At 67.0% G+C, this 56617-nt stretch carries 49 protein-coding genes, 1 tRNA gene and 1 pseudogene (1 of these 51 cut by a window edge); 25 read left to right on the forward strand and 26 right to left on the reverse strand.

What is annotated here, in order from left to right:
• Positions 1-227: 227 nt before the first annotated feature.
• The 3 genes from AC1DXK_RS10870 to AC1DXK_RS10880 form a co-directional block, all read right to left on the reverse strand.
• Entirely contained in the window at positions 228-1046 is an 819-nt protein-coding gene (locus AC1DXK_RS10870; RefSeq protein ID WP_457107394.1) for a universal stress protein, read from the reverse strand.
• A gap of 71 nt (positions 1047-1117) precedes the next feature.
• Positions 1118-2110, reverse strand: coding sequence for a glucokinase (locus AC1DXK_RS10875; protein WP_457107395.1), 993 nt, complete (start codon positions 2108-2110; stop codon positions 1118-1120).
• Between the two features lie 116 nt (positions 2111-2226).
• On the reverse strand, positions 2227-2466 hold the full coding sequence (locus AC1DXK_RS10880; protein ID WP_457107396.1) for a biotin/lipoyl-containing protein: 240 nt from the start codon (positions 2464-2466) through the stop codon (positions 2227-2229).
• 195 nt (positions 2467-2661) lie between these two features.
• On the opposite strand from AC1DXK_RS10880, the gene AC1DXK_RS10885 reads away from it, so the two are divergent.
• From AC1DXK_RS10885 to AC1DXK_RS10900, 4 genes are all read left to right on the forward strand, one after another.
• On the forward strand, positions 2662-3180 hold the full coding sequence (locus AC1DXK_RS10885) for an ion channel (protein WP_457107397.1): 519 nt from the start codon (positions 2662-2664) through the stop codon (positions 3178-3180).
• Between the two features lie 87 nt (positions 3181-3267).
• Positions 3268-3720, forward strand: a complete 453-nt coding sequence (locus tag AC1DXK_RS10890; protein ID WP_457107398.1) for a response regulator — start codon at positions 3268-3270, stop codon at positions 3718-3720.
• 47 nt (positions 3721-3767) lie between these two features.
• Positions 3768-4415: a BON domain-containing protein gene (locus tag AC1DXK_RS10895; RefSeq protein WP_457107399.1), complete on the forward strand. Its 648-nt coding sequence runs from the start codon at positions 3768-3770 to the stop codon at positions 4413-4415.
• Positions 4416-4520: 105 nt separating this feature from the next.
• Positions 4521-5318 (forward strand): universal stress protein, encoded by a 798-nt coding sequence (locus AC1DXK_RS10900; RefSeq protein WP_457107400.1) that lies wholly within the window; start codon positions 4521-4523, stop codon positions 5316-5318.
• A 124-nt stretch (positions 5319-5442) separates the two neighbouring features.
• Here the strand turns inward: AC1DXK_RS10900 and AC1DXK_RS10905 are convergent, their stop codons facing one another.
• The 5 genes from AC1DXK_RS10905 to AC1DXK_RS10925 form a co-directional block, all read right to left on the reverse strand.
• Positions 5443-6300 carry a universal stress protein gene (locus AC1DXK_RS10905; RefSeq protein ID WP_457107401.1) on the reverse strand — a complete coding sequence of 286 codons (858 nt, stop codon included), beginning with the start codon at positions 6298-6300 and terminating at the stop codon, positions 5443-5445.
• A 15-nt stretch (positions 6301-6315) separates the two neighbouring features.
• Positions 6316-6648: a c-type cytochrome gene (locus AC1DXK_RS10910; protein WP_457107402.1), complete on the reverse strand. Its 333-nt coding sequence runs from the start codon at positions 6646-6648 to the stop codon at positions 6316-6318.
• A complete protein-coding gene (locus tag AC1DXK_RS10915; RefSeq protein WP_457107403.1) occupies positions 6648-7463 on the reverse strand; it encodes a universal stress protein in 816 nt (271 codons plus the stop codon). The genes AC1DXK_RS10910 and AC1DXK_RS10915 overlap by 1 nt, the downstream gene beginning before the upstream one ends.
• Before the next feature lie 183 nt (positions 7464-7646).
• On the reverse strand, positions 7647-8294 hold the full coding sequence (locus AC1DXK_RS10920; protein WP_457107404.1) for a BON domain-containing protein: 648 nt from the start codon (positions 8292-8294) through the stop codon (positions 7647-7649).
• 27 nt (positions 8295-8321) lie between these two features.
• Positions 8322-8522 (reverse strand): hypothetical protein, encoded by a 201-nt coding sequence (locus AC1DXK_RS10925; protein ID WP_457107405.1) that lies wholly within the window; start codon positions 8520-8522, stop codon positions 8322-8324.
• A 132-nt stretch (positions 8523-8654) separates the two neighbouring features.
• Here AC1DXK_RS10925 and AC1DXK_RS10930 point away from each other — a divergent pair, with 132 nt between their 5' ends.
• The gene (locus AC1DXK_RS10930) at positions 8655-11231 is read left to right on the forward strand and encodes a phosphoketolase family protein (RefSeq protein ID WP_457107406.1); all 2577 of its coding nucleotides are present in this window, start codon (positions 8655-8657) and stop codon (positions 11229-11231) included.
• A 220-nt stretch (positions 11232-11451) separates the two neighbouring features.
• Here the strand turns inward: AC1DXK_RS10930 and AC1DXK_RS10935 are convergent, their stop codons facing one another.
• Together AC1DXK_RS10935 and AC1DXK_RS10940 are read right to left on the reverse strand one after the other, a co-directional pair.
• Entirely contained in the window at positions 11452-11658 is a 207-nt protein-coding gene (locus AC1DXK_RS10935; protein WP_457107407.1) for a hypothetical protein, read from the reverse strand.
• 15 nt (positions 11659-11673) lie between these two features.
• Entirely contained in the window at positions 11674-12534 is an 861-nt protein-coding gene (locus AC1DXK_RS10940) for a universal stress protein (protein ID WP_457107408.1), read from the reverse strand.
• 249 nt (positions 12535-12783) lie between these two features.
• On the opposite strand from AC1DXK_RS10940, the gene AC1DXK_RS10945 reads away from it, so the two are divergent.
• The 5 genes from AC1DXK_RS10945 (at position 12784) to AC1DXK_RS10965 (ending at position 16720) form a co-directional block, all read left to right on the forward strand.
• Entirely contained in the window at positions 12784-14334 is a 1551-nt protein-coding gene (locus AC1DXK_RS10945) for a PAS domain S-box protein (protein WP_457107409.1), read from the forward strand.
• The gene (gene fixJ / locus AC1DXK_RS10950) at positions 14324-14932 is read left to right on the forward strand and encodes a response regulator FixJ (RefSeq protein WP_457107410.1); all 609 of its coding nucleotides are present in this window, start codon (positions 14324-14326) and stop codon (positions 14930-14932) included. Before AC1DXK_RS10945 ends, fixJ begins: the two co-directional genes overlap by 11 nt.
• Before the next feature lie 306 nt (positions 14933-15238).
• Positions 15239-15607: an SPW repeat protein gene (locus AC1DXK_RS10955; protein ID WP_457107411.1), complete on the forward strand. Its 369-nt coding sequence runs from the start codon at positions 15239-15241 to the stop codon at positions 15605-15607.
• 79 nt (positions 15608-15686) lie between these two features.
• Positions 15687-15911, forward strand: coding sequence for a hypothetical protein (locus tag AC1DXK_RS10960; protein WP_457107412.1), 225 nt, complete (start codon positions 15687-15689; stop codon positions 15909-15911).
• Between the two features lie 158 nt (positions 15912-16069).
• Positions 16070-16720, forward strand: coding sequence for a helix-turn-helix domain-containing protein (locus AC1DXK_RS10965; protein WP_457107435.1), 651 nt, complete (start codon positions 16070-16072; stop codon positions 16718-16720).
• A gap of 134 nt (positions 16721-16854) precedes the next feature.
• Here AC1DXK_RS10965 and AC1DXK_RS10970 read toward each other — a convergent pair whose 3' ends face one another.
• From AC1DXK_RS10970 to AC1DXK_RS10985, 4 genes are all read right to left on the reverse strand, one after another.
• Positions 16855-17709 carry a universal stress protein gene (locus tag AC1DXK_RS10970; protein WP_457107413.1) on the reverse strand — a complete coding sequence of 285 codons (855 nt, stop codon included), beginning with the start codon at positions 17707-17709 and terminating at the stop codon, positions 16855-16857.
• Between the two features lie 101 nt (positions 17710-17810).
• Positions 17811-18107 carry a hypothetical protein gene (locus AC1DXK_RS10975; protein ID WP_457107414.1) on the reverse strand — a complete coding sequence of 99 codons (297 nt, stop codon included), beginning with the start codon at positions 18105-18107 and terminating at the stop codon, positions 17811-17813.
• Between the two features lie 11 nt (positions 18108-18118).
• Complete coding sequence (locus tag AC1DXK_RS10980) at positions 18119-20854, reverse strand: cation-translocating P-type ATPase (protein ID WP_457107415.1); 2736 nt, start codon at positions 20852-20854, stop codon at positions 18119-18121.
• Entirely contained in the window at positions 20820-21221 is a 402-nt protein-coding gene (locus tag AC1DXK_RS10985; protein WP_457107416.1) for a DUF6455 family protein, read from the reverse strand. The genes AC1DXK_RS10980 and AC1DXK_RS10985 overlap by 35 nt, the downstream gene beginning before the upstream one ends.
• 372 nt (positions 21222-21593) lie before the next feature.
• On the opposite strand from AC1DXK_RS10985, the gene AC1DXK_RS10990 reads away from it, so the two are divergent.
• Genes AC1DXK_RS10990 through AC1DXK_RS11005 form a run of 4 tightly spaced genes read left to right on the forward strand, consistent with a single transcriptional unit; the run spans position 21594 to position 24544 of the window.
• The gene (locus AC1DXK_RS10990; RefSeq protein ID WP_457107417.1) at positions 21594-23012 is read left to right on the forward strand and encodes a S41 family peptidase; all 1419 of its coding nucleotides are present in this window, start codon (positions 21594-21596) and stop codon (positions 23010-23012) included.
• Entirely contained in the window at positions 23009-23353 is a 345-nt protein-coding gene (locus AC1DXK_RS10995) for an ATPase inhibitor subunit zeta (RefSeq protein ID WP_457107418.1), read from the forward strand. The genes AC1DXK_RS10990 and AC1DXK_RS10995 overlap by 4 nt, the downstream gene beginning before the upstream one ends.
• Before the next feature lie 52 nt (positions 23354-23405).
• The gene (locus AC1DXK_RS11000) at positions 23406-24056 is read left to right on the forward strand and encodes a BON domain-containing protein (protein ID WP_457107419.1); all 651 of its coding nucleotides are present in this window, start codon (positions 23406-23408) and stop codon (positions 24054-24056) included.
• Between the two features lie 11 nt (positions 24057-24067).
• On the forward strand, positions 24068-24544 hold the full coding sequence (locus AC1DXK_RS11005; RefSeq protein ID WP_457107420.1) for a hypothetical protein: 477 nt from the start codon (positions 24068-24070) through the stop codon (positions 24542-24544).
• On the opposite strand, the gene AC1DXK_RS11010 is transcribed toward AC1DXK_RS11005, so the two are convergent.
• On the reverse strand, positions 24539-25060 hold the full coding sequence (locus tag AC1DXK_RS11010) for an isoaspartyl peptidase/L-asparaginase (RefSeq protein WP_457107421.1): 522 nt from the start codon (positions 25058-25060) through the stop codon (positions 24539-24541). The two genes, AC1DXK_RS11005 and AC1DXK_RS11010, sit on opposite strands and share 6 nt — an antisense overlap.
• Positions 25061-25190: 130 nt before the next feature.
• A complete protein-coding gene (locus AC1DXK_RS11015; protein ID WP_457107422.1) occupies positions 25191-26477 on the reverse strand; it encodes an MATE family efflux transporter in 1287 nt (428 codons plus the stop codon).
• 290 nt (positions 26478-26767) lie between these two features.
• On the opposite strand from AC1DXK_RS11015, the gene AC1DXK_RS11020 reads away from it, so the two are divergent.
• The gene (locus AC1DXK_RS11020) at positions 26768-28285 is read left to right on the forward strand and encodes a GumC family protein (RefSeq protein WP_457107423.1); all 1518 of its coding nucleotides are present in this window, start codon (positions 26768-26770) and stop codon (positions 28283-28285) included.
• 95 nt (positions 28286-28380) lie between these two features.
• On the opposite strand, the gene AC1DXK_RS11025 is transcribed toward AC1DXK_RS11020, so the two are convergent.
• Entirely contained in the window at positions 28381-29538 is a 1158-nt protein-coding gene (locus AC1DXK_RS11025) for a DegT/DnrJ/EryC1/StrS family aminotransferase (RefSeq protein WP_457107424.1), read from the reverse strand.
• 681 nt (positions 29539-30219) lie between these two features.
• Between AC1DXK_RS11025 and AC1DXK_RS11030 the strand changes: the two genes are divergently transcribed.
• Positions 30220-30381, forward strand: a complete 162-nt coding sequence (locus AC1DXK_RS11030) for a hypothetical protein (protein ID WP_457107425.1) — start codon at positions 30220-30222, stop codon at positions 30379-30381.
• Positions 30382-30893: 512 nt separating this feature from the next.
• Here AC1DXK_RS11030 and AC1DXK_RS11035 read toward each other — a convergent pair.
• The 6 genes from AC1DXK_RS11035 to AC1DXK_RS11060 form a co-directional block, all read right to left on the reverse strand.
• Positions 30894-31316 carry a GtrA family protein gene (locus AC1DXK_RS11035; protein WP_477297752.1) on the reverse strand — a complete coding sequence of 141 codons (423 nt, stop codon included), beginning with the start codon at positions 31314-31316 and terminating at the stop codon, positions 30894-30896.
• Between the two features lies 1 nt (position 31317).
• On the reverse strand, positions 31318-32889 hold the full coding sequence (locus AC1DXK_RS11040; RefSeq protein ID WP_477297754.1) for a UbiA family prenyltransferase: 1572 nt from the start codon (positions 32887-32889) through the stop codon (positions 31318-31320).
• A 198-nt stretch (positions 32890-33087) separates the two neighbouring features.
• On the reverse strand, positions 33088-35499 hold the full coding sequence (locus tag AC1DXK_RS11045; RefSeq protein WP_477297756.1) for a WD40/YVTN/BNR-like repeat-containing protein: 2412 nt from the start codon (positions 35497-35499) through the stop codon (positions 33088-33090).
• Between the two features lie 472 nt (positions 35500-35971).
• A complete protein-coding gene (locus AC1DXK_RS11050; RefSeq protein ID WP_457107429.1) occupies positions 35972-36970 on the reverse strand; it encodes a glycosyltransferase family 2 protein in 999 nt (332 codons plus the stop codon).
• 65 nt (positions 36971-37035) lie between these two features.
• Positions 37036-38199 (reverse strand): glycosyltransferase family 4 protein, encoded by a 1164-nt coding sequence (locus AC1DXK_RS11055; protein ID WP_457107430.1) that lies wholly within the window; start codon positions 38197-38199, stop codon positions 37036-37038.
• Positions 38200-38333: 134 nt separating this feature from the next.
• Positions 38334-39296: a WecB/TagA/CpsF family glycosyltransferase gene (locus AC1DXK_RS11060; protein ID WP_457107431.1), complete on the reverse strand. Its 963-nt coding sequence runs from the start codon at positions 39294-39296 to the stop codon at positions 38334-38336.
• A 1321-nt stretch (positions 39297-40617) separates the two neighbouring features.
• Here AC1DXK_RS11060 and AC1DXK_RS11065 point away from each other — a divergent pair.
• The 5 genes and pseudogenes from AC1DXK_RS11065 (at position 40618) to AC1DXK_RS11085 (ending at position 50511) form a co-directional block, all read left to right on the forward strand.
• A complete protein-coding gene (locus tag AC1DXK_RS11065; protein ID WP_477297759.1) occupies positions 40618-41286 on the forward strand; it encodes a sugar transferase in 669 nt (222 codons plus the stop codon).
• Between the two features lie 137 nt (positions 41287-41423).
• Positions 41424-42467 carry an NAD-dependent epimerase/dehydratase family protein gene (locus AC1DXK_RS11070; RefSeq protein WP_457107433.1) on the forward strand — a complete coding sequence of 348 codons (1044 nt, stop codon included), beginning with the start codon at positions 41424-41426 and terminating at the stop codon, positions 42465-42467.
• 467 nt (positions 42468-42934) lie between these two features.
• A pseudogene (locus AC1DXK_RS11075) lies at positions 42935-43624 on the forward strand (IS5 family transposase).
• 3175 nt (positions 43625-46799) lie between these two features.
• The gene (locus AC1DXK_RS11080) at positions 46800-48086 is read left to right on the forward strand and encodes an O-antigen ligase family protein (protein ID WP_457107434.1); all 1287 of its coding nucleotides are present in this window, start codon (positions 46800-46802) and stop codon (positions 48084-48086) included.
• A 439-nt stretch (positions 48087-48525) separates the two neighbouring features.
• A complete protein-coding gene (locus AC1DXK_RS11085) occupies positions 48526-50511 on the forward strand; it encodes a hypothetical protein (protein ID WP_477297761.1) in 1986 nt (661 codons plus the stop codon).
• 1408 nt (positions 50512-51919) lie between these two features.
• Here the strand turns inward: AC1DXK_RS11085 and AC1DXK_RS11090 are convergent.
• Together AC1DXK_RS11090 and AC1DXK_RS11095 are read right to left on the reverse strand one after the other, a co-directional pair.
• Positions 51920-51995, reverse strand: a tRNA-Ile gene (locus AC1DXK_RS11090).
• 37 nt (positions 51996-52032) lie between these two features.
• The gene (locus AC1DXK_RS11095) at positions 52033-52686 is read right to left on the reverse strand and encodes a DNA-3-methyladenine glycosylase family protein (RefSeq protein ID WP_457108789.1); all 654 of its coding nucleotides are present in this window, start codon (positions 52684-52686) and stop codon (positions 52033-52035) included.
• A 234-nt stretch (positions 52687-52920) separates the two neighbouring features.
• Between AC1DXK_RS11095 and AC1DXK_RS11100 the strand changes: the two genes are divergently transcribed.
• From AC1DXK_RS11100 to AC1DXK_RS11110, 3 genes are all read left to right on the forward strand, one after another.
• A complete protein-coding gene (locus tag AC1DXK_RS11100; protein WP_457108790.1) occupies positions 52921-53478 on the forward strand; it encodes a metallophosphoesterase in 558 nt (185 codons plus the stop codon).
• Between the two features lie 64 nt (positions 53479-53542).
• Positions 53543-53845, forward strand: a complete 303-nt coding sequence (locus tag AC1DXK_RS11105; protein WP_457108791.1) for a hypothetical protein — start codon at positions 53543-53545, stop codon at positions 53843-53845.
• A 78-nt stretch (positions 53846-53923) separates the two neighbouring features.
• Positions 53924-54184, forward strand: coding sequence for a hypothetical protein (locus tag AC1DXK_RS11110; protein ID WP_457108792.1), 261 nt, complete (start codon positions 53924-53926; stop codon positions 54182-54184).
• A gap of 227 nt (positions 54185-54411) precedes the next feature.
• Here AC1DXK_RS11110 and AC1DXK_RS11115 read toward each other — a convergent pair whose 3' ends face one another.
• On the reverse strand, positions 54412-55173 hold the full coding sequence (locus AC1DXK_RS11115; protein ID WP_457108793.1) for a sigma-70 family RNA polymerase sigma factor: 762 nt from the start codon (positions 55171-55173) through the stop codon (positions 54412-54414).
• A 386-nt stretch (positions 55174-55559) separates the two neighbouring features.
• Here AC1DXK_RS11115 and AC1DXK_RS11120 point away from each other — a divergent pair, with 386 nt between their 5' ends.
• Positions 55560-56617: the 5' portion of a YihY/virulence factor BrkB family protein gene (locus AC1DXK_RS11120; protein ID WP_457108794.1), read on the forward strand. The gene runs 109 nt beyond the window's last position; only the first 1058 of its 1167 coding nucleotides appear in the window; the start codon lies at positions 55560-55562; its stop codon lies off the right edge, out of view.

Consider the following 56617-nt stretch of genomic DNA (forward strand, 5'->3'; position numbering starts at 1 on the left):
GCGCGGAGCCCGACGACGCCCCGATGAAGCCCTGGAAGGTCGTCCTGGGGATCTTCGTCCTGTTCCAGGCGGCCGCCCTGCTGCATCCGGGTCTCGGCCTGCTCGTCCTCGCGGGCGCCCTGGTGATCGGTCTCCGACGCCTGCTGCGCCGCTGGCGCCGGCGCCGATGAGCCCGGGCCGGCCGCCCTCCCGCAGGACGCGCCCCGCGGGGGTCGGGCCGGCGGTTCCTAGTGGGACATCAGGCAGCAGATCGTCGCCTTGGCCAACAGGTCGCGCGTGACGCCGCCGAAGAACCACTCGCGCAGACGGCTGTAGCCATACGCGCCGGTCACGATCAGGTCGGCGCCGAACGCGTGCGCCGCGCCGCGCAGGTCGTCCGCGACGGTCCAGCCCGAGGGCTTCGCATGGTGCGCGCTGGCGTTGACGTCGTGCAGGGCGAGAAAACGCACCACGTCCTCGACCTCGGCGCGGTCCTCGCCGTCGCCGACGCGGAACACCTGGACCGCCTCGGCGCGGCGCAGGAGGGGCAGGGCGTCCGACACCGCGCGGCGCGTCTGGAGCGTGTTCTTCCAGCCGATGACGATCTGCCGTGCCTCCAGGTACTCGACCTCGGCCGGGACCACGAGCACCGGCCTGCCCAGCTCCATGAGAGCGTCGCCGACATCGACGGCCAAGCCGGCCGTCACCCGCTCGTCGTCCGCCGGGCGGCCGATCACGACGAGGTCCGCGGCCCTGGACTGGCCTTCCAGGAACGGGATCGGACCATCCATGTCGGAGCGCCACTCGACGCGGTCGCTCCGGCCGCAGGCCCCTCTGAAGACCTCCTCGACGCCTGCGAGCCGCTCCAGTGCGGCCTGCCGGATCTCCTCGATGGCCGTGCCCATCGGCACCGCCGTCTCGCCGTAGCCCTGCGGGTAGTCCGGCAGGCAGGCGCCCGCCCCGATCAGGCGGGCACCCAGGCGATGCGACAGCTCCGCCGCGAGCCTGACCCGCGCCGGCGCGTGGCGCCCGTCATCGACTGCGACCATGATGCTGGCATACGACATGGCGATGGCCTCTGACCGAAAATCTCCGGTCGTCACTGTGGGGCACCGCGCGCCTGCGGCGTTGATCTGGCTCAAGCCCGCCAGTCCGCACCGGGGAACAGGAAGCGGTCCTCGGCCGCCAGGAGCGCTGCCAATCCATCGATGGCCGGTTCCGGACGCAGGATCACGAAGCGCGGGATGGCGCGCATCGCCGCCTGGAACGGGGGCTTGTCCTCGAAGGCGTCCCCGAATGCCCCGCCCTGCAGGACCTCGACGATGCGCGGGGCGATCCCACCGGCCAGGTAGATGCCGCCGGTCGCCGAGAACGTCAGGGCGAGATCGCCCGCGAACCGGCCCAGCAGGCGCGCGAACCGGCGGACCGTTTCCCGCGCGAGCGGATCGACCAGGGAGGCATCGAGCACTTCCGGCGGCCGGGACCAGCCGGCGGCCACGCCCCGCGCCGCCGCGATGGCCCGGGCCAGCCTGACGAGCCCGGACCCGGACAGCAGGGTCTCGGCCGTGAGCCGGCCCGCGGCCTTCATCAGGTCATCCCACGGCAGGTCGTCGCGTTCGCAGGGGCCGAACCCGACATGGCCGGCCTCGGTCGTCTGGATCAGGAGGCGCTCGCCGGCCGGGATCAGGGCCGCGGCGCCGAGGCCCGTGCCCGGCCCGAGGACGAGGCGCGGACCCGTGCCCGCGACCCCCGGCCCGATCCGCGCAAGGTCGGTCGGGTCGTCCGCGGCGAGACTCGGTAACAGGCCGGCGAGCGGAACGTAGTCGTTGACCAGCCGCACCGCCTCCAGGCCGAGGGCGGCGCCGATCGCGCCGCGGTCGAACGTCCAGGGTGCGTTGGTCAGGCGCGTGACGCCCTTGTCGACGCGGCCCGCCACGGCGAGCCAGGCGGAGCGTGGCCGGACCGGGCCCGGTCGGTCGAGGAAGGCCCGGATTGCGGCGACCGGACCCGGGTAGTCGGCCGTCGGCACCTTCCAGATCGGCGTGGGCCGGGCCGCCGGCTCCGGCAGGACGGCGAAGCGGGCGTAGGTGCCGCCGATGTCGGCGAGAAGCGCCGGGAGGGGCAGCGGCATCCTCAATCCTCCGGGGATCTGCCCGCCGCCGCGGCCGGCGCGAATTTCAGGCTGCGGATGTCATCGGTCGCCGCAGCCATCTCGGCGATCCGGCGCGTGCCGCGGCGTGCCGGTCGTCACGCATGGACCTCGGCGATGATGCAGCCGGGATCGACCGCCTCGCGCGCCGGCGCCATTTCCTCCAGGCGCCCGGCGACGGGAGAGACGATGTCGTGCAGCGCCCCGCCGATGCGCACGGTGGCCACGGCCTCCCCGGCCCGCACGCGCGCGCCGTCCGCGACGAGCCACCGTTCCAGGATGCCCTCGGGGGGCATGCCGCCGGACCAGAGGGCCTCGGATACGTGGATGTCCGCCATGATTGCCTCCCGGGTCCGGGCGACCGAACGGGCCACCGGGTGGCATGGGATGCCCTCGGAGCGCGTCCCGCGTTGATCTGGATCACGGCATGGCCGACGAGGCCGCCGGGACCGGGGCGCGGCTTGAGGCAGGTCAATGAGGCGCCCGGCAGGTCGGACAGGATCCCCCGGGAGCCCATCGCGCGGACCGAAGCCATGCTCGTCGTCCTGACCGCCAGCATCGTCCTCGTCATGGTCACCATCCTGGTGCTCTACGAGACCCTTCGCCTCACCTCGGAGCATCTCGCCGAACTGCCGGTGCCGCCGCGCTGGCGCATCGTCGCGGTGGTGCTCGCCGCCTTCGCCGGGCATACGGTCGCCGTGTGGGTCTACGCGGGCGCTTACTGGCTCCTCGTGCTCCGGTTCGGGCTCGGGGCCTTCTCGGGCGTGCCCATCCAGACCTTCGAGGACTGCCTGTTCGTCTCGGTGGTCGCCTACTCCTCGCTGGGCTACGGCGACCACGTGCCCCTCGGCCACGCCCGCCTGCTCACCGGTGTCGAGGCGCTCAACGGGCTCCTCCTGATCGGCTGGTCGGCCTCGTTCACCTACCTCGCCATGGAGCGTTACTGGCCGCTGCACGGGAAGGCGCAGGCCCATCGCGCCGCGCAGGCCCGGCGTGCCGGGGATGACCCGCCCGGCCGCGAACGCCTCGTCCCGCCGGCCCCCGGCACCTGACTGCGCCGGCGCCCTTGCGCTGGATCAAGGCCGGCCGGCCCGGCCGGTCTATCCTGGAGCCGCGGCAACCGGAAAGGGAAGCGGGCGATGGAAGCTGGAACAGGAGCGCGGCCGGTTGTCCTCGTCGCGGAGCCGCAGGCGCTGCCGGGCATGTGGCTGGAAGACGTCCTCACCGCGGCCGGCTGCGCCGTCAGCGGGCCGTACGGGACCTGCGGAGAGGCCGTGGAGAGCCTGAGTGCGCACCGGCCCGAATTCGCGGTCGTCAGCGTCGACCTGAACCAGGGGCCGGGCTTCCCCCTGGCCTGCGCCCTCCGCCGGCTTGGCATCCCCTTCGCGCTGATCGCTGGCAACGCGCGCGTTCCGGACGCCTTCTCCGACGTGCCGAGTTTCGACCGGCTGTTCGATGCCCGCGACATGGTCTCCGCCGTGGCGGCCCGTCGCACGGCCCGGGGCCGCCCCCTGGCCTGCCCGATGCGGGGCCGGATCGCAGCGGGCGAGGCCGTTGCGCTGGATCAATGTCCGCAAGCCTGCCGGGCCTAGCGTCGGTCCCCGCCAGGGGCGACCCGGACGCACCGAGGAGAGGGACCATGGGCGACACGCTGATTCGCCAGAACGTCGTCGACGAGCTGGACTTCGACCCGAGCATCGACGCTGCCCATATCGGCGTCGCCGTGGAGAACGGCATCGTCACGCTCTCCGGTCACGTCGGCAGCTACACGGAGCGCGTGGCCGCCGAGAAGGCGGCCCAGAAGGTCCGCGGCGTGCGCGGGGTGGTCGAGGAGATCAAGGTCCGGTTCGGCGGCCAGGCGCCGCCGCGCGACGAGGATCTGGCGCACCGCGCCGTGCAGATGCTCGACTGGTCCGTGACCGTGCCGAAGTACGCCGTGCAGGTGAAGGTCCAGGACGGCTGGGTGACGCTCACCGGGACGGTCGACTGGCAGTATCAGAAGGAGGAGGCCTATCGGGCGATCCGGCGCCTCGCGGGCGTCGCCGGCATCGTCAACACCATCGCGGTGACGCCGAAGGCGAGCGTGCCCGACGTGCACGCGAAGATTCTGGCGGCCCTCAAGCGCAACGCCGAGCTGGAGGCGGACGCCATCGAGGTGACGGTGAAGGACGCCAAGGTGGTCCTGAAGGGCAAGGTGAACGCCTGGTACGAGCGCCGGCTCGCCGAGAACGCCGCATGGTCGGCGCCCGGCGTGCACGCCGTGGAGGACCACTTGACCCTGCGCTAGGACCACCTGACCTTACGCGGAGCCCCACGGCGGGAAGGCCGGGCCGCCGAGCCCGCCTGCCCGTCGCGCGCGCATGCGGACGTCCCAGTCCGATGGAGACCGTCCATGACCTACGCGAGCATCATGGTGGCCGTGGACCTGACGGAGGGCGCGGGAAACCGCATGCGCCTCGCCGGTCACCTCGCCGACGACTTCCACGCCCGGCTGATCGGGGTCGCGGCGGAGCAGCCGGGCTACGCRGCTCCGCCGCCGGCCCCCGCGGCGAGCGCCGCCGCCGCGGACGCGGCCCTCCTGAACGACCTCCGCCTGGCGCAGGCGGCCTTCGTGGAGGCCGCCGGCGGCCGCGGCCGCGTCGAATGGCGCTCCGCCATCGAGCGTCCGCTGCCGTTCCTCGTCGCGCAGGCCGCCGCCGCCGACCTGGTGGTGACCGGACGCAGCTCCGCCCCCGAACCCGCGCGGCTCGCCGTCGATCCGGCCGACGCGCTCATGCATCTCGGCCGCCCGGTGCTGGTGGTGCCGCCGGACGTCGACCATCTGGACGCCAAGCGGGTCGTTGTCGCCTGGAAGGACACCCGCGAGGCGCGCCGGGCCGTCCTGGATGCGCTGCCGTTCCTGAAGCGGGCGTCCGAGGTGCTCGTCGTGTCCATCGACGAGGGGGCGATCTCCGACGGGCAGGACAGCCTGCGCCTCCTCCAGGCCCACGACGTCTACGCCGTCTGCGTCCGGCGCGACGCCTTCGGCGCATCGGTCGCCCAGGCGCTGGCCGAAGCCGCCGCCGAGCACGGCGCCGACCTGATCGTCGCGGGTGCCTACGGCCGCGGCCGCCTGCGCGAGTGGGTTTTCGGCGGCGTCACCCGCGACCTGCTGGCGGCCACACCCGTCTGCTGCCTGATGAGCCACTGACAGGATTGCCCGGGCAGCCGGCAGGACGGGTGAGCCCGCACGCAACCGCCCTGTTCGCGGCGGCCGCGAGACCCTGCGCCCGGGACCCGGGACACGGCGCAAAAGCCGGCGGGTCAGCGCGCCCTCAATGCGCCATCAGCACCGGCATGCGGGCGTGCTCGATGACGTGGCGGGTGACGCCGCCGAGCAGGAACTCGCGCACGCGGCTGTGGGTGTAGGCCCCGAGCGCCAGCATCGAGGCGTTCCGCTGCTCCGCCTCCGCCAGGATGGCCGCGCCGACCGAGCCCGCCGCGATCTGCAGACTGACGGCCTCCGCCACGATGCCGTGCCAGCGCAGGTAGGCGCACAGGTCGGCCGCCCGCGCCTCCTCGTATCGCTCCGTGCGCGCGTGCAGGACGGTCACGCGCCGCGCCTCGTGCAGCAGCGCGATGGACTGGCCGATCAGCCGCGTCGCCTCCAGGCTGCCGTTCCAGGCGACGACCACGTGGTCGAGCAGGTCGTAGGGCAGGGTCTCCCCGACCATCAGCGTCGGACGCCCGACCGAGAACAGCGCGGTGTCGAGCGCCCGCCCGGTGAAGGGTCGCTCCGGGTCGCGCCGGTCGACGATGACGAGGTCGCTGACGCGGCCTGCCAGCGTCAGGAGCGGCTCGACCTCGCCCGACAGTTCGGTCCAGGTCGCGAAGGTGGCGTCGAGGCGCCCGTCCGGGATCGCGAGCGGCACCCCCTCGCGCCCGCACCACGCCCGCAGGGCCGCTTCGCCCTCGGCCGCGGACTCACGCACGCCCCGTGCGATGGCCGCGAGGGAGACGCGGTCCATCGGCACGAGGCGCGCGAGCGCGGCCTGCACGTGCTCCGGGCCGGGCGCCATGTAGGTGACGCCGATATGCGCGTGCAGGCGCCGACCCAGACGGAGGGCGGCATCGAGCCGGCGCGTGGCATCGAGGCCGGGGGCGGTGGGGACGAGGAGACAGCGCAGGAACATCGGGGGTCTCCGCGCTCAGCGCTCCAGGGACTTCAGGTAGGCGATCAGAGCCTCGACCTGGTCCGGGTCGAACCGGAATTCGGGCATGCTGGGATGTCCGGTGCGGATGCCCTCGGCCAGCGCCTCGCCCAGGTCCTCGACGGGGTAGCGCGTGTGCAGGTCGCGGAAGGGCGGCGCCTCGCGCAGCGGGCTCGCCCCGACCCGCCCGACCGCGTGGCAGCGGGCGCAGTTGGTCCGGGCGAGGGTCTCGCCCTGCTTGACCTCCCGGTCCCAGGATGCCGCCGGGCCGGCGCGAAGGACGGTGAGCAGGGCGAGGGCGCCCGCCGCGAAGGTGGTGGCCGGGCGCATCAGTGGCTCATCAGGCAGCAGACCGGGGTCGTGCGCAGCAGGTCGCGCGTGACACCCCCGAAGACCCACTCGCGCAGGCGGCTATGGCCGTAGGCCCCCAGCACGATCAGGTCCGCCTCCGCGCGCCCGGCGAACCGCAGGATCTCGTCCGCGGCGCCGATCTCCGGGCTGCGCAGGAGGTGCGTGGTGACGCCGACCCCATGGCCGGCGAGGTAGGCGGCCACATCCTCGGCGCCCTCAAGGTCCGCGCCGGGGCCGACCACCGCGATGTCGACCGCGTCGGCCCGGGTCAGGAACGGCAGGGCGTCATGGACGGCCCGGCGCGCCTCGCGCGTGTCCTTCCAGGCCACGACGATCCGCTTCGCCGAGAGATCCTCGATCCCGGGGGGCGCGATCAGCACCGGCCGGCCGACCTCCATCAGGAGGGCTCCGACCGGCACACCCATCGGACCCGGGTCGCCGTCCGCCGGACCCTGCCGGCCGACGACCACGATGTCGGCGGCGCGTGCCTGCCCGGCGAGGTAGGCCAGGGGTTGGGCCGGGGCGGCGCGCCAGGCCCGCTGGTGCGCCGCCCCGGCCTCGCGCTCGAAGAGGGCCTTGGCCTCCGCGAGCTGCTCGTCCGCCCGGCGCTCCTCGAGAGCCCAGATCCGCTCGACCTCCAGCATGTCGCCGACCGGCATGGGGCCGAGGACCGGGCGTCCGGCGACGCCGGTCAGCGTGGCGTCGAAGCGCTCCGCGAGGCCGGCCGCCAGTTGGATGCGGTCCGCCGCCGCGGCCCCCAGATCGACCGAAACCATGATGTGCGAGATCTTCATGACCGCCTCTCGTGGCCGGGGTTCCGGCGCCGTCGGGGCACCGTGGCCCGGGTTCGCGGCATCGACCTTGATCCAGCTCAAGGGCGCGCGGGGTCGGCCCGACCCGTCGCCGGTCGGGCGCTGGTCGGGGTCCGGCGGGACCGGGACGGCGGCCTCCGCGGCGACAGCCGGCGACCGCGACCCTCAGCAGGCGAGCGTCAGACGGTCCTCGACGGCGCGCACGCCGGGCGCCGACCATGCCGCCCGCTCGGCGAGTTCGCGCTCGCGCCAGAGGTCGACGCACCCGTCGAGGGTGACCGTGTCGCCGTCCACGTGCACGCGGATCGTATCCGGGTCCCGGGCGCTGCGCCGGAGGGCGGCCAGGATGCGGGACTTCACCTCGGTGGCCCGGGCCGGCGGCTTCACGGCGATCAGGTTGACGATGTCGGTCACGCCGGCCAGGCGCCGCAGGGCCTGATCGACCGCCGCCTTCTGGTGGTAGTGCGGCACGCAACCCTGGAGCGTGACGCAGCCCCGCTCGACCTTGAGCGTGACCGCGCTCTCCGGGATCCGCACGTCCCATTCCAGCACCCGGGCGCACCGTTCGGCCAGCGCCTCGTCCCCGAGACCGGGGCTGCCCGGGTAACGGACCTCGATCCGCTCGACGACGCCGCGCACGCCGCGGACCCGGAGCGCGACGCGCTCGGCGATGCCCTTCTCGGCGTAGTTCCGGACATGCCCCGTCAGGGTCACGATGCCGTTCTCGACGATGACGCCGATCTGTGCCGCGTCGATCATCGGGGCGTATTCCAGCTCGTCGAGCACGTGCTGGTGCACGGTCTTGTCGTCCATGGCCGGTCTCCTCGGTTCGGCGCGGATTCAGAGGGCCAGCCAGAGCAGCGCCGGCGTCACCACCGACGCCACGACGGCCAGGGCCAGGGCCTGCAGGCTGGGAATGCTCCGGTAGCGGTAGCCGTCCCCGACGACCTGTCGGCCCGCATCGTTCCGCGGCGCCAGACCGACCGGCATCCGCACCCGGCGCACCGTCTGGATGTGGGTGGATCGAAGTACCAGGGTCATCGTTCGCTCCCGCCTTGCTGACGGGTGCATTCTGCCGGCCGGGACCCGAGGCGCCTTGATTCAGCTCAACGCCGCCGGCCCCGGTTGCCGCCAGGGTCGGCCCCGGGATCCGAAGCCGCCGGGGAGGCCGACATGGACGCGCCGCACACGTCGAGGGAGCGCCACGACGGCGAAGATCGGGACGCGGGGCACCGCCTCGCCTTCGTGCCCGGGCCGCTCGGGCCGGACGGCCTCCGGCAGATCGACGCCTACTGGCGGGCCGCCAACTACCTGTCGGTCGGCCAGATCTACCTCATGGCCAACCCGCTGCTGCGCGAGCCGCTCAGGCCCGAGCACGTCAAACCCCGGCTCCTCGGCCACTGGGGCACGACGCCCGGCCTCAACTTCATCTACGCGCATCTCAACCGGGTCATCCGGCAGCGCGACCTCGACCTGATGGCGGTGTGGGGGCCGGGCCACGGCGCGCCGGGCCTCGTCGCCAACGCCTACCTGGAAGGCACCTACAGCGAGGTCTACCCGGACGTGGCGCAGGACCAGGACGGGATGGCCCTGCTGTTCCGGCAGTTCTCGTTCCCCGGCGGCATCCCGAGCCATGCCTCGCCCGAGCTGCCGGGCTCGATCCACGAGGGCGGCGAGCTCGGCTACGCCCTGGCGCATGCGTTCGGCGCGGCCCTCGACAATCCCGGCCTGACCGTGGCCTGCGTGGTCGGGGACGGCGAGGCCGAGACGGGCCCGCTGGCGGCCTCGTGGCACGCGAACAAGTTCCTCGACCCCCGCCACGACGGCACGGTCCTGCCGATCCTCCATCTCAACGGCTACAAGATCGCCAACCCGACGATCCTCGCGCGGATACCGGAGGCCGAGCTGCGCGACCTCCTCGTCGGCTACGGCTACGAGCCGAGCTTCGTCGCGGGCGACGATCCGGCGACCATGCACCAGGCCATGGCCACGGCCCTCGACGCGGCCTTCGACGCAATCGCGGCGATCCGGACGCGGGCTGAGCGCGGCCCGACGGCCCGGCCGCGCTGGCCGATGATCGTGCTCCGCAGCCCCAAGGGCTGGACGGGACCCGCGCACGTCGACGGCAAGCCGGTCGAGGGCACGTGGCGCGCGCATCAGGTGCCGGTCGCGGCCGTGCGGGAGAACCCGGAGCACCGGGCGGTCCTGGAGCGCTGGATGCGCGCCTACCGGCCGGAGGAGCTGTTCGCCGCCGACGGCTCGCTCGTGCCCGACCTCGCCGCCCTGCCGCCGAAGGGGCCGCGGCGGATCTCGGCCAATCCCCATGCGAACGCACGCAGGAGCGTCCCGCTGCGGCTCCCCGATCTCTGGCGCTTCGCGGTCGCGGTGCCGGAACCCGGCCGGACCACGGCCGAGGCAACCCGCGCGCTCGGGACCTACCTGCGGGACGTCCTGACCCTGAACGCCGAGTCCCGCAACTTCCGCATCATGGGTCCGGACGAGACCGCCTCGAACCGGCTGGACGCGGTCTTCGCGGTGACGAGCCGGGCCTGGCAGGCGGAGGTCCTGCCGGGGGACGACCACCTCGGCCGCGACGGCCGCGTGATGGAGGTGCTGAGCGAGCATCTCTGCGAGGGCTGGCTGGAGGGCTACGTGCTGACCGGCCGGCACGGCCTGTTCGCGACCTACGAGGCCTTCGCCCACGTGGTCGATTCGATGGTCAACCAGCACGCCAAGTGGCTGAAATCCGCGAGCGCATTGCGCTGGCGCCGGCCGGTGCCCTCGCTCAACATCCTGCTCTCGTCCCATGTCTGGCGGCAGGACCATAACGGCTTCAGCCACCAGGACCCGGGCTTCATCGACTTCGTGGCGAACAAGCGCGGCGACACGGCCCGGATCTACCTGCCGCCGGACGCGAACTGCCTGCTCTGCGTCACCGACCACTGCCTGCGGACCTACGACCGCATCAACGTGGTCGTGGCCGGCAAGCAGCCCGCCCTGCAATGGCTGACCCTGGACGAGGCCGTCACGCATTGCGCGGCCGGCGCCGACATCTGGGACTGGGCCTCGAACGAGGGGGATGCGGAGCCCGATGTCGTGATGGCCTGCGCCGGGGACGTCCCGACCCTGGAGACCCTCGCGGCGGTGGACTGGCTGCGCCGGCACGTCCCGGAACTCCGGGTCCGGGTGGTCAACGTCGTCGACCTGATGACGCTGCCGTCCCGCGAGATGCACCCGCACGGGCTCGACGACGCGACCTTCGACAGCCTGTTCACCCGCGACCGGCCGGTGGTGTTCGCCTATCACGGCTATCCGTGGCTGATCCATCGGCTGACCTACAAGCGGACGAACCACGGCAACTTCCACGTGCACGGCTTCATCGAGGAGGGCACGACCACGACGCCGTTCGACATGTGCGTGCTCAACCGGCTCGACCGCTTCCACCTCGCCCAGGCCGCCCTGCGGGCCGCACCCCGGCTGCGGGGCCGGGCCGAGCACGCCGAGGAGGCGCTCCGGCAGGCCCTGGCCGCCCATCGCGCGTATGTCTGCCGGTCCGGCGACGACATGCCGGCGATCCGGGATTGGACCTGGCCCGGGCGGCCTGCGCCGGGACATCCCGACAGCCGCCGGATCGAGGGCGACATCATGCAGGGCGGCCTGACGGGCGCGGAGGAGGTTGCCCAGGACGAGGTTGCCCAGGAGGAGGTGGAGGCCGGATTCCGGCTCCCCGGGGCGGAAACCGGGCGATGATCGGCGTCCGCGAGGCCGGCTCCCCGGCCTGCCTTGCGCCCGGTCCGGACGGCGCGGGCCGCCGGACCGGGGCGGGCGCCGCAGGATGTGGTCGATGCCGCCGCCCCGCCGCGGCCGACACCGCGCGCCGCTGAGCGACACCGACGAGACCGGGCGGCCCGACGGTGATCACGGCAACCCGGTCGTGTCGGGTTCGCCCGTCAGGCGCGGCTGCGGCGCCTCACTCGACGAAGCCCCATCCGGCCTCCAGGGCTTCGCGTTCCTCCTCGGTCAGCGGGTCCGCCCAGTCCATCCTGTTCGGCGCGCGCTCCTGCGCGGGCGCCTCGTCGGCCTTGGGCGGCGCCGGTCGGGGCTGGCGACGGGCGAGGGTCCGCGGCCGCGCGGCCCGGCCCGCCGCGTCGCTCCGTGAGGGGGGTCGGTTGCGCATCGCAGTCTCCCCGGCTCAGCGGGCGAGGAAGAGCGGGGCCGGGCTGCCCCGCAGGAAAGACCGCGTCACGCCGCCGAAGAAGTACTCGCGCACAGGGGCATGCCGGTAGGCGCCCAGCACGATCATGTCGGCCCGGAACAACCCGGCCTGGCTGCGCAGGGTGCCGGCCACGCTGTCGCCCGTCGGAAGGTCGTTGACGCTGACGTTCACCCCGTGGCGCGCGAGGTGGGGCGCGAACTCGGCCCCCGGCACGGTGGCCTCGATCGCCGCCTCGGTGCCGACCGAGACGATCTCGACCGCTTCGGCTGCGCGCAGGAACGGCAGGGCGTCGTTGGCGGCCCGCGCGGCCTGGGCGCTGCCGTCCCAGGCAACGATGATCCGCCGCGCCGCGAAGGCATCGTGTCCCGGCGGGACGGCGATGACCGGCCGGCCGCTGTGGAACAGCGCCTTCTCGACCATCTCCCGGTCGAGGTCGTAGGTTCGCGGGCCGATGTCCAGAACGGTCAGGTCGTGCAGGCGGCCCCGCTCGGCGAGCCGGTTCACGATGTCTGGGTAGGTCAGGCTCGGCGCCTCCGTCGTGCAGACCACCCCGGCCTGCGCCGCGTCCCCGGCCGCGCGCTCCGCGACGGAGCGGGCCAGGGCGTCGAGGCGGCGGTCCATGACGGAGGCCCCGTCGAAGTCGAAGTCGCCGAGCCAGGCGTCGCTGCCCGAGAGGCGCCAGGATGCCGACTGGACGGTGAGGTGGGCGCCGGCGGCCTTGGCCAGGGTCAGACCGTAGCCGATGGCCGAGGACACCTCCTCGCGCTCGCCCTCCACGGCGGTGCCGACGAGCACGTCGCGGATGGCCGCGAGCGGGGATGAGGCCTGTCTGGGCATGGGCGTCTCCGGGATGGATCGGCCCCATGGTTCGCCCCGCCGCGACCGGGCAGCCTTGATCCAGCTCAAGCCCTGCCTCCAATAAGCGGCCGGATCGGAGAACGATTTGGATTCGGCCGCGAACATTGCCGCCGGCTGTTTTCTACGCGGGAACTGGAGTAGCTTCACGGGCGCGTGATGCGAGCGACGTGAGACGCCGGGCACAGGTGAGTTCCGCCGTTGCGCGCAGGATTTTCACCGGTGTGAACGATGACGAACCCCGCCGGCACGCCCGGCTCCGACCAAGACGGCGGCGGCACGCAGTCCGGCGACGAGCTTCGGCAGACCCTCGACGAGGTCGGCATCTGCATCTGGTCGCTGGACATCCCGACCGGCCGGGCCACGGTCTCCCCGACCTGTGGCCGCCTGTTCGGCGTCCCGTCCGAGCAACTGACCACCTTCGCCGCCTCCCAGGCCCTGGTGCATCCGGACGACCGCCAGAGCCGGGCGGACGCCCTGCAGCGAGCCTTGCGGGACGGCGGCAGCTACGAGGTCGATTATCGCGTCGCCCGGCCCGACGGCCACGTCTGCTGGCTGCGCTCCCGCGGGCGGGTGCAGCTCGACCCGGAGGGCCGGGCGGTCCGGCACCGCGGGGTCGTGCTCAGCATCGACGCGCAGAAGCGTGCGGAGGTGGACCTCCGCGCCCGCGAGGCGCATCTCCAGTCCATCCTCGACACCGTGCCCGAGGCCATGGTGGTCATCGACGAGGCCGGACTCATCCACTCGTTCAGCGCGGCGGCCGAACGCCTGTTCGGCTACGCCGCGGCGGAGGCGGTCGGGAGGAACGTCCGCATCCTGATGCCCGAGCCGATGCGCAGTGAGCACGACGGCTATCTCGATCGATACCGGCGGACCGGGGAGAGGCGGATCATCGGCACCCACAGGGTCGTGACGGGCCAGCGGCGGGACGGATCGATCTTCCCGATGGAACTCGCCATCGGCGAGATGCGCTCGGGCGAGCAGGTCTTCTTCACCGGATTCATCAACGACCTGACCGAACGCCAGCACACCCAGGCCCGCCTTCAGGAACTCCAGTCCGAACTCGTCCACGTCTCGCGCCTGAGCGCCATGGGCGAGATGGCCTCGACCCTGGCGCACGAGCTGAACCAGCCCCTCGGCGCCATCGCCAACTACACCAGGGGCTGCCGCCGCCTGCTGGCGCGTCCGGACCCGGACAACATCGCCAAGACGATGGAGGTGCTCGACAAGGCCGCCGAGCAGGCGCTGCGGGCCGGTCAGATCATCCGCCGCCTGCGCGAGTACGTCGCCCGTGGCGAGACGGAGAAGCAGGTCGAGCCGGTGGCACGGCTGATCGAGGAAGCCTGCACGCTGGCCCTGGTGGGAGCCCGCGGACAGGGGATCAAGACCCATGTCACGCTGGCCGCGGACACGCATTCGGTCCTGGCCGACCGGGTGCAGGTGCAGCAGGTGCTCATCAACCTGATGCGAAACGCCTGCGAGGCCATGCAGCAGGGGCACCGGCGCGAACTGAATGTCGAGGCGCGCCCTGCGGGACCGGACAGCATCGAGATCGCCGTCTCGGATACCGGGCCGGGCATCTCGGACGAGGTCGCGGACCGGCTCTTCCAACCCTTCGTCACCACGAAGGAGGGGGGGATGGGCGTCGGCCTCTCGATCTGCCGCACCATCGTCGAGGCTCACGGCGGCCGACTGTGGGTCGAGGGCAACGGGGCGGGCGGGGCGACCTTCCGGCTGACGCTGCCGGCCGTGCACAACGGAGACCTCAGCCATGCCAGCTAGCCTCGTGCACGTCGTGGATGACGATCCGGCCATGCGGGACTCGGTCGGCTTCCTGCTCGGGACCGACGGCTTCGCGGTGGAACTCTACGAGGCCGGGGCCGACCTCCTCGATCGGCTCGGCAAGCCGGCCTCGGGCTGTGTCCTGACCGATATCCGCATGCCCGGCATCGACGGTCTGGAACTGCTCCGCCGCCTCAGGGCGGCGGGTCACAAGATCCCGGTCGTCATGATGACGGGACACGGAGACGTGCCCCTCGCGGTGGCGGCGATGAAGCTCGGGGCCTGCGACTTCATCGAGAAACCGTTCGACGACGCGGCGCTGCTGCAGGCGGTCCGTTCCGCCCTGGAGCGGGGCGGGCCGGTGGAGGTCGCCGATCCCGACCTGCAGGAATTCGTCCGGCGGGTCGGCACCTTGAGCGAGCGCGAGCGGCAGGTTCTGGACCAGCTCGTCGCCGGCGGCACCAGCAAGGAGATTGGCCGCGCGCTGGCCATCAGCCCGCGCACGGTCGAGATCTACCGGGCCAAGCTCATGGCTAAGACCCAGGCCGCGAACCTGCAGGAACTGGTGCGCTCGGCGGTGCTGGCCGGGATCGCCTGAGCCGGCTCGCGGCGGGCAGGCCGGCGCCCGGATCGCGCCGCCCTGCCCGCCCACCGTCGACGCCCGCTCCGAGAGCCCCGGATTCGAGCCGGCTCGACCACGATGAAGCCCCTGGGCGACAGGCCCGTCGGGACCGACGAACGGGCCTGCCACGCCGGCCCGGACGATGGGGCGCGCGGGTCTTGAGGCAGATCAATGCCTGGCCGGCCCGATGCGGGAGTCTCGGGCCATCGAAGGCGGCAGGCCCTCTACCGCCAGGGCCGGCCTCTCTGAGCGGTCCGGCCCGTGCAGCGTCGGGAGGCGGCGATGCGAACCATCGAGAACAAGACTGGGGACATGGTCCCGAACGCCCTCAACATCGCTCTCGGTGCCGCCCTGGTCCTCGCGCCCTGGTACCTGGGGCTGGGTTATGACACCGCCGCGGCGCGCAACGCCTTCCTCAGCGGCGGCGTCATCACCGTCATCGCGGTTCTGGCCCTCGGCCAGACCTACGACTGGGAGGAATACCTCAACCTCGCCGCCGGCCTGTGGGCGGCCATGGCGCCGTGGGTGCTCGGCTTCGCGGACGCCAAGCCCGTCCTGTGGGTGCATGTCGTGATCGGCCTCGCCGTGGCCGTCCTGGCCGCGTTCGAACTCTGGCGGCTCTTCGTGTCGCCCCAGGCGCGCTCGGTCTGACGCGCCCCGCCGGCTGCGCCGGCGCGGGCCGGTGCGTCCTCACCCGGGCCGCCGACCCGTCCCTGCCCGGAGCGGCACCATGCCCTTCGATCCCCTGGCGCTCGCCGTGGCGGCCTGCTTCACCGCGGGCTGCGCGTCCATCCACGCCCTGCGCCGCCATGCCGAGGCCCTCACCCTCGTCCTGGGTCTCCTGGCCTGCGGGCTCGCCACGATGCTGGGCTCGCTTCTGGCCGGCTGCAACGGTCTGCTCGTGCTGTCCGATCCCCTGCCCGCATGGGGGCTCGTGGCGGCTGCGGGCGATTGAGCGCCGCAGCGCGGCTACGTAGTTGCCCTTACGTGATCCTGCTTAAGAGAACGGCCGGAATTTCGCCCGCCCCCCGGCTCCGCCAATCTCCCCGCCATCCGATGCGCCCGAGGAGAGAAGCGATGGCCGATGAGATCACCCTTCCCCCAATTCCGCAGATGGCCCTGAACGTCCCCGTTGGTGGGCGGCACGCCGGTGTCCTGTTCGCGGGCTGTCCCGACCTGATCGGGACGCCGTTCGGCTACACCCGCGAGGAGGAGATCTACGGCGAGGGCGAGGAGGCCGAGTTCGTCTACAAGGTCGTCAGCGGCGCAGTGCGCACTCACAAGATGCTGAACGACGGCCGGCGGCAGATCACCGGCTTCCACCTGCCCGGCGACCTGTTCGGGTTCGAGCATGGCGAGAGCCACCGTCAGACGGCCGAGGCCCTGTCCGACACCCGGGTGCTGATCTTCGGGCGGCGGCAGATCGAGCGCGCTGCGACCGACCGGGCCGAGGTCGCCTGCCGGCTCTGGACCATGGCGACGACCAGCCTGCGCCAGGCCCAGGATCACATGATCCTGCTCGGGCGCCGCTCGGCGGCGGAGCGCGTCGCGGCCTTCCTCATCGAGGTGGACGAGCGCCTGGGCGGCATCGGCACCTTCGCGCTTCCCATGACCCGGCGCGACATCGCGGACTTTCTCGGCCTGACCATCGAGACCGTGTCGCGCACGCTCTCGCAGCTCGAAGAGGACGGGGCACTCCAACGCGTCGGCGGCCGCCAGGTCAGCCTGCGCCGTGCCCGGCTCCGCCGCGTGGTCGAGGACTGAGCGGGCGCTGCCGGGAAGGGATCGCGGGAAGGGATCCCCTCCCCCGCGGCTGTCCCGGTGTCGTGGTTCCCCGGCGCCCGGAGCGGCGCGCGGGCTGCGGCCGCATGGCTGGGGCGCGCCTGCGGCCCCGACGGTCAATGGGCGAGGAACAGCGGTACCCCGCTTCGCCCCAGGAGGGACTGGGTCACGCCGCCGAGGAACCATTCCTGCAGGCGGGAATGCCGGTAGGCGCCCATCACCAGCAGGTCCGCACGGAACAGCCCCGCCGCGGTCCGCAACGTCTCGGCGACGTCATCGACGACCGGCAGGGTGGTCACCGACACCGTCACGCCATGGCGCGCGAGATGCTGGGCGAACGCGGCGCCGGCAACCGTCGCCGACAGATCCTTCTCGCCGACCACGGACACGACCTCGACCGATTCGGCCGCGCGCAGGAACGGCAGGGCGTCGTTGGCGGCCCGCGCGGCCTGGGCGCTTCCGTCCCAGGCGACGACGACCCGCGGCCTGGCGCATGCGGAGCGCCCGGGCGGTATCACGATCAGCGGGCGCCCGCTCCCGAACAAGACCCCGTCGATCAGGTCGCGGTCGAGGTCGACCTCCCGGGTCTCCGCGTCCAGGAGGGTCAGGTCGGCGAGCCGGGCGCGGGCGGTCAGCCGGGCGATCAAGTCCGGGTAGGCCAGCGCGGGCGCCTCCGTGGTGCAGATCACGCCCGCCCCGGCGGCGTTCCCGGCGGCACGCTCGGCGGTCGCCAGCGCAAGGCCGCGCAGGCGCCTGTTCTCGCTCCCGACGAGGTCGTTGACGAAGCCCAGTCCCGCCCCGGCGACCAGGGTCAGCCGGCGGGCCGCGGACTGCACGGTGAGGTGGGCGCCCGCGGTGGCGGCGAGGGAGAGGCCGTAGTCGAGGGCCGTCTCGGGTTCGTCGCCGCGCCCCTCCTCGGTGACGGCGACGAGGATGTCGCGGAACGCAGCGAGGGGGGACGGGAGGGGCATGGGGGCTCCGGGCTGGTGTCCGCCCCAGTCTCCGCCGGACCGGGCGGGGCGCCTTGATCCAGCGCAACGATGGGCCGTCCGGCGCCCGCGGCCCGGACCGGTCATCGCTTCCGGAGGCGGGACAGGAGGCCCTCCACCGCACGGGCCGCCGCTTCGAGCCGCGGCTTCAGAGCCGGGATATCCTCGCTCAGGAGCGCGAGACCGAGCGGCAGCATCCAGAGGCCGAGGACGGGCAGGACCGACAGCGCGCCGCCCCCGATCAGGGCGAGCGCCGCCGCCACGCGCAGCGGCCGCCGCGTGGGCTTTCGCAGCCACCGGACCGCCTCCTGCACGCGTGCGGGAAGAAGGCCGGTCAGCCGCTCGACCCGTGCATCCCAATCCGCCGCGCTCGGCGCCATCGCGATCCTCCTCAGGCCGGACGGTCGAAACGCCCGGCGGCCGTGCGGGCCGCCGCGATCAGGGATCCGAGCTGGACGACCAGAACCGGTGCGAGGCTCGCCGAGAGAACGAGCGTCCAGCCGCTCCCATCGAGGGCGACGAGGCCCAGCACCGTGCCGACGGGAGGAAGGCAGGTTGGGCCGACGAGCAGCGCCGTGCACAGGAGCAGGGCGGCCCAGACCCAGGGGTTGCACGTGACCTCGTTGCGCAACAGCCTCGAGCCGGAAGCCCGCATGTTGAAGACCTGCCAGAGCTGCGCGAAGGCGAGCGTCAGGAACGTGACGGTCACGACGGAGGCCCGGTCGAGGGCGAGCCAGGACGCGGCGGCGGCCAGGCTCCCGAAGGTCGCCGCCGTCAGGACGGCGGCGTGCAGGGCGATCCGGATCCATTGCGGGCGCCCGAGGAGGGGCTCCCTCGGATCGCGCGGCGGCCGCTCGAGAATGTCCTCCCGGCCTTCCCCCATCGCCAGCGCGAAGGCCGGGAACACGTCGGTCACGACGTTCAGGTAGAGGATCTGCAGCGGCAGGATCGGCAGCGGCAGCGCCGACAGGACCGCGAGCCCGACGACCATGACCTCGCTCAGATTGCAGGCCAGGAGATAGGCGGCGAAGCGGCGGATGTTGTCGAAGATGGCCCGCCCCTCGCGGATCGCGCCGACGATGGTCGGGAAGGCGTCGTCGAGGAGGACCATGGCGGCCGCCGCGCGCGCGACGTCGGTTCCCCGCCGACCCATGGCGACGCCGATATCCGCCTGCTTCAGCGCCGGGGCGTCATTGACCCCGTCGCCGGTCATGGCGACGATCTCGCCCTGCGCCTGATACGCCCGGACCAGGGACAGCTTCTCGGCCGGGCTGACCCGCGCGAAGACCGCGACATCTGCGAGCGCCCCTGGCGCGAGGTCGCAGGGCACGCCCTCGACGACGCGGTCCCGCGGGCCGGCGATCCCCACGGCGCGGGCGATGCTCCGGGCCGTGACGGCGTGGTCGCCGGTGACCATGACCACGCGGATGCCCGCGTCGCGACAGGCCGCCACCGCCTCCGGGACGTCCGCCCGGGCCGGATCCTCCAGGCCCACCAAGCCGAGGAACGTGAGATCCGCGAAGGGATCGTCTCCGTCCGCATCCGCCGTCCTCTCGGCGCAGGCGATGACCCGCAGGCCCCCTGCCCCGAGGTTCTCGACCCGGCGCCGCCACAGGTGGCGGGCCGCCTCGTCGAGGGGGCGGTCGCGCCCGCCCTCGCCCATGCGCCGCGAGGCCGCGAGCACCGCCTCCGGGGCACCCTTGACCATCACGCGGTAGCGCGGTCCCACGGCGTGGACGGTGGCCATCATGCGCGTGCCCGCGTCGAAGGCGTGCTTGCGCACGACGGGCTGGTCGCGCAGGAGCGCCGCACGGTCCAGCCCGACGGACCGGCCCGCCCGCAGCAGCGCCTGTTCCATCGGGTCGCCGCTGCCATGTCCCGCACCCGGCCCGAGCGATGCGTCGTTGCAGAGCACCGCGACGTGGAGCAGGCGCTCGACCTCCGGCGCCCCGCCGGGGCGCTGCGCGGACAGGTCCAGTTCGCCGGCGGGCAAGGACAGCCGTCGCACGGTCATCCGGTTCTCGGTGAGCGTGCCCGTCTTGTCGGTCAGGATGACGGTCGTGGCACCCAGCGTCTCGACGGCCGACAGGCGCTCGATCAGCGCGTTCCGCCGCGCCATCCGCCACATGCCCCGCGCGAGCATCAGGGTCGCGACGATGGGCAGGCCTTCCGGGATGGCCGCGACGGCGAGCGCGATGCCGGCCTCGGTCATGAGGCGAAGGTCCTTGCCGGTCGCCACGCCGAGGACGGCGAGGAGGACGGCGATCGTCAGGACGACCCAGACCATCTGGCCCGACAGGCGTTCCAGGCGTCGCTCCAGGGGCGACCGATCCGGCTCGGCCTGATCCACGAGCCGGGAGATGCCGCCGAGTTCGGTCCGCGGACCCGTCGCGACGACGACGCCGGTGCCGCTCCCGCGGGTCACCAGCGTGCCGCGGAACAGCATCGGGGCGCGCTCGGCGAGGCGCGCTTCCGCGGCGACCGGGGACGCCCCCTTGTCGACCGGCACCGATTCCCCCGTGAGGGTCGACTCGTCCGCGCCGAGGTTGGAGGCCTCCACCAGACGGATATCGGCCGGGACGGCATCGCCGCCCTCGACCAGCACGATGTCGCCCGGGACGAGATCTTCGGCGGCGAGCACCCGGACGTGCCCGTCGCGGCGGATCCGGGCGGAGCGCGTGCCGAGCGCCCGCAGGCCCTCGACGGATCGCGCCGCCCGCAGCTCGGTGAAGAAGCCCAGGCCGGTGTTGACGGCCAGGACCGCCAGGACCGCGACCGCCTCGTGCCAATCGGCGAAGGCGAGCGACACCGCGCAGGCAGCCGCGAGCAGGTAGACGACGGGGCTCGCCAACTGGTGCAGCAGCAGGGCGAGCACGCCGGCCCTCTGCCGTGTGGCGATCACGTTCGGGCCGACGTGCGCGCGCCGCCGCCGCGCCTCCGCATCGGTCAGGCCCACCTTCAAGGACGTCCCGAAGCACCCCGGAACGTCCGCGGCCGGCAGGGCATGGACCTGGTCCGCTCCCGGCCGCTTCAGGGCGGGGGTCGATGCCAGGTGCGGGGCCGGCGAGACCGGTTCGGGTGCCGGCCCCGGCTCAAGCACGGCGCAATCGGTCGAGGCGCGCGGCATTCGGGCAGAACTCCGCGTGGGCGTCGGCGGCCGTCCCGGTCCGGAGTTCGTGCGCGCAGCGGTCGCGCTGCGTGCAGCGCAGGCAGACCGCCTCGAGATCCCGCATGGCCGCCGGGTCACGCCGTCGGACGGCCTCCGGATCGAGCTTCAGGCTTCGCATCAGGGTCACGATGTTGCCGAGCCTCATGTCGGCATCGGGCGCTCCGGGCGCGGGACCGATCGCTTCGGCCTCCAGCATCGTGTCCATCATCTCCGCGTCGATGGCCCTGATTTCCTCGGCCGCCTTCAGCAGGCAGCTCCACGCGCCCATCGCGGCGGCGACGCCGAAGGGGTCGAACGGATCGTGTCGGTCGGCGGGTGCGGGCATCGTGGTCTCCGATGGGCGCCCGGGATCCGCCAGGGGCGGCATCGTGGGCGGCTGGCTGTCGGGTACGGCGCGAGGGTGCCCTCCTCCGCGGTCGGGGCCATGATCTGGATCAAGGGACGCCGACGCGGTGCGGAGGCGGCTTCGCCCGCGCACGGCCCGGCGCGGCCCCGGTACGGGATCTGCCGCCGCGGATCCGTTGCGGCGCTCTTGATGCACCTCAATGCGACGCCGGGCGCAGCCTGGGACACCGGCACGCGCCTGCAGGCGGGAGGGTGTGCAGGCTCAGAGGCGTGAAAGCTTGGCGGTCAGACCTGAAAGTCGGACTTGGAGGTCCGACAGACTTGGAGGTCGGACAGACTTGGAGGTCGGACCATGTCCGGACCGGCAAGACGCCGGCCGATCTGGTGGCTCGCGGCGGCCGCCTGCCTCGCCGGGGCTGTCGGTACGGTCCTGGCGAGCCCCGCACCCCGGGATGCCGGACAGCGATCCGCCCTGGTCCCGGCCGCGTCCTATCGGGCGCTGGCGACCTTCGGTGACGCCTTCCACGCCGTCCGGACACGGGCGGCCGACGAACCCGCCGACGGCGCATTGATCGAGGCGGCGGTCGCCGCGATGCTCGCCGCGGTGGACCCCTACGCGCGGTACCTGACCGCGGCGGAGGTCCGTCGCCTCGACGAGGCGGAGTCCGGACGCTATGCCGGTCTCGGCCTCGATGTCGAGGCCGGCGGGACGGTCGTGGGCATGCTGCCCGGCGCCCCCGCGGCGCGGGCCGGTCTGGTGCCCGGTACCCTGATCGCGCGCATCGACGACGTTGCCGTCGCGGACCTCGGCCGGGCCGAAATCGTGGACCGCCTGCGCGGTGCGCCCGGCTCCACGGTGCGGCTGAGCCTCGTCCCCCCGGGCGGCCAAGGGCCGGTCGAGATGGTCCTCACACGGGAGTGGCTGCCGCTCCACCCGGTGCGCATCCGTGCCCTGGGCACGGTCGCGTATGTCGGTCTCGCCCACTTCGATGCGTTCGCGGCCGGGCGACTGCGCGGGGCCGTCGCGCGCCTCAAGGCAGAGATCGGTCCGGGCCGGCTCTCCGGCTTCATCCTGGACCTGCGCGGGAACCCGGGGGGCTTGGTCGTTCAGGCGGTCGCCGTGGCCGGAGCGTTTCTCGGTCGCGGCGAGATCCTGCGCCTCGTCGGCCGCGGCCCCGACGACGTCGAGCGGTTCGCGTCGGACGGCGCGGGTGGCGGTCTCATCGACGGCGTCCCGATGGTCGTGCTCGTCGACGGCGACACCGCCTCCGCGGCCGAGATCGTGGCCGCCGCCCTTCAGGATCACCGCCGCGCGACGGTCATCGGCACCCGCACCTACGGCAAGGGGGCGGTCCAGACGACCTATGCCCACCGCGACGGGCGCGGCCTTCGCCTCACCACGGCCTGGATGGTCACGCCGGCCGGCCGCAAGTTGGAGGGGCGCGGCATCGTGCCGGACCGCGTGGTGATCCAGGCCGGCGTGACGAAGGGGGGCGCGGGCAACGTCGAACTCCTCCCGTCCCCGCCGGGCGGGGGCGACGGCGGCCTGCGGGATGGCGTCGTGGCGGATGCCGACCTCACGCCCGCGCATGACCGTCAGCTCGCAGCCGGCCTGCGCCAACTCGGGGCCGCCGCAACGACGGGTGCGGCGGGCGAGGCCCCGGTACGCGGCTTTGACCTGCCTCAAGGATCGTCGCGGTGCGCGGCCGGACAATGCCCGGTCCGGCGCGGGCAACGCCCGCACCGATCCCATGATGGAGCCGCCCCATGACCACCTTCGACGAGCGCGAACGGGCCTTCGAGCGCCACTTCGTGCAGGACGAGGAGCAGCGCTTCCGCGCGCGCATGCGGCGCAACCGGCTGCTGGCCCTCTGGGCCTGCGAGCGCATGCGTCTCCCGGAGGATGCGGCGGAACGGTTCGTCGAGGCGTTCACCGACCGCGGTGTCCTGACGGCCGACGGACCGCTCGTCGCCGAACTCCAGGCCGACCTCAAGGCGGCGGGCGTCGAGGCGACGCTGCCGGACCTGCACGCGGAGATGGCGCGCTGCGCCGCCGTGGCCGGCGCCGAGCCGCGAGTTGGGGTTGCGCTGGATCAAAGCCGGCCCGTCTAGGGCCGCGCACAGTCGCGTCGCTTCGATCACGCCAACCACCGGGAGAGACGCCATGACCGACAAGGACTTGCGACGCGACGTCCTCGACGAACTCGACTTCGACCCCAGCCTCGACGCGGGCGACATCGGCGTCGCCGTGTCGGAGGGGGTCGTGACCCTCACGGGGCACGTCGGCAGCTATGCCGAGAAGGTCGAGGCCGAGCGGGCCGTGCGCCGCGTCAGGGGCGTGCGCGCCATCGCCCAGGAGATCCAGGTCCGCTACGCCGACGAGAAGAAGGTCGCCGACGACCAGATCGCGGCGCGGGCTCTGGCGATCATCGACTGGTCCGTGCACCTCCCGAAGCGGGCCATCCAGATCAAGGTCGCGGGCGGCTGGATCACGCTGACCGGCACGGTGGACTGGCAGTACCAGATGGCCGGCGCCGAGGCGGCCGTCCGGAAGCTCAGCGGCGTGCACGGGGTGACCAATCTCATCGCGGTCAGGCCGCGGGTCCCGCCGGCGGCCGTCAAGGACAAGATCCTGGAGGCGTTCAAGCGGAGTTCCATGTTCGAGGCGGACGGGATCACGGTCACCGTCTCGGGCGACAAGGTCACGCTGGAAGGCGCCGTGACGGCCTGGGCTGAGCGGGACGCCGCCGAGCGCGCGGCCTGGTCGGTGCCCGGCGTCCGCGCCGTCGAGGACCGCATCGTCGCCCTGAGCTGAGGAGAGCCGCCATGTCCGTCGAGACGCATGGGACCGACGCCGTCGTCGGCCGGTTCGCACGGCGCCCCGGGACGCCGGACGCCCCGGCCCGGATGTACCGCGTGACCCTGACGCTGGCGCGCTGCCCAGAGCATCCGGACGGCAGCGCCGGCAGGGGCTACGAGATCCTGGCGCCCCTCGGACCCGACGGCCACCTCGACGTGGCCCTCTGGCACGAGGCCCGCGACCGTTGCCGCGTGCGCCGCTTCTGGACCGGAGAGGCCGACTGGCACGGCCGCCTCGTGCACCGCGCCGGCGGCGAAGGCGGCGCGACCTGGCTGATCGACTACGAGGACTGGACGAACGAGGATGACGAGGCGGGCTACCGCCTCGGCACGCATGCCTTTGTCGAGGGCGAGTACGTGTCGATCCGGGATGCCGGCGATGCCGTCTACCGCACGTTCAAGGTCGCCCGCGTCAGCCGCGTGGACGTTGGGAGCGGCTCATGACGCCCGTTGCGCGTCGGCGCTGTTTGTGGGCCGACCGCGCCCCCTGATCGTCTCCCCGGTCCCACGATCGAGATCCGGGCTGGTCATGCCCCCGGTCGGGGTCAGGTCGGCGAGAGACCCGTCCCCGTCGAGGGCGACGGCGCCGACGGTGCCGAACTTGCGGGTCTCGTCGAGGGGGCTCGAGGCGGGGTCGTGGTCGAGGGCAACCTGGCCGGCCGCCCGTGCCCTGCAGAGCTGGTCGCGGTGGACCTGCGTGGAGAAGGAGGCCCCTTCGACCCTCTCCAGGCCGTGCGGTTGCGCGAAGGCATCGGCACCGGCGCCGGCCACGAGGACGAGCCCGCCCGCCTCCAGCACGGCCAGGGCGTCGACGAGGGCCGTCCGGCTGTCATCCGAGGCGGCGAAGGAAGGGCAGTCGGTCTGCGCGTAGAGCGCGCGGGTGGCGGCCGCGAGCAGGGGAGATCGCGACGGCCAGCGACTTCGCGGGCGCGGCCCATGTCGCGCCGCTACCGATCTCATTTCGGTCGCAGCCCCTCCACGGAACGATGAGCCGCGGTCGGGGCAGGCGTCGTGCAGGGCGCGAGGGCCCCGACAGCGGCGCAGAGCCGCGCTGGTCCGTCTCCGACGTGATCGCGGAGACGGCACGCGCTCACGGAAGCTGCACCTGCGGAGGCGCCTGCCCGCCCTTCCGGCGCCAGGCGCGGGCGACGCGCCAGACAGCCACCGTGAAGATCGCCTCGCCCACGAGAACGCCGATCATCGAGAATAGAGGCCCCACCGCCCAGACCATGACGACGACGAGCACGATCGAGATCACCGACGAGTAGACGCTTGAGTGAGCGAGCGCCCGGAACTGACCCCCGGCTTGCAGCAGGATGCTTTCCGGCGTGCGGACCAGCCGTAGGCCCATGATCGCCAACCACAGGATGAAAGCTCTCTGGACGTAAAGCAGATCGTAGTCTCTCGTAAACAGAAGCGACGGCACAAGATAGGCGATGACTACGCCGAGCCCCAAGGTCGCGAACCAGCCACTCATGAGGATGAATCGAAACAGGACCATCGTGCGATCGACGTCGCTCCATCGCTGCTGCGCGATCAGCCATGCGAGGCGCGGCCTCTCGAATTCTCCGAGTGCGTTCATCAAGATGATGGCTGGTCGGATCAAGAGTGCGCTCGCGGCGAGAGCCGCGAAGGCGGCGGCACCCGAAATCAGAGTCACGAAATAAGCATGCGCGTTGCCGGTGGCCTCCGTCGTGACGAGTCCGAGGAGCGACCAGCTCGAATGCTCCTTCCAGACGGCACCATAGCGCGACACTCCTTCGAGACGGGGCCATCGCAGCTGTTCCGCCAGATGATGCGGTCCGAATGCCAGCAGGCCGCTGGCTGCACTGAGCATCAGAGCTCCGTACGCCAGGAGGGGTGACGCGCTGCCCTGCCACGCGACGAGTCCGATGCCGACGGCGAGTATGAGGCCCGATACAATGTCGGACAGTGTGGCTCGCAGCGGCAGGCCGATCGCATACGCATAGGCGCGACCGAACCAGCGCAGCATGGTCAGGCTTGCAAATCCTCCAAACAGGATCGCAGCTATAAATTCGGTTCCAAGTGCGATGCTCAAGGCAGAAATCAATAAAAACACCAATAAAGCCAGCGTGAAATTGACGGCGAGCAGGCATTCGACCATGCCGGCATCGCGCGTGCCGTCGGCTTTCGCCATCACGACGGGTAGGGGCGCGCACAGGAATGCACCGGAAAAGCTCATCAGAAATTGCGAGGTGACCATGAGGAACGAGAAGGTGCCAAATTCATTCGGGTTCATCAGATGAACGAGGACGACTGACAGAATGAATTGTGTCGCCGAAAGCGCCAATGGTCCGGATACGGCAATTGCATACGGCGTCATGAGTCGAAAGAATTGAATTATATTAACGGTCATGGGAGTGCTGTTTTTCCAAATGAGCATTGTGGTGCCAAATCAAGTTCAATTCGTTGCGCTATGGCGCGCGATTAAAAAGCGTTGTTGCAATTCGGGCATTAAATTTGCTAGCTTCACGCCATCTGTGAGCATGGGCGATAAAATCTCCGTCCTGGAAGGGGTGGCTGATCGCAGAAAATATCAAGTCCCAAAAATGGGTCGATGATCGCGGCAATTTGTGTATCTACAGTATTGTCGATGGACTCGTAATCCAAGTACGAATCGAAGCGCCTGTTATCAGGATAGTCTTTATGCTGCAAGATCAATATATGAAGCCCTCAGTGGGTACCGTGTTGAGATCTATGTGGAAGCATAAGATATTGATGTTCCTGGCTGTCGCCGCCGGTGTGCTGTTATTTTTATCTGCTTATTTGTTAATTGCGCCGGTTTATGAAGCGTCCACGTCGCTTCTTGTCAGCCAGACGTCGGAGAACATCTCCGATGGCAGCCGGAAGCAGCTTGATCTGATCGCGTCTCAGGCGCGAATTGCGGAAAGCGAGGATGTCGTCCGCGGCGCGATCAATCGCGTCGGGCTTGATAAATTCAAAGGCGTGGGCCGTTCGCGCCTTCCCGGATTGGGAGGGTGGCTGAGGCAGATCGTCCATGGCGGGCGGGACAAGGACGGGGCGGTCACGGAGAACGCTGGAAATAAGGATTCGGGGATCTCCGACCTTGATCTGATCGCTTCCGTTTTGAGCCGACGCCTCACGGTGCGGACTGAGCCCAATTCCGAGGTCCTGAAGATCTCGTTTCAATATACGGATCCACGCCTGACGGCAGCTTTCGTGAACGCCGTGGCGGAATCGTTCATCGAGCGCCAGATCCGTCTCGCCGATACGCCAGGCGCCATCGATTTCTTTCGTGAGCAGAAGAAGCGATTCAACGAAGAAGTTGAGATGCGCTCCCGGCTGTTTGAGCAGTTCTCACGTCGGGAACGGATGTACTCGGTGGAGGATGAGCGAAGCCTGCTCCTGCATCGCGCCAGCGACCTTGCCGCAGCTCTGACGATGACGCGCAGCTCTCTGGTTGACAAGCAGGGTCAAAAGGGTGCGCTCGTCTCACAATTGCGACTTCTCAAGCCGGTGACACAGTCTCCATTCGTATCGAATCTGGTCGAAAATCTCGGTAGTGACGAGAAGGGGCGGCCGCCGTCGCGAGGCCCATCGGAAAACACGGCTGGCGCTGGAGACCCACCGTTGTTGATGGTGCGCGTCTATCAGGATTCGATGGTTGCGCTGCTGAAGGTCAATTCCGAGATCGCCGGCCTTGTCGATCTCGTTAAGCAGCAGGAGCATGAGGTCAGCTCCGTCAACCGAGACCTGACGACCCTTGTCAGCAAGCAGACGGAATTCGAGAGATTGAAACGCGACGTCACTCAGGCGACGTTGAATGCCGAGCTCTACGCGAAGCGGGCCACCGAGGAGCAGATCAATGCCGACCTCAGATCTGCGAAGCTGACGAACATACGTGTGATTCAATCGGCTACGACCCCGCTCCGAGCCGTGTTTCCCAACGGGACCCAATTTCTCGGGCTCGGCGTCGTGCTCGGTCTGATCCTGGGCGCCTCGGCTTCCCTGATGCTCGAAATGTATGGTCCGCGACCGGCGTCCGACGCGACGACCCCGGTCGCGTCGGTTGCGCCCGGTCGCTTCGCCGCCGCACCGGCTTCAACGCCCGGCGTGCAGACCAGTGAGATTCTCCGGAAAGCGTCCGCCTACTTCGCGATGGCCGACCTCAAGCGGCGCGCACGGGCGCCTTCCGGATCTTAGTGCTCGACTCGATCCTGCGTGATGCCGTTGCCGCCGCCTGCGCCTCGCTGCTTAATCCACGCCAATGTTGGGACAGCCGTGAAAACGAGGCTGAATCAGGACCCGATCGGTGCAGGCTCGGTGCCCGATAGACCGGTTGTCGTAAGGAAATGCCGAAGGGCCGCGATGACGGCGTCCTGCTCATCGTCACGCAGGCCCGGGTATAGCGGTAACGAGAGCGTGCCCTCCCCCCACTGCCACGAGATGGGATATCGAAGCGGCGCCTGGGCCGTGCGGTACAGGCTCAGAGAGGGAACACAGCGATAGTTGACGGTTGCACCGATCCCAGCCTCGCCGAGAGCAGTCAACACGGCGTCCCGGGCACCACCCGGAACGTGGATCGGGAATAGATGCCGCGCCGAGACGGCGCCGTCTTCGATGGTCGGCCATCTGAAGGGCGTGCCCGACAGCGCAGCCTCATACCGTCTGCAGAGACGTTCCCGGACCTTCTGCTGCACGTCGATCTCAGCGATCTGCGGCTCCAAAAGGACCGCAAGCAAATCCGGGAGGTTGGCTTTCGTCCCCAGGCGGGCGATGTCCCAATGGCGGTAGGCGTGTCCTTCGAAACGCCGGGCCGCGCTCGCCGACATGCCGTGTTGAACGGTCTGAGCCAAGGCATCCGCCAGAGCCAGATCGTTGGTGATGACAGCGCCTCCTTCGCCACAGGTTACATTCTTGGTCGCATAGAACGAGAAGATCGCCGCATCGCCGAGCTGGCCCGGACGCCGGCCGTCCCGCGTGCCTTCGAAGCAGTGCGCCGCGTCTTCGATGATTTTGACCGCGGCGGGAATGGCAGCCCTGAGGGCCGGTATATCCACCATCTGGCCGTACAGATGGACCGGGATGACGGCGCGGGTCCTCGCGGTCACCGCCTGCCCTACCTGTACCGGGTCGATGAGCAATGTTCGCGCATCGACATCTACGAAGACCGGTGTCGCGCCCACTTGCCGGACGACGTTGGCAGTCGCAGCGAATGTCATGGCGGGAACGATGACTTCGTCGCCCGCTCCAATGTCGAGGGCGAGCAACGTCGCGATGGCGCCCTGTGTCCAGCTTGACGTCAGCTTGGCGCTCTCGATCCCGAAGAAGCGGCGCAGCGTCCTTTCGACCTCATGACAACGTGGACCGCTCGTGAGGAAAGGACTTGCGAGAACCGACGCGACACGTTCAGCGTAATGGGCCGGGAGAGAGTGTCGATAAAATGGAACGGCCATTCAGCTGACCTCACTGGCGCTGGATCCTGCGGTATCCAGTGCATGTTGTTCAAGTAACCGCAATACCGCACCGCACGACCCGGCAGACCTCGTGCGAGACAGGCGTGCAGCCGGCCGATCTGATCTGATGCCTGTTCGACACGGGGTACGTTGATCGGGCGGCGCATACCCACTTGGGATGTCCCACCACGATTCGCCTCATTCTCGCTTGGTTCGACACGGCCGAAGCCCCCGCACACCGGCGGCCCGGACGCCATGCGTTGCGGCCGCTCAGGAATACGACGCGCATGCAGTACACGGGCTCAACGCGCGCCGGCTCAAGGGAGGCCCATGGTACCGGAATATTTATCCGCAGACGCCATCGGCCTTCTTGCGTGATGCGATCCATGCTGCTCCGATCACGGTCGGGCTTGCCGTCAAGCGATCCCGACCGCCGGACTGGCGGGGATCCCACTGAGTCGAGACCTGGGGGACCAAGCCCTACGCCATTCCTGCTCAGAGCGGCCGAGGCGGGATACGGTCCCGTTCAACGCTTGAGATCGTCGTCGCGATACGCATTCGATGGCCGGCCTTGTCGAAGTGCTTCGCCGGGAACTTGCTGTTTACACTTATGCAACGATTGGTGAGGATAATTCACGACCGGCCTGAGCAAGCGTTTACTCGAAGCGAGGATGCCCAGACATGGTTCTTATCGTCGCCTCGGCTTTTGCAGCGGCTCTCGTCGCGTTCATCTGGACGATAGGCAGTGGCCTGATCACCTCCATCCTGGCGGTCTTCATGGCCGGCAACTGTGCCGCTCTGATCGCTGGATGCTGGATCACGCGCCAACGCGGTGCGGCCTAGGGACCCGCACAAAACTCCCGATGCCTGGGAGTTCTCCGTCAGCACGCGACCGTGCGACGGGCGTTTTGTGCGAGGCTCTTCGCCAGACGGGCTTCTGGCGAGCCGACCGCTCGACTTTATGACCGCCGGACACGCGCGATCCGAGGCGGGCGTGTGGCAACGGGCCGACCACCATCTCCAACTGTACGAGCACGTGTCCAGCGTCAGGACGGCCGGGCCAGCCGAGGCCGCTCGGCACGCCGGCTCCTATGTTTTTGTCCGACGCCTCCGGGGCCGCGAGTTCCTCGGGTCAGCTCCGGGTGAGCCGCAGAATCTTCGGCCGTCCGGGACGGACGGCGCCGGGTGGCGCAGTTCGACCGACAGGTGCGGCCTTGGCGGGGACCGCCCCGATCCGGCCGACGGAGGTACGCTGCAAGGGTCAGGGGGATGATCGGCGGGTACGCGACGGCAACTACTGGCGACGAGGCCGGTGATGCTGCACCGGGGCATGATCGTCGCTCTCGACGTCGCGTTCAGGGCATCTTGAAGGTGACCGTCTTGTGTCCAAAGTAGTTGGCGACGGCACCGGCCATGATGCCGATGGCGTGCGCGGCAGGCGCCGCGACCGTCGTGAGGCCGAGCGGCATCAACACTCCATCGCGCGCGACGACCGCCACCGCCACGGTTACGACTGCCCCGATGAGATTGACCAGGAGGAAGCCTCCAAGTTGCGCGGCAAAGGATCGCGACGAGCCCGGGAAGACGAAGCTGCGGTAGATCACGAAGCCGATCACCATGCCAACCGCAGTGGCTGTCGCGACCGCGAGCGAGAACGGCATCACGGTGCTGAACAGGAAGCGTGATGCCCAGCTCACGCCCGAGGCGAAGCCGCCCGCGAGCAGAAAGCGGACGCGCTGGTCGAGCCGTGTGAGGTCCTGCAGGCCGAGCCGCATCATCTCAGACCGACAGGCCCGCCCAAGCCAGCACGAAGCACATCGCGAGCACACTCCCAGCCGTCAGCGCCAGCCGGTCTGTGAGCGCGAAGACGACCGGATCATCCTGCAGCGTGCCGCGCTGACACGCGACCCAGATCCGCCCCAAAATGACCGACAGCGCGAGGGGGAAGCCCCAGAGCCACGCAACATCGCCATAGAAGGTCTGCTTGAACGCGTCGTCGATCACATAGAACACCAAGATGAGGAGCGCGGACGTGCCCGCCGCGACACCGGCGGCCAGCACCAGGGGCAAATCCGCCGCCACGTAGCCGCGTCCGTTGATCTGGACCGCGCCGCGCGTCGTGGCACGGGCGATCTCGGTGTGGCGCTTGGCCAACGCCAGCGAGGTGAACAGGAACATCGAGAACACGAACAGCCATGGCGAGGCGATCGCCGCCACCGCGGCGGTCCCCACCGCCAAGCGGATCGTGAACAGGCTGGCGAGCGTCAAGGCGTCGAGCAGGACCACCCGCTTGAGGTAGAACGAGTAGGCGAGCGTCAGTCCGGTATAGGCTGCCAGCGTGAGGACCACTTTCGGGCCCGCGAGCGCGCCGAGCAGGAAGCCGGCTCCGAGGCCGGCCGGCACGGCGGCGAGACCGTAGACGATCGGGAACTGGCCGCTGGCGAGAGGACGGTTCTTCTTCGACCAATGCCGTCGATCGTCCGCGACGTCCCAGATGTCGTTGAGGATGTAGGTCGCCGACGCGATCAGGCAGAGCGCCACGAAACTGATCGCGAGCGACCCGAGTGCGGATGGGTCGAGGAAGCGATTGGCCAAGACGGCGGGCACGAGGACCAGCGCATTCTTGGCCCATTGATGGGACCGCATGCTCTTGAGGAGCAGGCGACCGTAGGACGGACGCGGGAAGACGCCGACGACGTCGGCCGCTCTGCGGGCCGCCCGCTCCACCCCCGGGGAGGCGCCTACCACGATCGCCTGCCGGGCGGCCTGCCACACCGGCAGGTCGGCGCGGCTGTCGCCCGCATAGTCGAAGCCCAGCGGGAAGCGGCGGGCGAGCTCGGCCGCTTTGGCGCGCCCTTTCAGGTTCGTCTGCCCGTCGCTGGCGATGACGCTGCTGATGAACGGGAAGCGCCGGGCGATCTGGGAGGCTGTGACATTGTCGGTGGCCGTCGACATGTGGACCGGCCGGCCTCTCCCGGCCTCGGCCTCCGCGAAGGCGACCAGTTCCGGGTTCTCCGGCAACGCCTCGATGTCGAGCGTGGCAGCCTGCGCCATGCGTCGTTTCAGGTGGGCGCGCCCGCCCATCGCCCAGTAGAGCATGCGCAGGATATTCAGCGGATCGGCCCGCATCAGCGCGAGCGCCTTTTCGTAAAGCACATCCGTCCGCAGGAGCGTTCCGTCGAGGTCGAGGATGAGTGGCACCTCGCGCGATCCAAGTTCCGGGAAGGCCGTCGGGCGAACGGCCTCGACTCCCGGACCGATCTGCCCCGACAGCAGGGAGCCGGCTACCAAGCTCGGTGAGCCGCCATACTGAATCCGGGGGGGGGTGTCGTGCAGAACAGATCGCGTCATCTCAGGCCTCAAGCTCCGCTCAGCAACGATTGTGGACAGGGCCGCCTCAATCAGCGCCGCCAAGATGCAGTGATCCACATCCGGCCGGTCGGGTCGCCGCTGAGATGAGAAATACGCAACCGAAGAACTATTGCAGGGGTCGATACAACGTCTTTCTGCCGAGACGCATGGTGGTCAGAGAGGCCGGTTTCGAGAATTTCAGCGCAAGGAAAAGCATTCCGTGTCCTCTCCGAATGCGTAGGCCTTCGCTTTGCAGTCGGCCGGTTCCCCGACCATGAAGCCGGAACCCACGTAGCCTACATAGACGCGGCCGAAATGATCGGCATCGGCGCCGAGAACAGTGACCTGATCCAAGGTGCCGACGGGGAAGGCCCCGATCTTGGTCCAGCTCTCACCATCATCAATTGATCGCCAAAGTCCATATTCGTCATTCAGCCGACCGGATATGAAAATCGTAGGATGGCCGGCGAGGTCAGGCCGCCCAAAGGCGATATCATCGACTTGGCTGACTCCGCGGATCGAAGACCAAGTCTCCCCGCCGTCACGGCTGCGCCTCAAAGGCGTGCCCGTCGCGTAGGGGATGCCCGATGTGAAGAACAGCTCGCCCTGTCGACCTGGCACGGCGCGGAGCTTCGCGGCGTATCCCGTATTCGGCGCGATCTCACCCATGAAGACTTGGCGCCACGACTCGCCACCGTCGTCCGTTCGCCAAAGCCCTTGCAGACGTTGATTCGATCCTTCCCCGCTATGAACCAAATAGAATACGCCGGGCCGCGTGCCGTCTGCCGTGAGGGTCTTTCGCGACAGGTATATGTGTGGATGTGAACCCGTGAACGGCAGGGTCTCGCCACTCAGAACGACCCGTTGCCAGGACCTTCCGAGATCCTTTGTGTAGAACGGCGCGCGGTTGTACGTCGGCTCCCAGACGATGTTGTTCGGGTCGCCGGCCGAGACCGCGATGGTGCCGAACGACATTCGCCAGGGGTCATCGGGCCGGGTACCCGGCGGGGTTGGCAGCGTGGCGAATTTGGTCCAGCTCTCGCCGCCGTCCAAGCTGTACCCGGCCAGCACGGCATCGCCATCCTCGGAGCAGCAGGACGTCCGGGTATCGGACGCATTCGTCACGACGAACCGCGGGTTGGCGGGAGTCAGCGCCACCTGTTGGGCGGCGATCAGCACGCGCTCCTTCGGGCCGTAGGTCGTCGAATAGGCCGTCAGGTCATGCTTGACGTGGATGCCGAAGTCCCAGACTGCGAACAGGGGGGCCTGCCCCGGGGCCTGATTGACGTCGTTCGCGACCAACTCCTCGATACCCCGGGTCTGGCTCACCCACGTCACCGTTCGCGGCGATTCGGACAGGTCCGCGTAGAAGACGCCCATGCCTGCGCCAGCCCAGAGCCGATCCTTCTTCACGGGATCGAACATGATACGGCTCATCGCGAAGTAGGAGGCGTTGCTGACGCGAAGCCACGGCGGGTCACCGGACCCGACCCGCGACGCGTGCGCCAGACGCGTCCACGAGCGCCCCCCGTCGGTCGATTGAAACACCGTTCCGCTCTGATCGATGATGAGGATGCGCGCGTCGTCCGCGTCGTTGGCCACGGCTACAAAGGGCAGGCTCGGCAGAGCGCCGTTGGATGTCAGGCTCTGCCATGCGCCTGCGCGGTAGCGCCAAGCCATGCGAGTCTCGAGATCGACACCGAAGAATGTCCCATCCCGCGCGAAGGCCCCCTGACTGAGCATCGACGGTCCGCCCTGCCCGTTGGAGGGAAGCCGGGAAAAGCTTCTGCCGCCGTCGGACGAGGCGAAAAGACCGTTTCCGGCCGACATCGCCCAGACGCGCCCCGTGAACCGGCCGCCGGCTTTCTCGAACCACGTGATGATGCCCGGGCTCTGGTGCCCGTCCTGGGACGGGCGCAGATCTTTAGCCGGAGGCACCGACGGAACGCGCGACCACGTTAAACCCGCGTCCTCGCTGCGCCAGAGACCGTCGGCCGGAGTGCCGAAAAGCGCGACGTCCGGCCGCTCGGGATCAACCGTGATGAACGGCCCGGAATTGCGGAACTCGCTATTCGGATCAAATCCATGCGCGAACGGTGCCGTCGACGAAGCTGCGAATGACCGCCCGCCGTCCTGTGAGGTGAACACCCTTCCCTTCAGCGCCAGATAAATCCGACGCGGGTCCGAGGGTGCGACGACGACCTCGTACACCCCCTCGTTCATTCCATTCTGGACACGAAACGTCGACGGCATCGAAGCGGCGGTCACAAGTTGAACCCATCGATTAGCCGTGTCGCTCCAGATATAGGCTCCGTACACATCCGCTCTGACGACGCGCGTCACCCCGCTGACGTCCGAAGAGTATCCGGTTATGAAGCCGCCCCCACCGAGCTTCACGGACCGCCACAGATAGGATTCCGCGTGGGCGGCTGTCAGGGCCGCCAGACTCCACAGCAATACGGCGAGACCGCGTAGCGATGCGGAGGAGGGCGGACCCGTCGTTGACGATCCGCGCTGCCTCAAGCGCCGCGGCAGGTTCCACCTGCGATCAGCAACCGCGGCCCGGCCAACCATCCCCTGGCGCACAAAACGGAAGCCCGTCGGCATCATGGCCTGCACTCCGCCGCAACACTGAACCGGACGCCCGGAAACCGCCGACATCCGGCCCGGACAACGACGTTGGGAACGCGCCTCAGCTGAACCATGCGGCTCGCCTTGCCTTGGACGACGGAACGTCGTGGACCACGGGACGTCGCCCCGCCACGGCTGGAGGATGGCGCCGAGGGGCGGAGCGCCTGTGGCGTGATGATCCCGTCGCGACCCGGAGCCCCAGAGACGATCGCGAGTCTCGAACGCGCCGGGTTTTGGACTGGGAAGCAAATCAGAATCATCCCGGAATGAGAATACAAAGTGATGATCATCGTTCGCTCCGCCCCGTGTGCTGCCATCGCGGAAACAAAAATCTCCATGCTCAGATCTGATCGGAACGTCGAAAAATTCCCAACGTGCAGATACTAAAGATCAACCGAATCTACGCCGAGCCCAAGCCACATCAGGATTGACGATTTCGAATTATAACCACTCAACCCTTGATGATGACCGCATCCAATTGATCGGTCGGCGGTCGGCGCGATGCGGCGAGCCCCGCGAAAAAACCGAGGGCGACCGCATTCCAAGCCACGAACGAGTACAGCCCACCCTGGAACGAGCCGCGCCGCAGCATGAGAAACAGTATCGGACCGGCGAATGCCACGACCAGGTATGTGAGGTAACGCCGGTCCGAGCCTGCGGCGATCGTCAATGCGACGATCGCGGCCCACCAGATGACTACGAGTGCGCATGTCCGGACCTGCGTGAGTTTAGAAAGCGCCTGCCGCCAGTGAGGCTGCCCGAGGACGGCGCGAAAAACCTGGCCGACCCCGTTTGCGTAACCGGTTAAGAGCCGAGTGCGCAAAAGCTTATAGCTCTCGATCGAATGCCCATAATGAACTACGGCGGGGACATCGATTCGGGTCAGCTTCCAGCCCTGGCAAATCAATCTCGAAGCCAGTTCAAATTCCTCGAACGATTTCAAATTACGGTCGGCAAAGTACCCGCACGCCTTCACGGCGGAGACCCGATAGAGCCCTCCGCAATCCAGACGATCGACCAGCCGAGGAAAGTACGCGGAATTTTTTTCGGCGTTGACCTTTCGGGTCCGAAATTCATGATTATCGGCATTCGCCTCTTCAATGCGGCCGCCGACCCCCGCGAAATCCGGGTGCATTTCCAAAAATGGGATCGCCTTCGGCAGGAACGACCGATCGATCTCCATGTCACCATCGAGAAGATAGAAGAACTCTCCTCGGGCAAATCGATACGCGAGTTGGGCGCCGGCACCGCACGACCGCTCGGACGGATTTGCAAGCTGTACGATCTTCACATCGTATCGTGCCGCGATGTCGAGTGTGCCGTCGGTAGAACCACTATCGGCAACAACGACCTCACCACCGAACGGCTCGGCCGCTTCGAGAGCCGTTTCGATCGCGCGTGCGATCCGCTCCGCCTCGTCGAGAACCTTGATCCCGATCGTGAGCTTCATGGCCAATTCCGCTTGGAAGATGGAAATTGCATCAGAATTTCAAAAATTGACTTCATTCTTCGCAATCAAGACAAAAGACTTTCGTATCGTGCAAGTGTCTTGTCGAATGAAATTCCCGCGGCCACATTTCTCGACCGTAAGGCCATCTCCTCGTAAAAAGCGCGGTTGGACGACAGGTGCGTAATACACTCCGCCAAGCCGCGGGCATCGTCGAGATCGACCGGAATGCCGCAGCGCCGCCCGGACTCGTCGGTAATGCCTTCCAGCTGGACTGGAATGTTCGAGACGACGAGCGGCAGCCCAAGTTTGGCCGCTTCGATGAGCGCTAGGCTATGGCCTTCGAAACGGCTCATCTGCACGAAGACGTCGGCCGAAGCCAGCGCCCGAAGTGCCTCCCTGCGAGTCATGAATCCGCGAAACATCACGCGATCCTTGACACCCAGACGATCAGCGAGGTCGCGCAATCTCTCTTCCTCTGGCCCCCGTCCGATAATACTCACAATCACGCCCGGCATGTCCGGCGCCGCTTTGATCAACACGTCGTAATTCTTTTGCGCCGAGATACGCCCGAGGCTTACGACGTGAAATGGCGCTTCGTTCCCGAGACGCTGCTGCCTTATCCGAGACAGCTCCGACAGATGCTTTTCGATCGCCGGCGGCAGCGCATTGGCGATGACCCGCTGCTTCGTTTGCAGCCAGCCGCCTCTACGACAATACGAAGTCGCTACTGTCTTCGAAACACACACTGACGCAAAGACGTTCGGCGGCGCCCCCACATATCGATCGAGCCAATTCATGGGCCAATCCAGGGTGTCGGCGGGGGTATGATGCGATGTGATCGCCCGAATGCTTCTGTTCGACAACAACGCTGCCATGGGCACCAACAGATTGGCGGCCGGCATCGCGCTCACGACGCAATCCGGGGCTTCCGTTCTAAAAATCTGGACAAGTTGCTTGATCAAGCGCAGCAGACAGACGATCGATCTCGGCTTCTCAGAGGCGACGTAGCGCCATGCGGCACGGCCACCAGCTTCCTCCGAGGTATCGGAACCCGGCCACAGTGCAATGAGACGTGCTTGAAACCCCTTGGCCGTCAAGCCAACGGACAGATCGCTCCAGAGTTCGCCTACTCCGCCCGCTTCGGAATGGTTGGCAACGAAGTAAACCGTCGGGCGCAAGGGCACGGAGGTTCCTTGCACTGCCGTCACGATCGGCTCGGTCAACAACATGTCAGCCGCATCACAATTGGTGTCTCTTCCTGCCGTCGGTCTCATGCATTTCTGCATGAGTCAGCGCTTAATCCAGGGACCGGATTTGAACCGTGCGCCTATGCGGTTCAACATTTTAGGAGCGGCTTATCGATCTATTCCAGCGCAATCCGATGGGTGCCGTTCGTTCGATCTGATGTCTTCGTGAGAAGGTGAAACACTGCGACCGGATTAGACCACAAATATCTCAAGCTCAACCGTCGCGGCTCCTGATACATGCGGTATAGCCACTCCAGACCGGCATCCTGCATCCACCGTGGCGCCCTCGGGACGTCCTCCGCGATGTGATCGAAAAGTCCGCCACAGGTTCTGATCCAAGCCAGACCTGCCAGCTTGCTCTGCCATGAACACGCGATCTCTTCTTGAAGGGGACTACCCAGGCCGAGCCACAAGACCTGTGCGCCGCTGCGAAGGATATCAGAACAGATTTTATCTTCGTCCGCGCGATCGAAATAACCGTCCCGACACCCAACGACGTGAAGGTTCGGATATAGCAGCTTCAATCGCTGCGACGCACGCGATGCCACGCCTGGCTTCCCGCCCAAGAAATAAAAACGTATTTGCTCGCGGGAAGCCAGCTCGGCGCAATCATGGATAAGATCGGTCGTTGCGACGCGCTCCGGCAGAGGAATACGACAGAACAAGCGTGATGCGAACACCAGCGAGGCCCCGTCGGCATCGATGATTGAGGCTTTTGACAACGAGTTTCTAAAAGAGTTATTGAAATGATAACGTGCTATGACCGAACCGTTAGACGCCATGACCAGCTTCGGTTCGGCTAGGCGGCCGGACAACGCGGAACGGCAATCCCCTTGCATCTGCTGAGCGAGTTGTTTCCGCGATATGACCGTCGTGGGAATACCGCCAATACGCAGTATCGACGATTTTTCCGCCGCATCATCGACCGGCGGGTTGGCGCCAGCCGTCTGAGACACGGTATTTCCCATAGGCAGATCGGAGAAACTGTCTTCTCGGCTTGAGGCGCCGTCCGTGCCGCTGCGTAACGCCGCAACATCTGTCCGTTCACAGCATGTCGATAATCTGTCCAGACGCGACATCTCTACATCCCTCCTGTAGCGCTTCGGGTGTAGGGCAATCACTCCGCCTTAACGATTTTTTAACCTATAATCATTCGATCGCCGCAGCGCAATAGAAAATTCGCGGGAGAAAAAAACGTTTTCAATCCATAATTTAGGGGTCGTTCCGGAGAATAATTGAATTGACCGGGATGAGGTGCGTTCGTGATGCGAGACGGCCGATTCGATCTTTGAAGCGGCGAGCCTCGACAAGACGATCGGCGCCGATGAGCCCGTTTGCCGGCGCTTGAACGCAGGAATCGCGATAGAAAGCGCAACGATTTCGCAACAGGATCTGCTCTGATCCGCTTGGATTGGCGCAATCCGCCTCCCTGCGACGGAATTCGACTTCCTGATGCCAAGGACAGAGTGGCCGAAACCTCGGTTCTGAGTCGCCGGGCCGTCGCGCAAGCCGGGCTGAGGCTGGCTATTTCCATTGGCTCGTCGACACACACGGAAGGCGTCGCGCGGTTTCGCCAGTGTATTCGTTGTGGTGAGGTTTCGAGGAAAGCGGCAACGCATGCCCCAGGACCGGTCAGCGCGTCGATGGACAAGAGATTTGCCCTTCAGATCCCGAGCGCCGGGGGCGCCGGAAAGATCGGCGCCATCTCGCGTTTCTTCTCGGGAGCGTATTTAATAACCGGTCACTTGCAAAATATTGAGCGAACTTATACAGTTTTTGTTGCAATCATATCGGCGTAACCTACGTTTTCTTTCGCAAACAGTTCGGGCTCCATCAGAAAATCGACGCATTGAGATGCAGAAAGCATTTTTAATGTCAGTAATTTGGACCGTTAATCGGCCGTTAACCCTATTGCGAAGCGGGGCGATAACCGATATAGGGAATTTGGGAAGTGTCTCGGGATCGAAAATTGATTCGGTTCTGCGACCCGCGTCTTCGGCCGCGCTGTCTGGCGACGTGCGCCGCTCATGCGCGATCGAGTGCGTTCAGAATACGAGTTGAGATGCGAGCTTAATCGCACGGAATACCAGAGCTGCGAAGACGCCAAGTCGCAGGCTTCAACGAAAATAACCCGCCGCGCCTTCACCGTCAGCATCCGTACATCCCTATGGTCCTTCGCGAAAGAGACGGGTCAATTTCTTTAGGTCGCGGCGAGTGGTGATGAAAATTCAGTTGCGGATTCCGTGTCTATCGAGACGCTGAATGCCCCGTGATAATGCGAGTTTTCGTTGGCAAGACGAGGGTGATGGTTTCACTTGGGGAATGGAGAGCGGGAAAGCGTCAATTGAATGCCGCTTTTACTCAATCGATTGTTGGAAATAGATCGAGGAGGGTTAAGCGATGAATTCTGCTGAACCAGGGTTGTTGGCGACCCCAGGTCCTGACTCTGAGGTGGGCGCTGGCCATACGTCCAATATCTGGAATGGTGTGCGTATTGCAATCGACGTGGTCGTAGCGGCTGCTGCCATCGTCCTTCTGACCCCGCTCCTCGCCTTGATCGCTGTGTTGGTATCGTTCGACAGTCCTGGACCTGTCTTGTTTCGGCAGGGGCGTACCGGTCTGAATGGCCGTAAATTCAATATCTATAAATTTCGCACCATGCATGTCCAGGAAAACGGGCCCGACGTCCAACAAGCGAGCCGCAGTGACGCCCGCGTGACCCGTGTTGGTCGGTTCCTGAGACGGAGCAGTCTCGACGAACTTCCGCAATTGTTGAATGTTCTCAAATTCGAGATGGCGATTGTCGGACCTCGGCCGCATGCGGTTTCCCATGACATCTATTATGGAAAATTGATTCCGGGCTACAATGCGCGCTTTCGTGTGCGGCCGGGGATAACCGGCTGGGCGCAGATCAGCGGGTCCCGAGGCGCGACCCCCTGCTCCACCGATATGGAGCGGCGCGTTGCCCTGGATCTTTGGTATGTATCGAACGCCAGTTTCATGCTCGATCTAAAAATAGTTCTGAAGACGGTTCTGATGTGTCTGGCGTTCAAGCTAGACGCTTACTGAAGCTGCGATCTGCGAACACGATGATCGTAAGTCAAAGAGTTGCCGCTGTGTAAATGACTTCGGCTCGACCGGCGCATGCCGGATAGATCGGTGCTGCGGCAGAACGTCATTTGATAGCTGCGAGCGAGGTTGTCGCGATGCAGAAAAGAGTCGCTGTTACCGGAGCAGCAGGATACATCGGTTCGGTGCTCGTCGCCCATCTCCTTGGGCGCGGATATCGCGTTCGGGCCATCGATGCGTTCTTCTTCGGTCACCAGTCCCTGCGCAGCTTCCGCGATCATCCCGCGATGGAGATTCTACAGTGCGACATCCGCAATTATCCGCCCGGTGTCTTCGATGATTGCGACATCGTAGTCGATCTGGCAGCTCTCTCGAATGATCCGTCCGGCGACCTCGACGCAGAATTGACGCGGTCGATTAACGAGCGGGGCCGGATAGCCTCCGTTCTGCTCGCTGAGCGGGCCGGGGCCGCGCGCTATCTTTTTGCAAGCTCCTGTGCCGTCTACGGCGAGCATATTGGAAGCGATGTGGATGAGGAGTCCGAGCTCCGGCCGCTTACCCTGTATGCAGAGACATGTGCAAAGGCAGAAGAGTTCATACTCAGTCGGAACAATTCGGATTTTACCACGGTCTCGTTGCGAAATGGTACGGTCTTCGGCTTGTCACGGCGGATGCGGTTTGACTTGGTAGTCAATAAGATGGCCCTTGATGCTTACGAACTCGGCTGCATCAGCGTCGTCGGAGATGGCGCGCAGTGGCGTCCCCTGGTTCATGTCGATGACGTCGCGCGAGCGTTTCTTCTCGCCCTCGAGGCGTCCGACCGGGCCGTGGCTGGCCAAGTGTTCAACATAGGCCGAGAGAATTACCAGATCTCGGAGATCGCGTACCAAGTCTGGCTGGCGAGCGAGGTCGCGCCAGCGGTCTCGTATATTGGTGCCGGTACGGACCGCCGGAACTATCGGGTCAGCTTCAAGAAAGCTGAGGAACGACTGAAGTTTCGGGCGCATCGGTCGATCGGTAGCGCTGTGTCGGATCTGCAGGATGCACTCCGGGATGGGCGTGCGGGCAATGCGCCGTGTTGTCATACGGTCGAATGGTATCGCTCCCTCCTCGCGGCGAAAGGCGTTGGTCTTGGTCTCGCCCACCGGCATGTGAGCGGAAACGTGGTTTTGGTCCGGTGAGCAGATCGGAACCGGACGCGCTTTTTGGGAGTGCGGGAGTAATCGGAAGATGCTTGTCCGCCGTTTCCGAAGAGCCGCCGGCCGAATGCGGCCTCCATCGAGGGAATCCTATGTTCCCAAGATGTCGGTCGCCGGTGACCGGCAGTTCATCCCGCCAGAGAGGGGGCACGCGACGCTCCCGTGGCGGGCCGGCCCCCGGAAAGATGGAGCCGAATGGCTGCCGGGATGTCCTCGGCTCTGAGGTGTGGGCAATGAATGGTCGCGACGGTGCGCTGTGCGCGGGTAAGGGAGACCTCACGTGGCGCCAGCATCCCGGCGAAGGACAACCGATCGGGCATGGGCTGCAGGAAATGCCGCCGCGCCATATCGGCCGACTCGGCGTGTCCTCGCCTGATCCATTGGCTCAGCGTGCGTTCTCTGCTCCCGCGCTGAAGGGGGCGATGTTGTGCGACGTATAATGGGCTGTTCTGCAGCCGCTGGTCGAGGCATGCCGGCCGAAGGTGGCGAGACCGCCGTCACGGACCTGCGGGGCACGCTTTCGGCGATCCTGAAGCGGCATCGGGACCGGCCAAGTGGCGCGCGATCCCGGAAGGGCTTGGGCCGTGGTGGCGTGCAGCGCAGATTTTCATCCGGTGGTCGCGCGCTGCGGTTTGGGATCGACTGCCCGGCCGTCTGTAGGGGCGCGGCGTTCTGCCGGGCGTCGTGTGCTTTGACGGCGCCAATATGCGTGCGCATCAAAAGGCGGCCGGAGCCGCGAGATGGCGGGATCTGCAACCCAGCGAGACAATCGTGAAGCTGTCGACCGATCAGGGGTTGGCTATGAGACCAAGGCTTGCGTGATCACCTGCGGCGCAGGCCGTGCCCTCGCCGTCCGGATCGGCGAGGGCAAGCCCATGAACCACCGCACATGCCGCCCTTGCTCGATCGCCAGCCGGGCCTTCCCCCAACAGGTCGTCGCGGATCGCGGCGACTCTAGCCGTCGCTCCCGGCAGTCCGTTCGAGGGGCCTCGGAAAACCCACCCTCTCGTCGAGCGATCTGGGCACGGCTCAGAGAATGGCGAGCCGTTGCTATGCGCTACAAGACGGCTACCACGTGCTTCAATGGAATTCCCTGCCTTGCCGCTGCCATCGATCACCTCAGATGGCGACCCCTCTAGATTGGGGGGCAGGGCGGAGGCCTGATGGAGGGCCGATCTTCTGGTCCTGCAGGTCTCAGAATCACGGCATGAGATTTGGACTGACGCCCAGCACTGGTCTCGCTGGACCTTCACGTAATATCCGCCCCGTCAACGAATGCCAAAAATTCATGGGCATCAATTGAAAGCTCAATTTGAGCAACGGCTGCTGATCAAATCAATCATCGCCAAGATCGAATTTCCTGCATCGCGAGCGAGCTAAAACGCCGCCATACGGTCAGGGTTCGGTAAGCATGGATCGGGGCGATGGTCGGAGCGATGCGATATACAATAAGATATATTATGGATATGCAGATTAAAGATGCTGAGACGACGCATAAAGCCACGATGATCAAGCCGTCGAAGAATCGGGCCGATCGTGGTCGGTATCCGTGAGTGCGGTCCTGAAATTTGAGAAATGGCCGAGCGTAGCGCAAATCCGAACACTCTACTATTCAGTCGGGTGTTAACTACGCATATCCTTCGATATTTGTCGACAGCAAGCGCGCAAAAATTTCTATTGGAAGGGATGAGACAAGTTTCTGTTTCTAGGTGTATTGCGCGGCAGGATACAGTGCGGCCGCTTCGTCGGCGCGCCCGATTGACTGCCGTGGCCGGCTGCATCCTGAGGTGGACTGGACGGATATGGCGGGTTCGAGCCTCGCGCTTCCAGCGCTCTTGGGAAGAAGCGCACAGGCCGACTGGTGTGCGGGCGGATGAGGGTGTCACATGCCGAAGCAGCTCGGGAGACGGTACTTCAGGATGTCCATGGCTGATCGCAGGGCGGATCTGGCCTGGCCGTGCCTCCGATCGTCGAGCATTCGTCGGCGGCGCGTCGGGGCCAGCATCTCGGCGGTGCATGCGGTCGCTTTCGATGGAGACGGACACCTGGTCGGACAATCACCAGTCCCGGGCTGTGACCCCGCAACTGTTTCGTCGGGAGCTACGTTTCCGATCCCGTCGATCAAGCCCGCTTCGAGTGCCTGAGCCCACCCGAAATTGGTCTCGCCTTTGATGTGGCGGCCGCGACATCGGCTACCGGCGGGACGCGACGACCGATCGATTTTCACAGCCTTCGCAGATCGATCGGACGGCTTGCCGAATGAGGAGCTCCGCCTGTCGATCCCGCTTTGCGATGTCGGCGTTTCTGACCTGACGCCCTGGCGACTGAACACGCCGTTGCGAAGCAGCGGATAACGGCGCGCTCGTCGACGATGCGGCCGTGAAGGTCAGAAGGTGTTCGGGGGCTGCGGCAGTTGCAACTCCGATTTGTTCATGGGGGCGCTGAGCGAGGACGGCGACCGGGTCGACGCCGTCGCCGCTTCGACGTCGGCGAGGCGCCTCAACCGTTCCTCCATCGTCGAGTCCGGCAACTGGTGCCGAATTGACAGTCGGTATCGAAATACTTGAGTCAAGACTCGTCAAGCTCAGGCATCCGCCTAAACATCCGCATAGACACATCAAAAGACTGAATGAACCGATGCGCCGTTGCTCGGAAAACATATATCACCCTCGCGCACGGAAATCTGCCGAACCCAAATTGCCCACATATGCAGTCGTGGTAAAGCTCATCCCTCGCCGATTATATTACCCAATGTGACGGCAGATCCTCGGCCGAGGGACAGAATTTCTACAAGGCTACGTCTTTCGAAGGGACTGGAGTAAGGCGGCAGATTGTGGCGCTCACCGTGCCAATGGCCTCAAGGAGAGGCGCGTCTACCGCGCGCCAGCCGGCGATCGCCTTACCCTAGCTGCTCGATCGGGCCGACGTGTTGATCAAAGGCGGCCCCGGGGTCGCTGGTCTTCAAAAATCGATTCCTGCTGGTACCGCACTGAGGGCAGACGGCGTTTCTCCGATCCGTCGGCCTCCAAAAAAATTCCGACGCATCGAAGCTCGACTTCGGTCGATCATGCGGCTTGGCCGAGGACGTAAGCCCAGGGTCGCGGCGGGACGAGGTGCCTATTCGTTCCGCGGCGTGGTCGGCGGGACATCACGGAAGTCTGTTCGCGCCAGAGCGCGTCGCGCATCGCCGCGAGCGCGTCGACCAAGGTCGGCTTTGGTTTGGCGGACCCTGCGGCCGTGGTAGCCCGCGCGCGCTCGCGGCTCGGCAGCTTGCGACGGGCCTGCAGGGCCACGTGACAGCCGACATCGAGCAATGGCCTGTGGCCGGAGGCCCCCGTTCGCGACAGATGCGCTCGAAAGGCGCCCGCGCGGTGAGGAACGGCAGGGCTCGGACCCGTCGGGCTCAGGGGACAGGGGCGAGCAGCATCAAACTCATCCAGCGCAGTCCATTCGCGTTGACGAGGTGGCTATCGGAGGAGCGGACCGCGTCGCGGTGAAGGCCTTTGGTCGCGATGCATTTGCCGCGGCGGCGCTCAATCCTGTCGTCGAACGCCAGGATGATCCCGGCGAACCGACAGGCAGGAGCAGCATGACGGCGTCTCTTGGCGAGGGCACCACCGGTCGACCCGTCTGGCCTGCTTCGTCCCCTCGGCCCACGCGATCCGCCGCGGGTGGCCAACGCCGAGCTACGAGCGTCGCACAAAACCCATAGCTGCGCGTCCAGGAGGGATGGCGTCACCGCTTCTTTCTGACGGCCTGCGGGTGGTGAGCGAACCCTTGCTACAGCCTGAGCCGGCCAAGCCGAACGGCGGTCGCCCTCGAACATCCCACCGCGCGGCGCTGACCGGCATATCGAACAGAGGCTTTGTCGGACGCTCCTGAGCGCTGGACGGGCAGCGCATGAACGCGAATTTCAGAATCTGGGAACGCTACGGCGTCGGTAGCAATGGCTCGCCGCAAGAGGCGGCTGCTCATACTGAGCTGGACAGATTGGCGCTCAGGATCCTATATTTTCTCGATGCACACGGATCCGAAGCTGCATCTTTTTCGTGTCTTCCTACACGATAAGCAATCGAATGCGACAGCGCTCATGGAGCCGTGCGGCTGGGTTCAGTACCGTCACTAATTATATCGGATCTCTGAAGCAAAAATGAAGCCGAGACATGTTTTGGATCGTTTACATAGCTCAACGATTTCGAACTTGTCGTGTCTGTGTGAGCGGGCATAGAGCGCTGTCGCCGACGATCTCAAGCTAAGGTCATCGCTATTTCCAAATTGGCCAGTTCTGTTTTCGAGGCGCGTGAAGGGAAGTCTATGAGAGCAGATCGTTTCGATGTCGATAAAGATATTTCGGGGCATGTCGCTCATGAGAGTCTCTTGTCGATCGCTTTCTTTGCGCTCTGCGTGATGGTTGTCAGCGCGCCGATCACACAGGATGGGTTGAGCGGCGGCGACGCTTCTTCGATGGCGGAAGGAAATCCGATCCGGCAATTGGGATATGTCTTCATTCTGTTGGTCATCATGTTCGGATCGAATGCGCATCGTGATCTCCGGGTCTTGTCCGCGCTTCCGACAAGCATCTGTGTGGTGCTGGCTTATTCTTGGCTGAGCATCATTTGGGCTATCGATCCTTCCATCGCGACGCGTCGTTTGGGGTTAACAACAATCGTTGCGCTGTCTACGGCTGTTGCGATTCAATCACTCGGGGTCTCGAAGACGATCGCTCATATCCGGATCGTTCTGCTGCTGGCCGTTGTCGCGAGCTATGCGGCCGTTGCGTTGTTCCCGAACATCGGGATCCACCAGTTCGAAGCTGGCCGAGATGCGGCCCTCATCGGTGACTGGCGCGGGATTTATCCTGAAAAGAACTTTATGGGCGCAATATGCGCAATAACCGTACTGATTTTCTTGTTCGGAAATGGGCAACAAAATCCTTTATTGAAATGGATTGCCGTCGTGGCATCCTTTGTATTCTTGGTCAAAACGGGATCCAAAACTTCGACGGCCCTCCTTCTCTTGGCCGTTCTATTAGGGCACGCGTTCCGCGCCAATAATCATCGAAACTGGCCGTTTGCCTTGATGGCCGCATTGACGGCGGCCTTTTGCCTGGGGGTCGGCCTGCTGTGGTATGGCGAGGTGTTGATGGCCCCGCTGGATCGGGACGACACCTTGACCGGCCGCTCACAAATCTGGCGCGTGTTGATTGCTTATATTGCCGATCACTGGTTTTTGGGGGCCGGATATGGCTCATTTTGGTACATTGGTACGGTGAGCCCGGTTTATGATTACGCTAAAGGAGGAAGTTGGTTCGAGATTGCCTCCCAGGGGCACAATGGCTATTTGGATATTGCTTCGCAGATCGGCCTTCCTGGCCTTGCAATTGCCGTGTATTGTCTTTTAATACGGCCCGTTGCAAGGCTTTTGAGCCATCCGGGATATGACGACCGGGACGGCGCTCTGTATCTGGCCGTATTGGTCTTTTGTATTGGGCACAATTTTACGGAGTCCACGTTCCTCGCGCGAGATCATATTCTTCACTTTATGATCGTCGCCGTTTTGTGCATGATGATGTTTGGCAATGATACCAGCCGATCATCTTAGATTGGAATGTCGACGGTTGATGCGTTTGACATTTGCTAAATACAAAATGCTGGCTGACGATGAATTTAGGGACAAACCGTTTCAGTTGAACTCCAATCAGCACATGAGTGGCGGCTGCGCCCAGAAAATTCGACCGGACGCAGCGGACGAATCCCGTAGCACCGCGAGACCCCGAATTTGCAGATCCGGAGGCAGTGTCCTTGCATGGATCTTGATCAAAGTGTTTTCGGATGGACGCAAGATCGAGAATTACGCATTAATGTACGCCATAAAATCCGATCTCTGACGTCACGGGCGCGTCAGGGAAAGTATCGATCGCCGCCCGACGCCTGACGTGCTTCCTTTGAAGTCTTCGTTGGGTGGCTATGAATGGTACATTGCGCATAAGAATTTTTCATTGTAGTATCGTCCTGCGAGCAGCAATCTCTCAAAGGGCGCTATGGCAGCGATTGCTACACAGGCCGCGAGTCTGATGCTCGTCGGCTCTTTGATGGTGGCGCCGGGGTTTTTGCTGGTCGCCGTCTTGGCAGACGCGATTCCGGTCCGATTAAGAGTTTTGGCGGCTTTCGTTCTTTCACCCGGGGTTCTGTCCCTGGAACTCTTGGTCGCGATAGCCCTCGGTTTGGATTTCAAACATTTTGTGTTCCTCGCTGGCGCGCTGGACGCGCTCGCAGCGATCGGCGTCGCATTGTACTGGCGCCCAAGTCTCAGCGTCCGGGGGACGGGCTACCCCACGCTCCTGGCCTGCGCTCTGGTGGCTCCGATTATCTTTACTGTCCTGAGCGAGACGTTTCGAACAGATTACAATTGGCATAACATGATGCAGGTCGCAGCAATCCAGCAGATCAACCTGTTGCCTCGAATCCCTGAAGAGTTCGAGATGGCAGGGCTTCGGCTGAACTACGGCTGGTTGGGGTGGACGCAGCTTGCCGCGATCTCGAAACTTCTCGGGATCTCGCCGACCAGGCTGTTCCTGCCGATCAATGTGTTGCACTTTATCGGAATGTTCGTCTTCGTTACCGAAGGCACGGTCCTGATCCTTGGGCACCGACAATCCATCGTGACGACAGTCGCGAGTGTTGCTGTTGCGCTTCTTGCTGTAGGACTGCCTGATATCGTAATTGGAATATTCAAAGGTGGATATCATGCGGTGGGAGAAGCACGCATTACGCCCATGATGGAGAAAATCCAGAATATGGACACCATGGTCTTCGGGTTGTCCTCTTTCGCGGTGATGGTATTTGCGGTCCTAAGTTATCTGGAATTTAAACGCTTATCCTTTCTCATCCTCGCAATTCTTTCGTCTTTGGCGAGCTGTTCGGTTTATCCGCTTTTCCTTCCCTCGTGTCTGGCGGTCGCGGGAACACTGGTTGCCTATGAAGTCGTACAATGGATCCGCGGAGTTGGAGCACCTCATCATCAAGCCCTTATCAAAATGGGACTGGCGGTCCTCCTTTGGGGCGCGTGCTTTAGCATAGTGATTTGGTACGGGATTTTTCTCGGAAGGGACTCGGAAGTTCCGCCTTTCAGTCTGATAAAAGCTCGAGATTTTCCGCTTCAGTTTGCTCGCTGGGGATGGATATATTGTTCAATTGACGCAGTTCTTTTGTTCATCGTCGCCTTTCGAAGAAAATATTCGTCGCCATCCGTTCTATTTTCCATCTTCGTGACATTCGGCTTGCAAATGGCCTATGTCGTGATCGCGGTTCGCGACGGCGTCGAATACAAATTTCTCTTCACGGCACTGCTGTTCGCGRCACCTGTGGTCGCGGCTGCGATTTCCCGTTGGGCTCATGGCGGTTCGAGATCATGGGTCGTAGCGGGTGTATTGACCGCATTGTTTTTGTCCTGCGTGATCTACGAATTTCCCCGCTGGACCAGCCCTGATTTGCGTTATGCCGTTCCATTAGACATTTACGACCCGGACATCGCACCTGATTCGAAGGAGATGCCGGTCTGGCTACGGATGGTCCGCGATAAAACCCCTCGGAATGCCGTCCTTTTCACTGCGCCCGATGAGCGACCCATCGCGGTCTTTTCCGGCCGGGCCTTATACGTGTGTGGTGATGTTTCTATTCCGGTTTCGCGAGCTGGATACTCGATGAATTGCACCCGTGAGCTCACCTCCGTGAAGGGATACTCTCCCAAGATGGCGGCCGAGAGAATGCGGTTCCTGGGCCAGGTCCTGGACAAGGACATCGGCGATGCCGAAGCTCAGGGGTTGATGAAGGCGTTTCGACCCTTGGCCCGGCCAATGGTTTTTCATACCAGCGGTTTCTCAGGATTCACGCGCTGGCTTAAAGACAAAAATATTGGTCGACCAATCCTCGTTTCTGATACAGATGTGGTCTGGCTGGTCGATGAATCGGGCGCTGGCGTCGATCCCGTAAATAGCTCTGCGTTCCATCGTGGCGGACCCACATGAATTGAGTCAGTTCGTTTGAGTGCCGGATTTCGACCGGCCAGTCCCGGTGTGACGGAAGAGCTGCGTTTCCGGAGCCGGCCGGCGTCGACGTTTCTTCGGGCGCACGCTTGGGCTCGGTGGGTCAGTGCTGGCGCGGGCGGGGCCTGACGGCCTAGGGGTCAGTACTGGTCTTCTGGGCTCACGCCGTCACCCGCTCCGGGTTCCCCACCGGAATTGGGGTTTCTCGCGCCTTGTCGGTTCGGCGAGGCCCTTGGCGCCGGACGCGTGGGCGACGTCCGCGCCACGGTGGGTCGAACGGCTGGCGGTCGTCCGGGCGGCCCGACCTTGCCGGCGGCTCCCGCTCGTCCGGCAGGCCCTGCCGGCCCGGCAGGCCCTGGAGGCCCGGCCGGTCCCGGCGGACCCCTCGGCCCTGGCGGTCCGGGTGGACCCGCGACGGCCGTTCTGGATATCCCCGCTCCTCGAGACTCGGACGGTTTGGCGCCGTCCATCGCGTCGCCCTGTTCGACCTTGGTGCTGGGGCCGGTTGTGGCCGCGGTACCCGGGGGTCCCGGGGGTCCCGCTGGACCTTGCTCACCGCAATTGGCAACGACGATCTTGCGCTCCTGACGCGTCGTGCGCAGCGTCGCGATGCACGTGGCGGGATGATAGACGACGCGAAATTCGAAATATCCTCTATTGTCGATTTGGTGTGAAAACTGGCCATCGAGATTGATATCGGCGCCGTGCTCGTCGGAATAGCCCATTATCCAAAGTTCACCGCCGGTTATCTTGGCATCGGCCACGCTGATGTCGCCGGCGGCGGCTGAGAGCGAGGCGAAACAAATCATCGCTATCCAGACCAGCGCTAGCGGATTAATTCTGGCGGCCATCGATTGGTCCATCGCTCACGCGCCAGCAGTATATCTGGGAATTGGTGGGGAGCAACGATCGAGCGTCAACGAGCAGGCGCTTCGCCAGTGCGATTCACTCCGCCATGGCTGCGGCGTCGGGCCAAGCAGGCCGAGGGGAGGCCTTCTCTCCACGAAGTCGCGGTCGGTGGCGCTTGGCGCCGCGACGAAGGCCGCCCGATCCGACCAAGTCCAGCCCGCGTTCCGGGCGGGGTGAGGTCGAAGCCGCGTATGAGCCCCGCCCCCGTAGACCGCTCCTCGACCGCACGGTTGGCCCGGGCGGCGTTAAGGGCTTGACTCCGCGGGCAACCGGGTCTCGAGGGCGCGCCCGATGCGGGCCGCGGAACGGGGCGGCGCCGTCATCGGAACCGCGGCGCGCGGACCGACACGGCCCGTCGCGGCGGGTCACGTAGCCAGGAGGGGGCACGTCGTCGTTCCTGTCTGGCCCCGTGTCATGCGGGTCCGGTTGCAAGCCGGAGGGCCGACGCTCATCCAGCGTACGCAACACGTTGGATGATGGGTGGTGGGCCCGGCAGGACTCGAACCTGCAACCAGACCGTTATGAGCGGCCGGCTCTAACCATTGAGCTACGGGCCCGGAGGGCGTCGACGGATAGCCGATCCCCGGCTGTCCGTCACCCGGATTTCGCCGCGTCGCGGGGATGCTCGGCGGATCCATCGGACGCGACTAAGCCCGTATCCTTGATCCGCCACAGGTAGCGGGCCAGGATCGAGCGGTACGGCGCGAAGGCGGCCGCCACCGCGCCGGTATCCGCCTGCCCGGTCAGGCGGCGCAGGCAGCCCGCCGCCGCCGCGTCGCCCGCCGGCCAGATGTCGGGGTCGTGGAAGTGGAAGATGCCGATCATGTCGGCCGTCCAGGGTCCGACGCCGTGGATGCCGCACAGGATCGCCGCCCGCGCGGGATGCGGCAGGCGGCCGAGATCGGGACCGAGCACGCCCGCGACCTCCGCCGCCACGATCGCCTGGAGCGCCCGCACCTTGTTGCCCGAGATGCCGCAAGCCCGCAACAGCGCCGCGTCACCGGCCTCGAATAGGCCCCGGGGGCTCAGGCCCGCCGCCGCGGCGGCGGTCTCGATCCGCGCCCAGATCGCCGCCGCCGCCCGGGTCGAGAGCTGCTGGTTGACCACTTCGACGAACAGGCGGTCGGCGACGCAGGGATGCGCCGGCGGCTCGATGCGGATCGGCCCCGCCTGCAGGAGGGCGGCCTGCAGGGGCGGATGCGCCTGGGCCGCCGCGAGGAGATACGCATAGATGTCGGGATCGAGCATCGCCTCGGCCCATCGGCCCCCTCGGCCTGCCGTCCGCCGGAGGTGCGGCCGGGCTCGCGCGCTCCGGCTCCATCCGAAGCCACGGTCGCGCGGTTCGCCCGCCTTCTGCGACGGAAGCCCGCGCCCCGGCAAGGCGCCGCGGGGCGCCGGTCCGGGGGCGGAATGCCGCGCGGCCCGGGGCGGAGGGGGCGGCCGGTCTGGACGGGATGCGATCGCGGCCCAGGTCTTCACGGCATGGCGATCTTCTTCACCGCGGACACGCATTTCGGCGACCCGCATATCCTCCGCCATCGCGGGGCGCGATTCGGCAACGTCGAGGCCCACGACGCGGCCCTGGTCGCCGGCTGGAACGCCGTCGTCGGCCCGGACGATTCCGTCTGGCACCTCGGCGACTTCGCCGCTCACGCGAGCCGCGCGCGATGCGCGGCGATCTTCGCGCAGTTGAACGGCGCCAAGTACCTGGTCCGGGGCAACCACGATTCGAACCGCGTGCTGGACCTGCCCTGGGCAGAGCCACCGGTGGAAAGCGTCCGCCTGTCCGTCGCGGACGCGCGGGGGCGGGCACATCGCCTGTTCCTGTCGCACTACGCGCACCGGGCCTGGCCGGGCCTGTGGCGGGAGACGCGCCACCTCTACGGGCACAGCCACGGCTGGCTGCCCGACACCACCCGTTCCTGCGATGTCGGCGTGGATGCCTGGAACGACCGCCCGGTCGCCCTCGACGCCATTCTGGCCCGGCAGGATGCGGCCGCAACCGTACCCGAGGAACTCGCGGCCCATGGCATGCGCTGATTCAGGCGCGCCCGCGCACCACTCGTCCGCCGGACCGTCGCAATCCCGGCAGGAGGCCGTACCCATGACCGACAGCCCGTCACCACCGCCCGGCTGGACCGAGGCTGCGACCGGAGCCGCCGCCGAACTCGGCCTCGGAACCGACTTCGCGGCGCTGGACGCGCAGGACTGGGCGCGGGTCTGCCGACGGTCCGGGGAGATCCTCGCCGGACGGGGCCATGCCCTTCCGCCCGGTTGGGACGGCGCGCTGGCGCGGGCCGTCGGCCGCCGCGATCCGGCCGTTCCCCGGGACGTGCTGGCCCGTGACGAGGCTGACGCCCTCCTGGCCGAGAAGGGCGAGGTGTTCGCGCCCGAGGACGATGCCTGAGAGCACGATGGAGCCCGGGGCGGGACTTCGCGCCGACGGGTGGTTGCCGTCGCGGGGGTGCGGGCCGATGTAGGAGCCATGCCCCATCCCGAACACCGACGCGCCGACCCGATCCGTCCGGGGCGATCCGCCCCCAAACCCGCCGCCGGCGGGGCTGCGACCGCCCTGCGGGTGGTGCCCGTCGCCTCCAGCCCGGTCCTCGACGGGCCGACGCGACTGCGGCTGGGCCACCAGTTGCGGGCGCTGTACGATCCGGTGATCGACGAGGTTCTGGATCCCCGGCTGGCGGAGCTGCTGCAGCAGCTCGACGCGGACCGCACCGGCGACCCCTCGACCTGAGGCGGGAGCGTCCGGGAGATGGAGCTCCCATCGGTGGATCGGGGGGGTGTCACACCGATGGGAGCCGAGCCGAGTCGACGGATCGACCCAACCCGTTCCATATCGCCCAGGCACCGGCCCGGGCGCTTTCACCTAAGTCAAATTTCCCGCTGAATACCGAGGCTCACGGGTCGAAATGACCTGTTCGACAGCGGAAAACTCGGTGTCGGGTCGGGGCGCCGGCCCGTTCAGGGCGCGGTGCCGGTCACCGACAGCATAATCCCGTCGCTGCCGATCTCGGACCCGCTGTAGCCGAGCATCCGCGCGAGCTGTTCGCGGGCGCGCCAGACCCGGCTCTTCACGGTGCCGATCCGGCAGTTCATCACGGCGGCCGCTTCCTCGTAGCTCAGGTTCTCGATCGCCACGAGGACCAGCGCCTCCCGCATCACCGGCGCGAGGCGGTCGAGGGCGGCGCGCACGTCCTGGAGGTCGAGATGGCCCCCCTGCTCGGGAATACTGGTCAGGCGCTCGGCGTGGTTGCCGTCGCTGTCGGCGACCTCGCGGCCGTGCTTGCGGTGCTGGCTGTAGAAGACGTTGCGGAGGATCGTGAACAGCCACGCCTCCAGGTTGGTGCCGGGGGTGAAGCCGCCGCGGCCGCGCCAGCCGCGCAGCAGGGTGTCCTGCACGAGGTCATCCGCAGCGGCCGGGTCGCGGGTGAGGGAGACCGCAAAGCGGTGCAGGGCCGGCACCACCTCCAGCAGGCCCGCGCGGAACGCCCGGTCGCGTCCCCCCTCAGCCTGCGCCAGGGCGGTCTCCAGTCGCGCCAGCAGCTCCGCGAAGGGATTCGCTGCGGTCCCCGGCTCGAGGCCGATCCGGTCGTAGGTGTGGCCGAGCAGGGTGCCGAGATGCGCCCGCACGGCCTCGGGCAGGCCGTATCGGGTCTCCTCCCCGGCCTCCTCTGGAAGATCCTCGACGGCATCGAGGAGGGGCAAGCCTTCGGTGTCGGGCATACGGTCCGGTCGTCGGCGGGTGGGCTGATCTGGCCCGTATGACCGGTTGTGGCGTGCCGGGGCCGCCCATGCCGCAACATGGGTTAGCGCTTTCCCCGAACCGGGCTCGGCCGCGGGGCCGGCACGTCCGGCACGGTCGGAGGCCCCGGGCGCGGCCGCCCCGCCCGGTCCCGGTGACGACCGCGGCGACGGCGGTCAGGCGCGGCCTGYCGGATCCGCACCCTCCTCGAAACCGGGCAGCGAACCGTTCCCCGCGCCGCGGTGTTCCCCAGGGCAGCGGCCGCCCTTCGGGTGCGCCGCCCGTGTGCCGCCATGCACGCAAGCGCCGCCGTTGGCGCAAGCGGAGTGCCGTCCCGATGCCTGCCCCAAGTCGCCGAGAGTCGCCGATGTCAGCGCCCGATTCAGCCCCCACCGAGACCGCCGGTCCGGACCGACAGGCCTCGACGGTCTGGACGCTGGCGCTTGCCACCGCACTGATCGGTCTCGTGGCCCTCCCGCGCCGAACGGGGGCGCCGGCCCGAAGCTCCGTCCAGCCCTCCGAGCGGGACGGCGCGCGCCGTCCCTCGCCCGCGCACCAAGGCCGCGAGGCCGAGGCCGTGGCCCGTACCCAGACCGATCGCGGCCGCGGCGCGTCGACCCCGACCGAGATCCCCGCCAAGGGCTGGAAGGACATCGCGCTGCGCACCTATCACGACATCGGCGAGAACCGCCTGTCGCTGATCGCGGCCGGTGTCACGTTCTTCACGCTCCTGGCGATCTTCCCGGCGGTGGCGGCCCTGGTCTCCTGCTACGGGCTCTTCGCCGACGCATCGACCATCAACGACCAGCTCGCCAGCCTGCAGGGGATCCTGCCCCAGGGCGCCCTCGAGATCATCAGCGATCAGGTCAAGCGGCTCAACGAGCAGGGAAATACCACGCTGGGGTTCAGCCTGCTGATCAGCGTCGCCCTCTCGGTGTGGAGCGCCAATGGCGGCGTGAAGCACGTCTTCGACGCGCTCAACCTCGTCTACAACGAGCGCGAGACGCGCAGTTTCGTCGTGCTCAATCTGGTCTCGCTGACCTTCACGGGCGGCGCGCTGCTGTTCCTCGTCCTCGCCCTGTCGGCGATTGTGGTGCTGCCGGTGGTGCTGGCCTTCGTCGGGCTCGGCACGGATGCGTGGTGGCTGACGCTGCTGCGCTGGCCGGCGCTACTCCTGGCGGTGCTGCTCGGGCTCGCCATGCTCTATCGCTACGGCCCCAGCCGGGATGCGCCGCGCTGGCGCTGGGTGACGCCGGGGGGCGTCCTGGCGGCCGTGCTGTGGCTCGCCGCCTCGCTGCTGTTCTCGTGGTACGTCGCCCATTTCGGCAGCTACAACAAGACCTACGGTTCGCTCGGCGCGGCGATCGGTTTCATGACCTGGATCTGGCTCTCCACCATGATCGTGCTGACCGGCGCCCAGGTGAA

The sequence above is a fragment of the Methylobacterium sp. P3_A11 genome (assembly GCF_056403155.1).

What these genes read in the sequence shown, in the direction of transcription:
- AC1DXK_RS11015 (WP_457107422.1), bottom strand. Translation starts at nt 26,477, where the DNA reads ATGACCGTTAATATAATTCAATTCTTTCGACTCATGACGCCGTATGCA.
- AC1DXK_RS10945 (WP_457107409.1), top strand. Translation starts at nt 12,784, where the DNA reads ATGACGAACCCCGCCGGCACGCCCGGCTCCGACCAAGACGGCGGCGGC.
- AC1DXK_RS11070 (WP_457107433.1), top strand. Translation starts at nt 41,424, where the DNA reads ATGCAGAAAAGAGTCGCTGTTACCGGAGCAGCAGGATACATCGGTTCG.
- AC1DXK_RS11025 (WP_457107424.1), bottom strand. Translation starts at nt 29,538, where the DNA reads ATGGCCGTTCCATTTTATCGACACTCTCTCCCGGCCCATTACGCTGAA.
- AC1DXK_RS10955 (WP_457107411.1), top strand. Translation starts at nt 15,239, where the DNA reads ATGCGAACCATCGAGAACAAGACTGGGGACATGGTCCCGAACGCCCTC.
- AC1DXK_RS11000 (WP_457107419.1), top strand. Translation starts at nt 23,406, where the DNA reads ATGACCGACAAGGACTTGCGACGCGACGTCCTCGACGAACTCGACTTC.
- AC1DXK_RS11010 (WP_457107421.1), bottom strand. Translation starts at nt 25,060, where the DNA reads ATGAGATCGGTAGCGGCGCGACATGGGCCGCGCCCGCGAAGTCGCTGG.
- AC1DXK_RS10925 (WP_457107405.1), bottom strand. Translation starts at nt 8,522, where the DNA reads ATGACCCTGGTACTTCGATCCACCCACATCCAGACGGTGCGCCGGGTG.
- AC1DXK_RS11045 (WP_477297756.1), bottom strand. Translation starts at nt 35,499, where the DNA reads ATGATGCCGACGGGCTTCCGTTTTGTGCGCCAGGGGATGGTTGGCCGG.
- AC1DXK_RS10870 (WP_457107394.1), bottom strand. Translation starts at nt 1,046, where the DNA reads ATGTCGTATGCCAGCATCATGGTCGCAGTCGATGACGGGCGCCACGCG.
- AC1DXK_RS11115 (WP_457108793.1), bottom strand. Translation starts at nt 55,173, where the DNA reads ATGCCCGACACCGAAGGCTTGCCCCTCCTCGATGCCGTCGAGGATCTT.
- AC1DXK_RS11080 (WP_457107434.1), top strand. Translation starts at nt 46,800, where the DNA reads ATGAGAGCAGATCGTTTCGATGTCGATAAAGATATTTCGGGGCATGTC.
- AC1DXK_RS11100 (WP_457108790.1), top strand. Translation starts at nt 52,921, where the DNA reads ATGGCGATCTTCTTCACCGCGGACACGCATTTCGGCGACCCGCATATC.
- AC1DXK_RS11040 (WP_477297754.1), bottom strand. Translation starts at nt 32,889, where the DNA reads ATGACGCGATCTGTTCTGCACGACACCCCCCCCCGGATTCAGTATGGC.
- AC1DXK_RS10910 (WP_457107402.1), bottom strand. Translation starts at nt 6,648, where the DNA reads ATGCGCCCGGCCACCACCTTCGCGGCGGGCGCCCTCGCCCTGCTCACC.
- AC1DXK_RS11095 (WP_457108789.1), bottom strand. Translation starts at nt 52,686, where the DNA reads ATGCTCGATCCCGACATCTATGCGTATCTCCTCGCGGCGGCCCAGGCG.
- AC1DXK_RS11005 (WP_457107420.1), top strand. Translation starts at nt 24,068, where the DNA reads ATGTCCGTCGAGACGCATGGGACCGACGCCGTCGTCGGCCGGTTCGCA.
- AC1DXK_RS10940 (WP_457107408.1), bottom strand. Translation starts at nt 12,534, where the DNA reads ATGCCCAGACAGGCCTCATCCCCGCTCGCGGCCATCCGCGACGTGCTC.
- AC1DXK_RS11065 (WP_477297759.1), top strand. Translation starts at nt 40,618, where the DNA reads ATGAATTCTGCTGAACCAGGGTTGTTGGCGACCCCAGGTCCTGACTCT.
- AC1DXK_RS10895 (WP_457107399.1), top strand. Translation starts at nt 3,768, where the DNA reads ATGGGCGACACGCTGATTCGCCAGAACGTCGTCGACGAGCTGGACTTC.
- AC1DXK_RS10875 (WP_457107395.1), bottom strand. Translation starts at nt 2,110, where the DNA reads ATGCCGCTGCCCCTCCCGGCGCTTCTCGCCGACATCGGCGGCACCTAC.
- AC1DXK_RS10960 (WP_457107412.1), top strand. Translation starts at nt 15,687, where the DNA reads ATGCCCTTCGATCCCCTGGCGCTCGCCGTGGCGGCCTGCTTCACCGCG.
- AC1DXK_RS11055 (WP_457107430.1), bottom strand. Translation starts at nt 38,199, where the DNA reads ATGTTGTTGACCGAGCCGATCGTGACGGCAGTGCAAGGAACCTCCGTG.
- AC1DXK_RS10935 (WP_457107407.1), bottom strand. Translation starts at nt 11,658, where the DNA reads ATGCGCAACCGACCCCCCTCACGGAGCGACGCGGCGGGCCGGGCCGCG.
- AC1DXK_RS11020 (WP_457107423.1), top strand. Translation starts at nt 26,768, where the DNA reads ATGCTGCAAGATCAATATATGAAGCCCTCAGTGGGTACCGTGTTGAGA.
- AC1DXK_RS11030 (WP_457107425.1), top strand. Translation starts at nt 30,220, where the DNA reads ATGGTTCTTATCGTCGCCTCGGCTTTTGCAGCGGCTCTCGTCGCGTTC.
- AC1DXK_RS11060 (WP_457107431.1), bottom strand. Translation starts at nt 39,296, where the DNA reads ATGTCGCGTCTGGACAGATTATCGACATGCTGTGAACGGACAGATGTT.
- AC1DXK_RS11110 (WP_457108792.1), top strand. Translation starts at nt 53,924, where the DNA reads ATGCCCCATCCCGAACACCGACGCGCCGACCCGATCCGTCCGGGGCGA.
- AC1DXK_RS10980 (WP_457107415.1), bottom strand. Translation starts at nt 20,854, where the DNA reads ATGCCGCGCGCCTCGACCGATTGCGCCGTGCTTGAGCCGGGGCCGGCA.
- AC1DXK_RS10885 (WP_457107397.1), top strand. Translation starts at nt 2,662, where the DNA reads ATGCTCGTCGTCCTGACCGCCAGCATCGTCCTCGTCATGGTCACCATC.
- AC1DXK_RS10995 (WP_457107418.1), top strand. Translation starts at nt 23,009, where the DNA reads ATGACCACCTTCGACGAGCGCGAACGGGCCTTCGAGCGCCACTTCGTG.
- AC1DXK_RS10975 (WP_457107414.1), bottom strand. Translation starts at nt 18,107, where the DNA reads ATGGCGCCGAGCGCGGCGGATTGGGATGCACGGGTCGAGCGGCTGACC.
- fixJ (WP_457107410.1), top strand. Translation starts at nt 14,324, where the DNA reads ATGCCAGCTAGCCTCGTGCACGTCGTGGATGACGATCCGGCCATGCGG.
- AC1DXK_RS10930 (WP_457107406.1), top strand. Translation starts at nt 8,655, where the DNA reads ATGGACGCGCCGCACACGTCGAGGGAGCGCCACGACGGCGAAGATCGG.
- AC1DXK_RS11105 (WP_457108791.1), top strand. Translation starts at nt 53,543, where the DNA reads ATGACCGACAGCCCGTCACCACCGCCCGGCTGGACCGAGGCTGCGACC.
- AC1DXK_RS10985 (WP_457107416.1), bottom strand. Translation starts at nt 21,221, where the DNA reads ATGCCCGCACCCGCCGACCGACACGATCCGTTCGACCCCTTCGGCGTC.
- AC1DXK_RS10970 (WP_457107413.1), bottom strand. Translation starts at nt 17,709, where the DNA reads ATGCCCCTCCCGTCCCCCCTCGCTGCGTTCCGCGACATCCTCGTCGCC.
- AC1DXK_RS10880 (WP_457107396.1), bottom strand. Translation starts at nt 2,466, where the DNA reads ATGGCGGACATCCACGTATCCGAGGCCCTCTGGTCCGGCGGCATGCCC.
- AC1DXK_RS10915 (WP_457107403.1), bottom strand. Translation starts at nt 7,463, where the DNA reads ATGAAGATCTCGCACATCATGGTTTCGGTCGATCTGGGGGCCGCGGCG.
- AC1DXK_RS11050 (WP_457107429.1), bottom strand. Translation starts at nt 36,970, where the DNA reads ATGAAGCTCACGATCGGGATCAAGGTTCTCGACGAGGCGGAGCGGATC.
- AC1DXK_RS10990 (WP_457107417.1), top strand. Translation starts at nt 21,594, where the DNA reads ATGTCCGGACCGGCAAGACGCCGGCCGATCTGGTGGCTCGCGGCGGCC.
- AC1DXK_RS10965 (WP_457107435.1), top strand. Translation starts at nt 16,070, where the DNA reads ATGGCCCTGAACGTCCCCGTTGGTGGGCGGCACGCCGGTGTCCTGTTC.
- AC1DXK_RS10905 (WP_457107401.1), bottom strand. Translation starts at nt 6,300, where the DNA reads ATGTTCCTGCGCTGTCTCCTCGTCCCCACCGCCCCCGGCCTCGATGCC.
- AC1DXK_RS10920 (WP_457107404.1), bottom strand. Translation starts at nt 8,294, where the DNA reads ATGGACGACAAGACCGTGCACCAGCACGTGCTCGACGAGCTGGAATAC.
- AC1DXK_RS11035 (WP_477297752.1), bottom strand. Translation starts at nt 31,316, where the DNA reads ATGATGCGGCTCGGCCTGCAGGACCTCACACGGCTCGACCAGCGCGTC.
- AC1DXK_RS10890 (WP_457107398.1), top strand. Translation starts at nt 3,268, where the DNA reads ATGGAAGCTGGAACAGGAGCGCGGCCGGTTGTCCTCGTCGCGGAGCCG.